The following is a 57,671-nucleotide window of genomic DNA, read 5'->3' on the forward strand; positions in this document are numbered from 1 at the left end:
GATGGCCTCACCCACTTGCTCATCAACGGGCACGATATTAACGTGTGTTAAAAATTCTGCTGACTGCTGAATATTGGTTTCCAGCGTTTGCGCGGCAGACGGTTCAATTTGAACCTTTGTATCACTAAACGCTTGCGCGCTAACACCGTAAATTTTACCGAGTTGCGTGAGGTACGCATTAAATTTAAAACGAGTTTCTTTTTTCATGGTCTGTTCACTACCTTAGCAATCCGTCAGCACTTCGCTATTATTTTCGCCACCCGTGGCCGGCGGACGATGTGAGAACGAGGCGTCTGTATTTTCAAATTGGGTTTTTAATTCCGTGAGTTGTTGCGTAAGTGCTTTTACCGCTTCGCTTTGGTCGGCGTTTTTTAATGCGGTAATTTCTGCAGAAAGGGTTTGTACTTCTTGGGCGCACAGCTCCACCGCCTGATGCACATCGGTAAATCGCGCATCATCACTGTGTTGTTTTTTAGAAAACATCTCTTTAATAATGCTAAAAAGCCCTGGCTTCTCGCTCTGCGGGTTTTCATCAATAAATTCAAAGTGATTTTCTTCTGCAGCAGTAAAAACGTTATCTTTGCTTTGTTTGCGCTCTGAAAGCGGGCTACTTTGTGCATTAGCACTAAATTGCAGCATTTCAGTGCCTAAACTCGCGGGGTTATCGGTAACCGCCAGCCCGACTAAATACGCTTCGCCGGTATCTGAAAAACTCGGGTCAATTTCAACAGAGGTATAGACTTTTTGACGTTTTTTATTGAGTTCAATTAAATCAGGCGTCGGATTGATCACACCATACAGTGCCAACTTACCCGCCAGCGCCCCTTCTTTAATTTCCTCGGTATACACCGACTCCACATCACCAAAGCGTGGTGCCCATGAATAGTTATAGTGATCGATATTGACTCGCGCACCATAAACCGTGGGATCAAAGTTTTTCGCGATTTGGGTTAACCATTCCCGATCAACTCGACGCCCGTCCGTTGTCGCCCCTTCAACACAAAGACGAACCGGTTTTGATTTCTTCGACATGCACTACTCCAGACTGCATCCGTTTATTCGTTGGTCTGTATGTTGTCGGTTAAAAGGGGCGTTAAACAATGGATAAGGTTTGTCTGAGATATGGCACAACGGGAATAAAGCGAATAGGTGATCAGCGGTCAATAGACTAGCCGTAACTTAAGCAAGAAATCGTGATTGTGCAATGACTATTACAGAAACATTTGATAACCGAAAAAAAGCAATGCACCTGTATTTTGCCGGTTACCGCATTGCTCGCATAGCGGAATCGCTAGGCGAAAAGGCGTCCACGATTCACAGTTGGAAACGCCGCGATAATTGGGATGAAATCAGCCCTACCGAACGCGCAGAGCTAACCGTTGAGGCACGTTATTGCAATCTAATTTTAAAAGAGAGCAAAGAAGGCAAAGATTTTAAAGAAATCGACTTGTTAGGACGTCAACTCGAACGCATGGCGCGGATCAGAAAATATCAAAACGGCGGTAATGAAACGGACCTTAATCCTAAGATTGCCAACCGCAACAAAGGCGAACGCCGTCAGCCAGAGAAAAACTTCTTTTCAGAAGAACAAATTGAAAAACTGGAAGATATCTTTCGCAATACGTTGTTTGAATATCAAAAGGTGTGGTATCGCGCCGGTCATCACCGTATCCGCAATATTTTAAAATCCCGTCAAATCGGCGCAACATTCTACTTTGCTCGAGAAGCCTTTATTGATGCCCTGACCACCGGACGTAATCAGGTTTTCCTCTCCGCCAGTAAAGCGCAAGCCTATATGTTCCGTGAATACATTATCAAAATGGCATTGGAGGTTGATGTTGAATTAAAAGGCGACCCATTGATGTTAAGCAACGGTGCAACGCTCTATTTCCTTGGCACTAATGCACGCACAGCACAAAGTTATCACGGTAATTTATATCTGGATGAAACCTTTTGGATCCCGAAATTTCAGGAGTTACGCAAAGTGACTTCGGGTATGGCGATACAAAAACATTGGCGACAAACCTACTTTTCAACACCATCAACCATGAGCCATGAAGCCTATCCGTTTTGGTCGGGTAAGTTGTATAACCGCGGACGCAAAAAAGAAGATCGCGTTGATATTGATATCTCACATGAAGCCTTAGTCAATGGACGTTTATGTGAAGATGGGCAATGGCGACAAATCGTCAATATTGAAGATGCACTACGAGGCGGTTGTGATTTATTCGATTTAGAGCAACTCAAAAAAGAGTATAGCCCGGACGAATATAACAACCTGTTAATGTGTCACTTTATGGATGATATCGAATCCCTATTCAACTTTAACATGATGCAAAACTGCATGGTGGACAGTTGGGAAGTGTGGGACGACATTCAACCGTTAGCGCTGCGCCCTTATGGTTATGATCCGGTTTGGGTAGGTTACGACCCCAGCAAAGGCGGTGAAAATGGTGATAGTGCCGGTTGTGTGGTTATCGCGCCGCCGAAAGTACCCGGAGGAAAATTCCGCATATTAGAACGCCATCAATGGCGTGGTATGGATTTTCGCGCACAAGCTGACGCCATTAAAAAAATCACCGAACGTTTCTATGTGGAATATATGGGTATTGATACCACCGGCTTAGGACATGGGGTTTATCAGAATGTTATCCAGTTTTTCCCTGCTGCGCGTGAGTTTATTTATAACCCGAATGTCAAAAATGCCTTAGTCATTAAAGCCTATGACGTGATTAGTCACGGGCGCTTAGAGTTCGATGCGCAGTGCGTTGATATCATTCAATCCTTTACATCCATTCGTCGTACCACCACCGGAAGCGGTAACCGCCCAACCTATGAGGCCTCGCGCAGTGAAGAAAGCGGACACGCTGACCTTGCATGGGCAACGATGCATGCCCTTTTCAACGAACCATTAACCGGCACCACCGAGAACAGTAATAACATTGTGGAGATTTATTGATGAGCCGTAAAAATAAAAAACGTTTTAAAACACAACAAACGGCAACCGCCAATAACAGCATGGAAGCCTTTACTTTTGGTGAGCCCGTTCCGGTGTTAGATAAACGAGAAATCTTTGATTATCTGGAGTGTGCGCAAATTGATAATTGGTATGAGCCACCGGTTAGCTTTGATGGGTTATCAAAACTGTTTCGTGCGGCGACGCATCATAGCAGTGCAATTTATGTCAAACGTAATATTTTAGTCAGCACATTTCAGCCTAACCGTTTTCTCTCTAAGTTAGACTTTAGCCGATTTGCTCTCGACTTCTTAACCTTTGGCAATGCCTACCTTGAACGTCGTAATAATATGGTGGGTAACTTATTAAAACTCACCCCCGTTCTCGCCAAATATACCCGCCGTGGTGTTGCTGATGATAGCTATTGGTTTGTGCGCTATGGCTATGACTCAAAGCCGTATGAATTTAAGCCCGGTAGTGTATTTCAGTTATACGAACCCGATTTAAATCAAGAGCTATACGGGTTACCAGAATATCTGGCCTCCACCATGTCAGTGCTACTGAATGAAGCATCTACCCTCTTTCGCCTTAAGTATTATCGCAACGGAAGTCATGCCGGATTTATTTTATACGTCAGTGACGCCTCACAAAACCAAAGTGATATTGATAAAATCCGTAACGCAATGCAAAACTCAAAAGGCCCCGGTAATTTCCGCAACCTGTTTATCCACGCGCCGAACGGCAAAAAAGACGGAGTGCAAGTTATTCCATTAAGTGAGATTGCGGCAAAAGATGAATTTCTCAATATCAAGAATGTCAGCCGTGACGATATGTTAGCGGCACACCGCGTACCGCCTCAAATGATGGGGATCATTCCACAGAATACCGGTGGCTTTGGTGACGTAGAAAAAGCGGCAAAGGTTTTCTTTCGTAATGAGTTGGCACCACTGCAAAGCAAGATATTACAGATTAATGATTGGCTAGGTGAAGAAGTGATTAAGTTTGATAAGTACACATTAGATGATGAATAACTTCACCACACAAAGAACAATACCGCCGACACTGGCGGTATTTTTTACCTGTAAGGTATAAGTATCGGTCTGACTAATAATAATAGTGACCCAATTTTATTATACCGTTTACACCCTGATAAGGCGAATCCGCCTAATTTTTACCCTCTCAAACCTGTATTAAATGCGCCTACAATCCATTTTAAGCGCACGTAATTTATTTGATATCTAGGTAACTTTTTCTTGTTTTAATCGCTCTACGCGCCGGAAATTTGCGAGGAATAATGTTTTTAACCCCCTCAAAACGCAATCGTGACCCCGCCACGCCCGCGCACTAAATAGACCGCTTTTTATGCACCTGCATGAGTGTCACGAAAGCCCGTGATATCTGGCGCCTTCGAATAACTTTGATCCTTTTTTGATCTTGCACTTTTTACACTTTGCTGCATGATTTTTTCAGTAACTCTCTTTTGATCAAGCTAATCGTAGATTTAGTATCTATTGCTGGTAATTAATCACTAAAAATTCACATTATTTATTTAATTAACAATATAAATGACACTCAATATAAGGCACTTAAAAAAATCTCCGCAGTTTATTCAACTAGCGGAGATTTTTATTAACGCTAAAGTTAGTTACAAGCCAATTTATACCTGTATGCAGATAATGAAACCACATTAGGTTCAACATTGTTAGTCATAGTTGGTGATATCTTGAAAGAAACATCATCAACTAGCTCTTGTAACATTTCTATTCTTACTTGTAACTTACTAGCTAATAACTCTGCATCAAAATCAACTTCATTGAGCAAAACCTGTAATGCATTATAAAAAAACTCAGGTTTTTCATGAGGTATTAAACAGTCCTCTTTCTCATCAATAGCTTCGCCTTTACGTTTTAGCCCAAAAAATGCTGTTTTATACTGCGCATCCGTAAGTAAAGATAATTGATGAGCCCGATAAATTATAGCTGCTTTACTAACCTTCCATTCAAGCTTAAATTGACTTAATCCTTTCCAGTCAATTCTGCCACCTATTGGCTTAGGAAAATATTTAGCCATTGAGGATCTAGGCAATAATAACGCAGAAGCAAATCTATTAGCTTGAGATTCCGTTATCCTATCTCCTGTTGAAACTCCGCCATGAATGATTAAATGAGCAACTTCATGTGCTATATCAAATCGTTGCCTACATGGTGACTTTTTCGCCGTATTCCTCACAATAAAAGGTCTATCAAGCGGAATTGATAATGCATCAACATCATCAGATACAGAATCAAAAGCAGTAACAAAGGCACCTAATTTTTCAGCCAATCGTGTCATATTATCTATGGGGCCAAAACCTAATCCCCATTCTATACGACACCATTCAGCGGCTTTCTCTATATCATCTTGAGTATGAACCTTTATTTCAGGAAACTTTACAGGTGGCAAATTTAAATATTTTTCAAAAACACTAATCAAACGCCTATACAATTCAGCTTTCGCTAATGTGGATAGCTTCGTTGATACTCTAGTTGCGCTTCTTTTACGAAAATGAACAATCTCCTCATTTATAGGAGACTGCTCTTCATTATTAAAAAATTCAGGCAATACTTGCAGAACAAAGGCTAATTCATCAGTAAGCTCTTTTGTTGGTAATGCATATCCTGATTCCAAGCGCTGTATATACTGCCGAGTTTTGCCAACTCGCTCAGCTACTTGTTCAAGAGATAGCTCGTGATACAGACGAGCCAGTCGCAAATTAGAGCCATTAAACACGATTCACCTACTATTTATTATTACGTTTTACATCTTCATCAGCCACTATTGGTCTGATTGGATCTAAATTGATAGCTACTGAAGTTGGTTTTTCATCATCAGTTGAATGAAGTACTGAGATCCTATTTTCACCATAAGTCCATTTAGATACAATCTCTTCTAATGCATTGCATCCAAGAAAATGAACTCTTGCATCTTCTCCTTCAAATTCTGGTTTTTCTATAACAAATCTGTGTATTGTTGGATCAGATAGCTCTGTTTTCCATAACTGGTCAACTTGATTTCTACGAAAATAACCTGGTTTTTTTGGATTTTCTGGATCATCAGCAAAAAACCGAACAGGAATACCATCAATATTGAAAGTAACGTCCATGCCTGGGTTTGTTAGGGATAACCACTCATATTGGCCACTCATACATAATTTAATCAAAAGCTGACGCTGACGACCAAAGGTACAAGTTCCTTTTGTATAATTATCATCTAAAGGCGTTGACAATTGTTCGTATGTTTGATCTAGAACACGCAACAGCTCTTCAGCAATAATAGTTAAACGTTCTTCTGTTAATTGGGGAAAACATTCCCACGGTGCTTTGTAATCCGCCATTATCGTCTCTCGTAAGTGCATAATTTGAAATTTGTCAACTTTGATATTGGTGCAAAATTGTCATTTTGTCAACTTTATAATAGCTACACTTTTTTAGTTGTAATTTTATTCTATCTTTCTTCACTCATACCAATAAATTTGCGGTATTTCTCTGAAATAAAAAAATATAGCCCAATAAAAATATAAAGAGGCCATAACGTTGAATAATCTATCGCTTCACCCAAACTATATTTATCGTGATAACTCTTTTTAGATTTAATAGTCCTGTATATAAAAAGAGTTACTGATACCAATAAATAGAACAAAATTAAATAGTTAATCATTTATCCCTCTCAATTTATTAACCTTAGCCATTACCCTATCTCGTGTATTTGAAATATTTTTCTGCTTCACTTCTTCAAAATTAACTTTTTCACTTTTCGTTGATGAAATTTGAATCTTCCCGCTCTCAAACCAAATCACTTCATCGCCATAACTCAGGCGCAGACCATTCATCACCATTGACCACATTGAGTCTGGTGGTAAATCCAATCCCATTTTTTCGGCAAAGGCTTTAAATTCAGGTATCAAGCGTTCCTGATTTTCACTTAATGACACCGTTGAAATTATTCGCTGACTCTTTTTATGCTCTAAAACCTCGCCAAATGATTTCTCCCAATCGCTATATTGTGAACGTAGGTCAAAAACATCAGGCTCAGAAATCCCCCATACGGGCGATTTTAAGCTCCTTTCGTGTGAATTTTTAATATCGGGTGAACTGCCCGATCCACAGTTATTGACAGGACTCCGAGGCGCGCTGATCGCGCTTTTTAAAGTCAAAACCCTCCCCGTTTCTGACTTACGCTTATGCTCAATTGCCTCAATATCCTGCTTAGATTTACGAACTAAACGATACTGACGCTCACGCGTTTTTACTAAATCGCTACTTTTTATCGGTGAATATAATCCGATTATTCGCATCACTTCTTCATCATAAGAATTCGGCTCATCGGCAACAGTACGAGCAACTAATAACGTTTGTAGGTTACGCTTAACGTTAGGCCCTCCTTGATGCTCAATATAAGCGGCGAAATCTCCCGCATCGGCAGACGCTCTTACTTTTTCCGCTATATCACCCAACTTATCAGCGATACTCACACCACGAATACGACGACACTCACGCCATACGCCTTTAGACGGTAAGCCAAACATGTGAAATTGAGGAATACGCCAAGTAGACGCCCACGCAGTAACGGCTGATGCAACCTCGGTTAATAACTCTCCCGATTCGTCATCAACTTCACCCTCTAACGCATAACCGTCGATATTTTTTGAAATATATTTAGCGAGATAACCCGTAGCACCGCCTTTATTTAAATGCTTTGCTTCAAAACGGTGTTTCTTTGCGCCCCGTTCTTCGCCGTCTTCTTCAAGGGCATACTTACGCATGATCTCAATCGCTGATGCACGTTGAGATTTATCCAGAAACATCATCATATGCCAATGTGGTGTAGCGTCATGATGTGGCTCAACAACTCTGATCCCGTAATAGTTAATGCCTTTATCTTTAAAAGCAGTGCGAATTTTCGCCCAAATTTTCACTAAATAACGTTGACCATCTTTCGGAGTGTATGCGCTGTTATTCCATTTCTCGTTAATGAGAACTTTTTTCTTTTTCTCATCTTTAGAAACATTAATTTGCTTGGTGGGATGGTATTTTGAAGGCGTGGTTAACGTAATAAATAAACCAATATCACCTCTTTCTTCGGCAACTTTTTGAATACCTGCGGCTTGCGCCATCAATTCCATACGGCGAATTTTAGGGTTAGCGATACTCGCTAATACTTTTTCCATTAAATCGAAGCGATCACCCGATTCAACGTCTTGAATATCCATCATTTCAAGATAATTCATATTCGCTAAACGTTGCGATCTGACTTCACGAACCGCATTTTTACTGGCGTAAGGTGTCTTATCTGAATTCACATCACCAAAGGCAATATGCAAAGACTCACGCCAACGTTGACGATGAGCTTTTAACTTTTTCAGCCACCAATTTTCATCTGTTAACCGGTTTAATCCGGACAACGCATTTTCTGGTGTTAATTTTCCTTTTTGAGCTTTTCCCCAAAACAACGGTGTTACATGTAAATAGGTAATTAACTCTCCTAATTGATGATAAATAGGGTTAATCACTTTTAGGTTAAGTAACACCTCACGATCACCGTTATTTTCAGCAATTGCCTGATCAGCCAATTCATCGAATAAGTTGTCACACGCGTTCGCAAATGACTTCGCCATATGACGCAATATTTTGTCATGCGCATCGGGCAAGCGATTAAAGAACATGGCTTGATCAAAATCTCTATCTAACAAAAATTGACGTTTATCTTTCGCTAAACCATAGCGCGCATTAACGGCTTGCAAACGCTGATAGACGCTTTTATGGAACTTAAAGACCAGCCAGTTATGAACTTCTTTCGGCGTTTTCTCTTTTTTAAGATGTTCGATGTACTTAAATAAGCGAGATTTAAGAAAGCGAGGCAGTTTTTCAATATCGAATAAAATCGCTTGCCCCTGAGCCAATTGCTCACGGGTAAGCGGTCTTTCATAAACAACTGGCTCATGCTGTTTCCCATTCCACCAATATGTCCATTGCATATCAGCAGGATAGGAAACAGGAGGCTGAGAAAAATCAATCAGACGGCTAGCCATTACCGCACACCGCCTAAATGCTTCGGATCAATAATTTCAATGGCTGTTTCGCACAGTTTAGCAACGTGAGTCATTACCTCTATCAATTCAGAGATAGACTTAATTTCTGCGCAAATAACACGACTCACATGCGCACCAACAACGCCAGCCGTCACATTTACTGCAGAGTCATACCACGCAATCACTTCACGGCGCACACGACCATCAATAACAGTGACTTCGATTAATCCAAATTGTTTTTTCCAATAAACGATAGCAAAACGAGTGCCAGTAATATGCACCCCATTTTTTGGATCTTGAATATCGACATAGCCCTGTTCCATCAGCACACCTCCGGCAAAACGGCGATAATTTCTTTTGCTGATTGGCGATTTCCATTTGCAGAAATAGAACGAGGTGCATCAATCTCGTGAATAATAAAACCGAGATCGGCATACAGCTCTTTGGCGTGAATGGAATTAGAGGCAGTAATCGGGTTACCTTGTGATTGATTTAATGCCTTTAATGCTTGAGCTAACTCAATTTGCTGAGCGTGAGTAAAATCCGTGTGATGATATTTAGTAAAACTACCTTCATCTCCCATATATGGAGGATCACAATAAACACCATCACCGAAATCAACGAGTGACAAAGTATCTTGCCATTCTAAACAGGCGATAATGGCATTAACGGCTTTCTCAGCGAATTGATAAATTTCTTTTTCTGGAAAATAAACATTTTTATATTTTCCAAATGGTACGTTAAATTCATCTTTTGCGTTATATCGGCATAACCCATTAAAGCAATGGCGATTTAAATATAAAAATCTAGCTGATTGTTTATTAGTTAATACTGCATCAAGCTCCTGCTTACCTAAATTAAATAACTTTCTAGCTTGGTAATAACTTTCTTCATTGTTTTGTTGTTTCCAATCATAAAGATCACTACAAGCCATAACATCAGGATTTTTAGAAACGGAACGATATAAATTAATTAAATCCTGATTGGCATCAGCAATTAAATATTCTTCATATTCCGTATTCATCATAACAGCACAAGAACCCGCAAACGGCTCAACTAAGCGCCTTGCTTTTGGCAAATGTGGAATTAATTTATCCATGATGCGGGCTTTTGAGCCAGCCCATTTCAGAATGGTTTTATTCGCCATTTCACACACTCCGATAATGCTTAGATTTCAGCTCATACACCGTTTGGCAATCTGCACAGCGAGTGCATCCCATTACCGCAATACGGCGCTTTTCGGGTATTTCACGACCGCAATCTTCACATTCAAACGCTGATACACCTATGTAACGCCCTGTTACTGCTTTTATTTGTTTATCAAGCAATAACTGTGATTGTTCGCAGGCTAAATCCATTTCTTTAGACATAATTCCATTCCTGCGCTTGATGTTCGATAGACTCGGCTTCACCTTCTAATAATTGAAATACTTGTGAAGGCTCCATTCGTTCACTTAGTGCTTTTGATGCTAATTTGCGTAAACGGGCAGAAAAAAGAACCGCCCGAGATTTTCTTTCATCTTCTCGAACGGCTTTAATTAAATCGGTTACATCACTTTCTTTAGACATAATCAGACCTCTGATAATCAAATATAAAAAGTCCTGACAAATAAATGTCATTTATTTTTTAGGTGTAATTAAATAGGCATTGCTAATTTATTCGGGATTAATGCGCTCAATACTTTTATTTGATGAAGTGCATTAATGATTTTTATTTTATCTTTCCTCTTTAATAATAAATAATCTATTCCGTTCTTTTCTTTTTCTATCTCAGCAAGGTAATAAATCATCTGATATATACGATTATTTTCATTTCTTAAATAATCAAGAAACTCACCAATCAAAATATCATCACTATTTTTATTTAACTTACTTAATAAATCAGCCCTAACTTCGGCTGTTTTATTCATACCACTGACGCGCTCATCAAATGAAAGACCATCATTGCGATAATGCTTTACCACTTTAGACTGATAAAAATCATCATTGCCTTGTAGTTGCTCTCTTGCTTGAATAAGCTCCGCGGTATTCATAACAACACCTAGATAGAAACTTTCACAAAAAACGAAACGATAACAATGGCACATAAAGCCAGTGTTGCTTTATCCGCTTTTGAATACTTTTTACTTTTATTAGTAAAAGATTCACTGCTTAATTTATATTTGTTTCTTTGCTTAATTAATTGGTTCATTGAATGTCACCTTTTAATAAGTCGATATATTTAGTTGCTTCCGCCATTGCATCAAACTTACCGAATGACTGATCATCTAACCAAACGTGATAACGAGTTATCGGTGTTACTGCTTTTCTTGGCAGTTTAATAATGGTGAAACCGCGATACATAAAACTATGCTCTGTAATTTGCTTTACTATCACCTTCATCATCCTTGTTATTGTGGTTCACCCATTCCTAACCATATCAGCCAGCCGTCACGTAATTCTTTAGGCATTCTTTTACGTGCCATACGCAAGCCTTTATTCCAATCGGTTACATCGATGTAATACTCACCGCGGGAATTATCTGGGTGCTTAACTTCTACATAAGGCAATTTCCCATCCTTACGCATATCAGACACAGCTTTGGGTGTTTTACCGATATAGCCGGCAAATTTTGTCTCAGTGACAAATTCTGAACCAATATTATGAATTTCGATTTCTTTCGACATCTGGTAACCTCTTATTAATGAGCGCCCTTTGGCGCTCTTTTACGCCTTGTAGCTATACGTGGGTGTTTCGTATTAAATAAAATTTAGAGGATCCGCAAAATTATGTCAAGTTCGAAAAATGAAAAGCTAAAACTAATAAGAGAATCAGAAAGATTAAAACTAAAGGAAATGTCTGATTTAACAGGGATTAATTACCATACATATCATGGATATGAATCAGGGAAAATGAATATGTCTTTAGAAGCAGCAACAAAACTATTTTCAATTCCAAGATTTAGAAAATATATGACTTGGTTTATGTTTGATGAAATCAATCCTGATGCTGGGCAAATCGCACCGGCACTCGCACACAGTGGGCAAGACAACACGCAATCATCCCACTCAGACAAGAAAATTGGATAACAATACATCAAGCATTTTGTGAATTTATTGATTCACAAAGCCTTTCTACCATTGGAGAGCTTTCTTATGACAATTAAGAAACTTGAAGATGGTCGATATGAAGTGGACATTAGACCGACTGGACGTAATGGAAAACGGATCAGACGGAAATTTAATAAAAAACATGAAGCCATTGCCTTTGAACGTTATGTAATGGCCAATCACAGCAAAAAAGAATGGGGGACAAAATTAAAAGACATTCGCCCATTAGATGAACTCGTTGAGCTATGGTGGAACATGTTCGGTAAACATAGCGAGAACGGAAAATCTAACTACAACAATGCAATGCGTGTCTGTAAGGGTATGCATAGTAGCAATGTATCTCAAGTTACATCAAAAAGTATCTCATTTTATCAAAATGAGCGTTTTGCTAAGGGGATAAAACCCTCCACTATTAATCGAGAACTGTATGCTATACGAGGTATATTTTCTCAATTAATTAAAATGGGATTATATGAGGCTGAAAATCCCTTTATTGAGGCCAAGAAATTAAAAATAAATGCGAGTGAGATGTCTTACTTAACCCTTGATGAAACCCGAAAACTACTCGCTAATCTGGAAGGTGATTATTATAACATTGCCGTATTTTGTTTAAGTACGGGGGCTAGATGGGGCGAAGCAATGAAACTGAAACGAGAGCATATCATTGAAAACAAAGTGCGTTTTACTTACACTAAAACAAGAAAAGCGCGCATTGTCCCTATATCGAAAGAACTCTGCGATCAAATATGCAAAGGAAAAAAAGACCTCCTATTTTCCTCCGTTTCATATCAAGTATTTAGAAAAATACTAAAAAGTGTAAAACCTTCTTTGCCCGACGGACAAGCTACACATGTGTTGCGTCATACTTTCGCTACGCATTTCATGATCAACGGCGGTAGCATCATCACATTACAAAGAATTCTAGGGCATGCCAGTTTAAAACAAACGATGACCTATGCTCATTTTGCACCCGATTTCTTACAAGATGCGATTGTAAACAATCCATTAAAAGGAGGTCTCAGTTTATAGATAAAATTGTCCACAGAGCGACCACACTTGGTCGCTTTTCATCATTTTTTAGCGCTTTTAAGCTCATAATTAACTTATTATTTTTAAGTTACTTACTGAAAATTAAGCAATAAAAAAGCCATCTTGCGATGGCTTTTTTCATATAGCGTATTTATCGTGATTCGATAATTATTTTCCCGGACGCATCGCTGGGAATAAAATAACATCACGAATAGTATGACTATTGGTAAATAGCATTACCATACGGTCAATACCAATACCTAAACCTGCTGTAGGTGGTAACCCATGCTCTAATGCAGTGATATAGTCATGATCAAAGAACATGGCTTCATCGTCACCCGCTTCTTTTTGACGAACTTGCTCTTCAAAACGCTCCGCTTGATCTTGCGCATCATTAAGCTCAGAGAAACCATTACCGATTTCACGACCACCAATAAAGAACTCAAAGCGATCGGTAATAAATGGATTATCATCATTACGGCGAGCCAGTGGTGAAACTTCTGCTGGATATTCAATGATAAAAGTTGGCTGGATCAAATGACTTTCAGCTACTTCTTCAAAAATTTCACATTGAACACGGCCTAACCCCCAACTCTTTTCAATCTTAATACCAATAGATTGAGCAATAGCAACGGCTTTATCCATATCATCTAGATCAGCCATATTGGTTTCTGGACGATATTTGCAAATAGCTTCTTTCATGGTCAGTTTTTCAAACGGTTTACCGAAATCAAACTCTTCATCACCATATTTGACGATAGTCGAACCTAATACATCTTGAGTTAATGTACGGAATAACTCTTCAGTCAATTCGATAAGATCACGATAATCAGCATAAGCCATATAGAGTTCCATCATTGTGAACTCAGGGTTATGACGTGGTGATACACCTTCATTACGGAAGTTACGGTTGATTTCAAAAACGCGATCAAACCCACCAACAACTAAACGTTTTAAATATAATTCAGGTGCAATACGTAGATACATATCAATATCTAGCGCGTTATGGTGAGTGATAAACGGACGTGCACTTGCTCCACCTGGGATAGTTTGCATCATCGGTGTTTCTACTTCCATAAAGCCTTTATTCACCATAAATTGGCGAATAGCAGACATGATTTTCGAGCGGATCTTAAAAGTATTACGTGAATTTTCATTAGAGATCAGGTCTAAATAACGCTGACGATAACGTGTCTCTTGGTCAGCTAGACCGTGGAATTTATCAGGTAACGGACGTAGTGCTTTAGTCAGTAAACGTAACTCAGTACAATGAATACTCAGTTCGCCTGTTTTGGTTTTAAATACACGGCCACGGCCACCTAAAATATCACCGAGATCCCATTTTTTAAACTGCTCGTTATAAACGCCTTCAGGCAGATCATCACGAGAGACATAAAGCTGGATACGGCCGCCCATGTCTTGCAATGTAGCGAAAGATGCTTTCCCCATAATACGGCGAGTCATCATACGACCTGCAATAGCAACTTCCACATTAGCAGCGTCTAACTCTTCTGCACTCATTGCATCATATTTTTGATGTAATTCGTCAGACATGGCATCTCTGCGGAAATCATTTGGGAATGCGTTACCATTATCACGTAAAGCTGATAATTTTTCGCGGCGAGTTTGCAGTTCGTTATTTAAATCAGGTGCCTGCTCCGCACCTTGTTGCTGTTGCGACATGTTTTTCCTCACAGGCCCGCTTTTAAGCTAGCTTCAATAAATTTATCGAGATCACCATCTAACACTGCTTGTGTATTACGCGTTTCCACACCAGTGCGTAAATCTTTAATTCGTGAATCATCTAGAACATAAGAGCGGATTTGGCTACCCCAGCCAATATCTGACTTATTATCTTCCATCACTTGCTTATCTGCATTTTTCTTTTGCATTTCCAGTTCATACAACTTCGCTTTCATCTGTTTCATTGCCTGATCTTTGTTCTTATGCTGAGAGCGATCATTTTGGCATTGTGTGACAAGCCCAGTAGGAACGTGGGTAATACGTACCGCAGATTCTGTTTTATTAACGTGCTGACCACCAGCGCCTGATGCGCGGTAAACGTCGATACGCAGATCGGCTGGGTTGATTTCAATATCAATATTGTCATCAACTTCAGGGTAAACAAAAGCAGAGCTAAATGAAGTATGGCGACGTCCGCCTGAGTCAAATGGGCTTTTACGCACTAAACGGTGAACCCCGGTTTCTGTACGTAGCCAACCATAGGCATATTCTCCTATGATTTTGATTGTTGCTGATTTTAAACCTGCAACATCACCGTCAGACTCTTCAATAATTTCTGTTTTAAAGCCTCTAGATTCAGCCCAACGTAAGTACATACGCATTAGCATACTTGCCCAATCTTGTGCTTCTGTACCGCCAGAGCCTGCTTGTAAATCAAGATAGCAATCAGCACTGTCATATTCACCAGAGAACATACGACGGAACTCTAATTGCTCAAGCTTTTTGTTTAATCCTTCTAACTCAGCAACTGCTTCGTTAAATGTTTCTTCATCATCGGCTTCAACAGCAAGGTCAAGTAAACCAGAAACATCTTCTAGTCCTTGTTCGAGTTGGTCGATTGTTTCTACAATAGCTTCAAGAGATGAGCGTTCTTTTCCTAACGCCTGCGCCTTTTCAGGCTCATTCCACACGTCAGGTTGCTCTAATTCTGCGTTGACTTCTTCTAAACGCTCTTTCTTGGCATCATAGTCAAAGATACCCCCTGAGGACTTGAGTCCGCTCAGCGACTTCTTCAATTTTGTGTTTTACTGGATTGATTTCAAACATACTTTTTCGTCTTAACGTTGTTTTTAAAAACAATTGGAATAAATTTTGAACCGCATATTGTAACGGATCTCAGCGCGGGTTTATAGCATTTATATACAATTGTCTATCGGATTATTGTGCTCATAACAGCGCGCTGCCCAATACAACCATAAAATGACTTATCTATCGCGATTAGCAAGGCCAAATATGCTCCACCAGCAGTTGTGCATTGCGCTGTCCTCTAAATTCATTGACGTCTAATCGGTAAGCAAGCTCAACCGTTTTAATACTGTTATCCGGCCATATATTAACATCAACATTAAATGCAATAGCATCAATCATTACATGGCTATTTATCGGTTGAAGCATCATTTTTAAATGTTTGCTTCCCACAATACGTTGCTGTAGTAAGGTGAATTTGCCATCGAAAAGTGGCTCAGGAAAGGCTTGTCCCCAAGGCCCTGCTTCTCTTAACATTTCCGCAATAGGTAAAGATAACTGACTGTCGCTTAACTCGCCGTCTGTTAAAATCACGCCTTGTAATTGTTCAGCAGAAACTAATTCCGCCATAAGTGCCGAAAAGTGACGCTGAAAAAGTGGAAATTTATCTTCTTCCAGAGATAGTCCGGCCGCCATCGCATGGCCACCAAACTTCACCATTAATCCCGGATTTAACGTATTCAAACGTTCTAATGCATCTCGCAAATGTACACCATGAATAGAGCGTCCTGAGCCTTTTAGTAAACCATCACCGCTTGGGGCAAAAGCAATCACTGGGCGATGCAGTTTCTCTTTAATTCGTGAGGCGAGAATGCCAACCACACCTTGATGCCACTGTGGATGATAAATAGCTAATCCATTCGGTAAGTCATCTTGGGTAGTAATAAATTGGCGAAAGATTGTCGACGCTTCTTCTTGCATTCCCGCTTCTATTTCACGACGAGTCTGATTTAATCCATCCAGTTCATTGGCAATTTCACGGGCGACACCAATATCATTAGTTAACAGTAAAGCAACGCCAACAGACATATCATCAAGACGCCCTGCCGCATTAAGTCTTGGCCCTAATGCAAAACCTAAGTCACTGCTGACTAATTGTGACAACGTTTTACGTGAAACTTCCGTCAAGGCTTTGATCCCTGCACAGCAACGTCCTGCACGAATACGGCGTAATCCCTCATAAACAAAAATACGATTATTTTCATCAAGAGGAACCACATCAGCAACCGTGCCTAATGCGACTAAATCAAGGTAATCGGCCATATTGGGGCGAGCTAATCCCTGTGCTGTAAACCAACCTTGTTTTTCTAATTCAGCTCTTAATGCGGTCATTAAATAGAAAGTGACACCGACACCCGCTAATGATTTCGACAAAAAGGCACAATCCGCTAAATTAGGATTGATAATTGCATCAGCTTGAGGAAGGGAGTGACCCGGCAAATGGTGATCAGTAACCAATACACGGATACCATATTCATGAGCAACATCAACACCTTCAAAAGAGGAGATCCCATTATCAACCGTAATAATCAGATCTACGCCTTTCTTCGCCACATCATGAACCACTTGAGGGCTAAGTCCATAACCATCATCAAAACGATTAGGAATATGGTAACTTACTTGCTGAAATCCCATTTGCCGTAACGCTTTAATAGCAAGAGCTGTACTGGTTGCACCGTCGGCATCAAAATCCCCTACAATAACGATCCGCGATTGCAGCTTTAATGCCTCAACTAATAAAGAGATAGCAACATCAATACCGTTTAAATCTTGATAATGCAATAAGCCCTTTAACGAGCGCTCGAGCTGAGTTTCAGAGGTAATACCTCGATTGGCATAAATTTGCCGTAATAAGGGATCGAGGCTTTCTGGCAATGCTGTTGCTTTCGCCACACGCCGACGTAATGTCGGTTCAATAGTAACCATAAAACGCTATCACTTCTCTTTTTTATTTAATAATTCAAGTAGATTAGTCGCCGATATATATCCGCCATAAATACTCGCATCAGGTAATACAATCGCAGGCGTACCTTGAATGCCCATCATAGTGCCAAGTTTAAAATGCTCATTGATATTAATTTTTTTACAGTCATCAATCGCAATAATTTTGTCACCTTTAAACGCACTATCGAGTGATTTTTTAGGAAAACCGCTACACCATACGGCATTCATCTGTTGACTGACCACATTATTTTTCACCCCGTTACGAGGAAAAGCCAAATAACGTACCGTGACACCTTGTTTATTTAGCTCTGGTACTTCTTGATGCAATTTTTGGCAATAAGGGCAACTAATATCGGTAAAAACAGTGATCACATATTTTTCATTAGCAGCCTTATAAACAATCATTTCATTTTTAAGTGAATCAATTTTTTTCATGATCACTTGATTAGCGATACTGACAGGCTCCTCACCATTAATATTATAAATCGGCCCTGCTGTAAGGTATTTCCCATCATCAGTAATATAAAAAATGCCTTTATCAGAAAGCACTGCATTTAAACCCACTATCGGTGTCGGTTGAATGCTCTCTGCTTTTATCTGCATTTTTGCCAGTTGCGCTTTAATAGCAGCGTTATCTGCAAACACTGGCATTGACACCATACTGAATAAAATGGGTAACCAGAGTAATTTCTTTTTCATTTGAATTCCTATTTAACACCAGCCATTCGGCGGTTATCCCCTTGGGTGATGTTGCTGATGAAGCACTTTTAAGCGCTCTGTAGCAACATGGGTATAAATCTGTGTTGTAGAGAGGTCACTGTGCCCCAATAACATCTGTACAACACGCAAGTCTGCTCCATGATTTAATAGATGTGTTGCAAAGGCATGCCGCAACACATGGGGTGATAATTTCTCTGAATCAATTCCGGCGATCACCGCGTAATGTTTTATACGATGCCAAAATGTTTGTCGCGTCATTTTTTGGCCTCTTAAGCTTGGAAACACAATATCATCGGTTTTCCCTTGCATAAGGGCTGGTCTACCATATTGCAGATATTGTTCTAACCAGTAAATAGCTTCTTCACCTAAAGGAACTAATCGTTCTTTATCGCCCTTACCTATCACACGTAACACCCCTTGCCGTAAGCTAATATCAGATAAAGACAATCCTACTAGCTCAGAAACCCGTAATCCACAGGCATAAAGAACCTCAAGCATCGCTTTGTCGCGTAATTCTATTGGCTCATCAATACAAGGAGCACTAAGTAAATTTTCTACTTGCTGTTCACTTAGGTCTTTGGGTAAACGTTTGGGTAATTTAGGTGTAGAAAGCAAAGCGCTGGGATCATCTTGGCGTAATTTCTCACGATAAAGATATTGGAAAAACCGACGTAAGGTACTTAACAGTCGTGCCGCACTGGTTGCTTTATAGCCCTCATCCAAACGAGTGGCAAGAAAAGCGTGTAAATCTAACGTCGTCACCGATAACCAATTGAGTTTTTGTGTGACCAGCCACTGGCTTAACGCCTGTAAATCTAAACGATAAGCGCTGAGTGTATTCGCAGATAACCCTTGCTCTAGCCAAATACTATCGAGAAATTGTTCTATGATAACGTCATTATCTTCTTGGTTATTATCTGTTGTCGTTTGTGTCGATAACTTGGTCTGGGTCACGGGTTTGCTCTCTCTTCTTTACGTTGTTACTTGTACATTATGCCTCATAGAAAAAGTTTTCTGGTACAATAGTGACCTTTATTAGCAAAAATATCCTAAAAATCTTTATGAAAATTGGTCTATTTTACGGTTCCAGCACCTGTTATACCGAAATGGCGGCAGAGAAAATTCGTGACATTCTCGGTGAAGAGTTTATTGATCTTCATAATGTTCAAGAGTGCGATATTACTCTGATGCAAGAGTATGACATTCTTATTTTAGGTATTCCAACCTGGGACTTTGGTGAGATCCAAGAAGATTGGCTCGCAATTTGGGAAACGCTACCAACATTAGATCTCAAAGATAAACTCGTTGCTATGTATGGAATGGGTGATCAAATTGATTATGGTGAATGGTTTTTAGATGCATTAGGTATGCTCTACCACCATTTACTGCCAAGTGGTGTTAAATTTATCGGTTTTTGGCCTATTGAAGGGTATGAATTTACCAGTCCTAAACCACTTACTGATGATGGTAAACATTTTGTCGGGCTCGCATTAGATGAGGTGAATCAATTTGAAGAAAGTGATGAACGTTTATCACAGTGGTGTATGCAAATTTTACGAGAAATAGAAGAAAACTTGTAAATCGCAATCAATCTATTGCTTCAGGTTATCTACCGCAAGGTAACACTTTTAACCTTAGTCAATCAGTAAGCATTCTAACGGTTTATATACATACCCAGAATTAAATATCTGGGTATTGCATCAGCAGTTGTGAAAAATTTCGCCACTCATTTTCCGGCATACTATCAAAAGCAACCCATAGCGTGATTTGCTTATTATTTAAGATAGAATCTAACGTTATTTTTGCACCAAATCGGCTGATCCACGGTTGTTTTGCAATCTGCCATTCATGATATTTCCATTGAATACGATTGCCATTAAGCAGCACTAAATCCCCTTTCCTTTTATTGATATTTTTTTGGCTAAAATACCAACCTAATATAAGTAAAAGTAACAAAGGAACCCAGATATAAATAAAGCCAGGTGGCCAAGGATATAACAGCAATGCTATTTCAAAAATAACGTAAACACTAGTTGAAAATAACTGTGTAAACCAAGAAACTGTTAAATGTGATTTCCATAAAGTCACGAGTGATATTAGCTCCTGCTTTAATATCTTATTATTACAACAAGATATCGTCGTCGTTTTTTAATAGCATAACTGATTTTTGTAAAAAAAGGAGAATATAAAAAATAAAATGACGATCCTCTATTTTTTCTTTGAAATGCCACGTAAAATTATTGTCACTAAGATTTAATATTACCTCATTAAAATTTTCTATTCTTCGTTTTTTACTTACTAAAACGCCCTTATTCATTTAATGAATAAGGGCGTGATACTTAGTACTTCAGGCTTTATTTAATGCACTTGGTTTTATATTCTATTTTTATTAGTACTAATACTTATTAACAATTTCAGCCATACGAATTCTATTACGCTCTTGAATTAACTTTACCATGTAATAAAGATCTTCATCATCAGGGCGGCCGTGGTTCATCAACCAATTAAATAAATCAGGATCAGCACATTCAAGTAAACGAACAAAGAGCCTTTTGTCGTCATCAGAGAGTGTGTCGTACTCGTTTTCGAAAAAAGGCATGATAGAAATATCTAGTTCACGCATTCCACGGCGACATGCCCAATTTATTCGTGCTTTATTTTCTATATCGATAGTCATATTCTGCTCTTTAATATGTTCACTTCAAGAAATACCACTATTTCTTCCTGCCTTGATGATAGTCTTATCGCACCCTTTTTAACATCAAAATGATCACAATTTGTCGCTTTCGTCCAATAGCAACGCTTTGAAGCATCAATAAATTGTTATGCACAAAATTCTTTCTGTGCGCTGAAAATAATAATGACTTGCATTGTCTTGTGACTCTTTTACCATAAACAGTGTATCGGATTAACTACATAGCGGGTGATGTCATGACTCAAAATTCTACTCAGACAAAACGCCCTCATGCCGCAATCAATTTACCACTCACCTTGATCTCTTTAGATGATTGGTCATTGATAACTGCAACAGGGGCTGATAGTGAAAAATACTTACAAGGCCAACTAACAGCGGATATTGCCGCATTACCGACTACAGAGCACACTTTAGCCGCTCATTGTGAAGCTAAAGGGAAAATGTGGAGTACATTGCGCATTTTCCATCAACAAGCAGGATTTGCTTATATATTGCGGAAAAATGTTGCTGAAAAACAACTTACTGAGCTTAAAAAATACGCCGTATTTTCAAAAGTGACTTTTACTGAAAATACAGATGCGGTGTTATTAGGACTTGCGGGGCAAGGCGCGGCACAAGCCTTAGCGGAATTCTTCCCTGAGATCCCCCGTAAAGCCAATGAAGTGGTTAATCACCAAAATAGCTACTTACTGCAACTCCCGTTACCTACAGAGCGCTTTTTAATTGTTACAGATGAAGAGACTGCCAAAAAACTAGCCACGACATTGCCCGCAGAAACCAGTGATAGTGACCAGTGGTTAGCCCTTGATATCGAGGCGGGTTATCCCATTATTGATACCCCTAATATCGAACAATTCTTACCACAAGCGACTAACTTACAAGCATTACCATTAAGTATTTGCTTTAAAAAAGGTTGCTATACAGGTCAAGAAATGGTGTCTCGTGCCAAATTCAGAGGCGCAAATAAACGTGCTATGTATCTGTTATCAGGTGGCGCAGCACAATTGCCCGACATTGGCGGTAGCGTTGAGTGGCAATTAGGTGAAGATAAATGGCGCAAAACAGGCACGGTATTAAGTGCGGTTCGTATGGCCGATAACACGATTATCGCCGAAGTGGTGATGAATAATGATATGGATGCTGACAGCGTATTTCGTGTCCAAGGTGATACCACCAGCCGCTTAACGATTAAACCTTTGCCTTACTCTTTAGAAGATGAGTGATAGCACTTCCATATGAACGGATTTTTATGACACAACAAACTAATGGGGCTTTTGGCCCCTTTTCAGATACCATCAATTTTATTATTGAACTCGATAAACTCAAACGCGTTTACCGCAAAAATAATGTATTAGACAATAGCCGTGCTGAAAATACCGCTGAGCATAGTTGGCACTTTGCTGTTGCAGCAATGAGTTTTCAACCTTATGCCGGTGATATTGATATAGGTAGAGCGATCCAGCTAGCTTTAGTGCATGATATTGTCGAAATCGATGCTGGTGATGTGATGGTTTATGATGTTGCCGCTCGTGAAGCGATTAAAGAGCAAGAGCAAAAAGCAGCCAGACGTATTTTTTCGTTGTTACCTGCACCACAAAGTGAATATTTTCTTAATCTCTGGCTTGAATATGATGCAGCACAAACCCCTGAGTCACAATTTGCCAATATTTTAGATCGCGCAATGCCAATGTTAATGAATCTACATAACGAAGGGCAAAGCTGGGTTGAAAATAATATCCGTTTAGAACAAGTGATTGCACGAAATCTATTTATCGAAAAACAGTGGCCAGAATTTTGGCAATACCTCTATCCTCAATTACTAGAGGCACAGAAAAAAGGCTGGTTAAAATAATTTTTTGCTGTTCATTTGATGATGACCAAAAAAATACCGAAGGTAGATTTTGAATTTACCCTCGGTATTTTATTTAGTAATAGCGCTAAATTAACCTTTATTCATAATCACTTATTGGCGCACAAGAACAATGCAAATGACGATCACCATAAACATCATCAAGGCGTTTTACTGCCGGCCAATATTTATTGCGTTTCGTTGCTTCACTTGGGAATACCGCACATTCACGGCTATAGCTATGTGACCATTCTTGCACTAATTCATACTGTGTATGTGGTGCATTCACTAGCGGATTATCATCAATCGGCCATACCCCGTCATCGACTTGTGCAATTTCAGCACGAATCGAGAGTAACGCATCAATAAAGCGGTCAATTTCAACTTTGCTTTCAGATTCTGTTGGCTCAATCATTAATGTCCCCGCAACAGGGAATGACATGGTTGGCGCATGGAAGCCGTAATCAATTAGACGCTTCGCCACATCCATTTCACTGATACCATAGTTAGCTTTGAGTGGACGAATATCAATAATACATTCATGGGCAACATAACCTTCCGCCCCAGAATAGAGGATGTCATAGTCATCTTTTAAGCGTTGAGCAATATAGTTAGCATTTAAAATCGCTACTTGGCTCGCTTGTTTAAGCCCTTCTGAGCCCATCATACGGATGTACATCCAGCTAATAGGTAATATTGAGGCACTACCAAACTGTGCTGCTGACACGGCACCTTGGGTCGTAACACCGTCCATTTCCACGACACTATGTCCAGGTACAAATGGCGCTAAATGTGCTTTTACGCCAATAGGTCCCATACCTGGGCCACCACCGCCATGGGGGATACAGAAAGTTTTATGTAAGTTTAAGTGTGATACATCAGAGCCGATAAAGCCTGGCGTCGTGATCCCCACTTGCGCATTCATATTGGCGCCATCAAGATAAACCTGTCCGCCATATTGATGAATGATCTCACAAACTTCACGTATACCCTCTTCATAAACACCGTGGGTTGAAGGATAAGTCACCATCACACAAGAAAGCTCAGCTTGGTGCTTCTCTGCTTTCGCTTTTAAGTCTGCAATGTCGATATTACCATTTTCATCACATCCCACGACAACCACCGTCATACCCGCCATATGGGCTGAAGCAGGATTTGTACCATGGGCTGAGCTTGGAATTAAACAGATATGGCGATTTCCTTCTCCTCGGCTTTGATGGTAACGACGAATAGCTAACAAGCCAGCATACTCCCCTTGCGCCCCTGAGTTAGGTTGCATACACATCGCATCATAACCCGTTATGGCAGCCAACCAATTAGATAGCTGCTCAATCATTATCTGGTAGCCTTGCGCTTGATAAGGTGGGCAGAATGGGTGCATTTCGGTAAATTCAGGCCATGTGATCGGCAGCATTTCAGCCGCAGCATTAAGCTTCATAGTACATGAGCCTAACGGGATCATTGCTTGGTTAAGCGCTAAATCTTTATTTTCTAAACGATGCATATAGCGCATCATTTCAGTTTCACTGTGATAAAGATGGAAGTTTTCATGGGTTAACACCGCATCTTTACGCAACATTGCCGTTGGAATTGAGGTCGATGAAGAGGCTACCAATGCATCTAATGTATCAATGTCATCAGAGAAAGCTTTACCACTGATAATCTCAATCAATCTGACAACATCTTCGCGAGTCGTCACTTCACTTAAAGTGACACCTACTGCGCCAACAATATCGGTTCGTAAATTAATTTCAGCATCTTTAGCACGTTGTAATACACCCGCTTTATCCGCTGTTTCAACGGTTAAAGTATCAAACCATGTCTGATGGCGTAATGTCATGCCATTTTGAATTAAACCCGCGGCTAAAATATCCGTTAAGCGATGAATACGCTGAGCAATATTTTTTAGACCTTCAGGCCCATGATATACCGCATACATGGCAGCAATATTGGCCAGTAATACCTGTGAAGTACAAATATTCGAGTTAGCTTTTTCACGGCGAATATGCTGTTCACGAGTTTGCATTGCCATACGTAACGCTCTGTTACCTGCAGCATCACGCGAGACACCGATAATACGTCCTGGCATGGCTCGTTTATATTCATCTCGACAGGCAAAGAAAGCAGCATGTGGACCACCATATCCCATTGGCACCCCAAAGCGTTGGGCTGAGCCTAATACAATATCCGCTCCTTGCTGCCCTGGAGCCGTTAATAACACCAGTGCCATTAGATCAGCCGCTACACTGGTAATAATTTTTCGCGTTTTTAGTTCACTAATGAGCTGACTATAATCATGAATTTCACCGGTTGTGCCGACTTGCTGTAATAGCACTCCAAAGACACCTTCTAGCTCTAACACTTTTTCAGCTTTATCGACAATCACTTCAAAACCAAAGGTGTTAGCTCGGGTTTTTACTACGTCTAGTGTTTGGGGATGAATATCATCAGCGACAAAAAAACGCTCCGCATTTTTTAGTTTACTAACACGTTTTGCCATTGCCATAGCTTCAGCGGCAGCAGTAGCTTCATCTAATAGCGAAGCAGAGGCTAAATCCATGCCGGTATAATCAATGGTTACTTGTTGAAAGTTAAGTAATGATTCAAGACGCCCTTGAGAAACTTCTGGCTGATAAGGAGTATAAGCGGTATACCAACCTGGATTTTCTAGCAAATTACGTAAAATAACAGGAGGCAATACAGAAGGCGCATATCCCATACCGATATAAGAGGTAAAACGTTTATTTTTACGGGCTATCGCTTTTAGTTCTGCTAATGCCTCTTGTTCAGTAGCCCCCCCTCCGACATTAGGCGGCGTTGCTAATTGGATATTATCGGGAACAATCTTTTGTGTTAATTCATTTAATGAGGAGATGCCAACAACATCAAGCATCTCTTTAATCTGTTCTGGCGATGAGCCAATATGGCGACGAATAAATTCATCACGATATTCTAATTGAGTTAAAGTTTGTGTCATTGCGGGTAATTCCTGAATTCACAATAAATGGATAAGCTGTTTTTACTGATTTGAAAATAGGCTGATAAATAAAAACGCCCCGACTTTTTAATGACGAGGCGTTTATTTTTACTCTTCGTTTTCAACTAACTCTTGGTAGCCAGCCGCATCAAGGAGATCGTTTAATTCGCTTTCATCTTTTGCTTTTATGCGAAATAACCATCCATCCCCATAAGGATCACTATTAACCAGCTCTGGTGAACCATCCAACTCCTCATTTACTGCAATAATTTCGCCAGATAATGGGGCATAAATATCTGATGCAGCTTTTACTGATTCAGCCACAGCACAATCATCCCCAAGATCAACTTCACTGCCTACATCAGGAAGATCAACAAACACCATATCACCTAACAACTCTTGAGCATGTTCAGTGATGCCGATAGTGTATTCGCCATTGCCTTCAGAACGGATCCACTCATGAGATTGCGCATATTTTAATTCACTAGGTATTTGACTCATTGACCGTACTCTCCATTTAAAATAATAATGCTTTATACCAATGCTTTACCTGAACGAACAAAACCAGGTTTTACCACCTCTACCGGTATTTCACGATTACGCAATAAAACAATTGCGCTATCTTTAATACCTGCGGGTACTCTGGCTAATGCAATACTAAAGCCCAATGTCGGTGAAAATGTGCCACTAGTAATAACGCCTTCTCTTAATTCACCTAAATCATCGGTAAAGTGCACGGCACTACCTGCACGTAACACCCCTTTTTCTCGCATCACCAGACCAACCAGTTTATCTGTGCCTGTTGCGCGTAATTTTTCTAATGCTTCTCTACCAATAAATTGACGATCTTCGGGTAACCAGGCAATCGTCCATCCCATATTAGCCTCAAGAGGATTAATAGTTTCATCCATCTCTTGACCATAAAGATCCATACCCGCTTCTAAACGTAAAGTATCTCGAGCACCTAACCCCGCGGGCTTAACCCCCACTGCTAATAATTTTTTCCAATAATCAACGGCTTGCTCTTTTGGCATGGCGATTTCATAACCTGCTTCACCGGTATAACCTGTCGTCGCGACGAAGAGATCATCAAGTTGTACGCCATAGAAAGGCTTCATCGCTGCCACTATTTGGCGATGCGATTCACTTAATAAACGCTGTACTTTTTCTTGTGCGTGAGGGCCTTGTACTGCAATTAATGCTAAATCATCACGTACTTGAATATCGACGACATAATCTTTGGCATGCTCAGTGATCCACGCTAAATCTTTTTCGCGGGTTGCGGAGTTAACCACCAGACGATAGAAAGTCTCATCAAAGTAGTAAACAATCAGATCGTCAATCACACCACCGGACGCATTTAGCATACCAGTATAAAGTGCTTTGCCTTTTTCGGTGAGTTTAGCGACATCATTCGCTAATAGATAACGTAGAAAGTCTTTAACTTGCGGGCCATGTAAATCAACAATCGTCATGTGAGATACATCAAACATACCTGCATCTTGACGCACATTATGGTGTTCATCAATTTGAGAGCCATAATGCAGTGGCATCATCCAACCATGAAAATCAACCATACGAGCACCACAGGCGACGTGCTCATCATATAACGGAGTCTGTTTTGCCATTCTTCCCTCTTTCTATTTTTAGTTTAGATGATCCAGAGAACGCAATTTGTTAAATATAAAATTAAACTTGATTAAAAATCAGCGTGTTAATTACAAGCTTAAGTTTATTTTTAAACATTATTTTAACAAATATGAGCAATTAACGTACAACGCAAACGATACCTTTACTTTGAACTTATCACTAAGAGAAAAAATAAACCATAAGTTAAAATAGGGTATTACCTCTACCAATCATAATGTAGAGAAATAAGTATGCAGAATGAATGATTGTAATTATGCGTATCAGCCCTCATTTTTAGTGAATAATGACTAAAAAAAGGGAGCAATACAAAGAATAGACTGAAAAAATAGCTATTTTTAGTGTTATTTTTCCAGTCTGTTATAAAGAAAAGTAATGTGAAATGGCGGTTGAATTAGATTTTTTCAGCTGAAACAGAATTTTTATGCTTTAGCCATTCTGGTAAATCAGAAAGTCCCATCGCCTGTTCAAGTAACTTTGGTTTTACTCCTGGTAAACTATCTGCTAACGAAAGACCGATATCACGCACCCACTTTTTAATAGGGTTATTACCTTCAAATAATTCGCGGAACCCTTGCATAGTCGCTAACATGACCGCAGCGGCATGTTTACGGCGGCGCTCAAAACGTCTTAAATAGAGATACTCACCAAAATCTTTACCTTCTGCTTTTAAACGACGGATTTCACCAATTAATTCAGCAACATCCATAAAGCCAAGGTTAACCCCTTGTCCAGCTAAAGGGTGGATGGTATGTGCTGCATCACCTAATAACGCTAACCGTGGAGCGGCAAATTGACGTGCATAGCGACCCGTTAATGGAATTGTCATACGTTCACTGACTAATTCACACTGGCCTAAGCACATATCAAAAGTAACACCTAGCGTACGTTCAAATCGCGTTTTATCTGCACTCTTATAATCTTCAGCCAATGAGCTAGGTAGCGACCACACAATAGAACAAGTATGAGGATCTGCAAGAGGTAAAAAGGCTAAAATCCCCTCACCATGAAACACTTGGCGCGCCACATTATCATGGGGTTGTTCTGTGCGTATGGTTGCGACTAAAGCGTGATGTTCATAATCCCAAAAAGTCAGTGGAATATCAGCATTTTTACGCAACCAAGAATTCGCACCATCGGCGCCAACAACCAGCCTAGCGGTTAACATTTCACCGTCATTTAAGCTGATAAAGGCTTCATTTTCTCCCCACACAATGCGTTCAATTTGAGCAGGGGAATAACAGGTAATATCACTATGACTGGTGACCTTTTGCCACAGCACTTCACGAATAAGATGATTTTCAATAATAGTGCCAAGATGAGATAACCCTTCTTGTTGCGCTGAAAACGCAATACGTCCAAAACTATCTTGATCCCATACTTCCATACCTTGATAAGGAGCTGTACGTAATGCCGTTAAGTTTTCCCATACCCCCAATTTCTTGAGTAATAACTCACTGGCAGTATTAATCGCAGATACCCGTAATGCAAAATCATCTTGCGGATGGAAATGCGTGGTGACTGGGTGATTTTCTATTATCGCTATACGTAATCCACAGCCATGTAATCCGCAGGCTAATGCAAGCCCGACCATTCCACCACCAGCAATAACAACATCAAATGATTTCATAATAAAAGTATCCTAAAAAGCAATTATGCTCAGTTTGTCCAACCTAATGTTTGGTGTGCTAATTTGTTACGAAGTGCAGGCACTAATTCCATCGTCATTAAGCCTAGATTACGGGAGATAATTAACGGCATACAACGATTCGCAAACACTTTCACTAAGCCATCAGTGATCGTAATAGTACTTTCTCTATCCTGTTCGCGAAGCTGTTGATATTGTGATAATACGCGATAACTGCCGATATCAAGACCTGATTGTATGGCCGAGGTTAATGTATTGGCTAATGTCATTACATCGCGTAAACCAAGATTAAAACCTTGCCCTGCAATAGGGTGCAAGGTTTGAGATGCATTACCTATCAATGCTAAACGATGGCTGATCATTTGCTGTGCTTTTTGCAGAACTAATGGATAGCAATGACGCTGCCCTACTTGTTCAATCTTACCCAAACGCCAGCCAAAATCCCGTTGTAACTGTGCAATGGTTGTTTGCTCATCCCATTGTGAAACTTGTTCTAATTTCTCAATAGGATGGCACCACACCAATGAACTACGCCCTTCACTCATGGGTAACATTGCTAATGGACCAAATTGTGTAAATCGCTCAAATGCACAACCTTTGGGATCAATCTCTGTTTTTACATTGGCGATCACCGCAACTTGATGATAAGGCGTTTTCTGCCATTGAATATGACATTGATGACCAATGGGTGAATGTGTACCATCTGCGGCAACCAGTAAATCACCGCTAAGTTGCGTACCATCATCAAGTGTCACTTCAACGTTATCGAGATGGCGCTGAACATGCTCCACTTTAGCGGGACAATATAGCGTAATATTGGGTTGTTTTTTCAACTGTGCAAACAGTTGACGCCCCGCATCATGTAATTCAATAACATAACCGAGTGCGTCAATATCGTAGTCCTGCGCATTTATGTTCACAAAACCGCAATGGCCTCTATCAGAAACATGAACGTGATTAATAGGTGTCACAAAGGGTTTTAAGACCGACCATAATCCGATTTGTGCTAATCGCTTTGCTGTGCCATGCGCTAAAGCGATCGCTCTAGCATCGAATCCGGGATGCCCATTATCTGGCTCTCGCGCTTCAATAAGCGAAATGGAAATATTCCCCTTATTTAATGCGGAAAGTGCTAGTGCTAACGTTGCACCCGCCATTCCGCCACCCACAATAATCACATTCATGCTGATTTTAGCCTTAAATTTTTCCTGCCATCAGAGCTTCAATTTCATCAGGATCTTTAACAACCATAGCCGTTAAATTTTCATTACCTGTTTCAGTAATAACAATGTCATCTTCAATGCGAATACCAATACCACGATACTCTTGTGGTACATCCGCATCTGGCGCAATGTAAAGTCCTGGTTCAATAGTCAACACCATACCCGGCTCTAAGATACGATCACGATCGGTGCCATAGTGTCCAACATCATGAACATCAAGACCTAACCAGTGACTTAAGCTATGCATAAAGAAGCGCTGATAGGCTTTTGTCTCAATGAGGTGTTCGATATCACCGTGCATAATGCCGAGCTTAACTAAGCCTTCCACCATGATATACACGACATGTTTAGTGACTTCTTTGATGCTTGTACCCGGTTTATACAATTCGAGGGATACATTGAGTGATTTTAAAACAATCTCGTAAATTTCACGTTGTTGACGGCTAAATTTACCATTAACAGGGAAAGTTCGCGTAATATCACCCGCATAACCTTCATATTCACAGCCTGCATCAATAAGGACTAAATCCCCATCACGCATTTTAGTTTCATTTTCAGTATAATGTAAGATACAACCGTTCTCACCACTACCGACAATACTGTTATAGGAAGGGAAACGCGCACCATGAGAGATAAACTCATGTTCAATTTCCCCTTGTAATTGATACTCATACATACCTGGCTGACATTTTTGCATTGCGCGAGTATGGGCTAACGCAGAAATTTTTCCGGCTTTGCGCAGTAATTCAATTTCAGCATCAGATTTAAATAACCGCAGTTCGTGCACTATTGGGCGCCAATCAATAAGCGTTTGTGGCGCTTTTAAATTACGGCGAGAGCCTTTTCTTAAGGTATCCAGAGCATTAAAGACGATTTCATCGGCAAACGCATATTCACCTTGGGCATGATAAACAATATCCAATCCATTGAGTAATTGATAAAGTTGCTCACCTACATCTTCGTAAGGTAGCGCTTTATCAACACCTAATTTTTCAGGGGCAGCTTCTTGCCCAAGACGACGACCAAACCAGATTTCCGCGGTTAAATCTCTAACCCGATTAAACAGTACGCTATGATTATGTGTTTCATCACTTTTAATCAACACAAGGATAGCTTCTGGCTCACTAAATCCGGTGAGATACAAGAAGTCACTATGTTGGCGATAGGGATATTCACTATCAGCATTGCGTTGTGCTTCTGGCGCAGCAAAAAAGATAGCTGCACTTGCTGGTTTCATCTGAGCTAATAATGCCTGACGACGGGATAAAAATTCTTGCTTATTCATACCCACTCCTATCCTTTATTGATCTTTTGGTTATCTAATTAATAAGGCAATTATTAATGTAATGTCCGTTGTTCATCTTGTTTATCATTTTCTGTTGTTGTCTCTTTTGAGGCGACAAAAGTGATATAGCACAGCTGAACAGAGACTTTGACATATTCTGTAACTTCTTCGAGTGCATCTTCAAGCTCTTGTTGATTTTCATCTTCTTCATAGCCTAATGCACCAATATTACGCAAATCAGTGATAACTTCCGTCAACTCTTTATGCTCAGATAACTTAGGTTGTGCAACACCTAATCCTAATAGAAAATGATTAACCCACCCTGCAAGGGCATCAGCTCGAGGAAAAACAGATTCTGTATCGTCAGGTAACAGCATAGAAAAATTAAATACGCTGTCATCAAGTTGCTCATGAGTGACGTGATAAAGTGATTCAAGGGGTTCTGATAACGATTTAGGGAACGCTAAGCCCTCATTAGTCAGTTCATGTAACAAAGTTTTCCAACTATTGTCATGTACTGCTCCACAAATAAACCCAGTAATTAGGCCATGCATCTCTGCGGCAGTTAAAGGCACGGCATGTTGTTGTAATAATGAATCAATTGCTGAGTAATCTGGTAATGTGTTTTGTATTGACATAAGAATAAACGTCGCATTTAGGGGAATAGTTCAAGATATGCTACCATCAATAGAACGCACTGTACCAGTTAAGCTATGTTAAACATTGGAATTTTTGCAGTAATAGCGTTTAATACTGCCTTATAACCGTATACACTACTAAACACGTAGCACAGATTTTATGTCAGGAAGGAATCATGTCCGCACAACCCGTTGATCTTCAAATTTTTGGGCGCTCATTACGTGTCAATTGCCCACCAGAACAAAAAGATGCTTTACTGGCTTCTGCTGCTGAACTTGAACAACGATTACAAGATCTCAAAGAACGCAGTGGTGTTTCCAATACTGAGCACTTAATTTTTATCGTGGCATTAAATATGAGTCATGAGTTGGCAGAAGAAAAGTTAAAAACGAGAGACTATGCCTACAATATGGAAGAGAAAATAAAAATGCTACAACAATCTATTGAACAAGCTTTACACGATCAAGGCAAGCACCATGATCGCACTTTTTCAACATCAAAGTAGATTTGTTCAGAAAGCATGCGCACACCACGAAATTAACAGATAATAGGTTGCTTTCTACAATTAAAATAATACAATAGTTCATAGATAAGGTGCTTAACAGCACCCACCTAATTTCTCTGAGATGTTCGTCAGTGGGTAAGTCCCCTGAGCCGATATTTCAAAAAAAATAGAATGTGGTGATCTATTACTTGTGAGCATACCTGATTCGTTCAGGCAGCCTAATGGTGATAGCACTATGTTCACCTTGGACCACGGGTTCAAGGGTTACAGCCTACAACGGCATCTTGGAGACCCCAATTCAAGTTCTAAACACTGAGTACTGATTAAGTATTTAATGTTTAGAGCTTTTTTTATTTCTTTTTCCTCTAGCTTTCTTGGCTTTTCTCTTTTTTACCTCTAAAGTGTAATAAATTCATAGAAGTGATATATTTTTATTCATACTAATTCCTTGCTGATGGATTAATCATGACACAACCCCCTGTTTTCCAGCAAAGAGATCAGATACGTAAAGCTATCCGCCAAAAACGCCGTCAACTTACTGTGGCACAACAGCAAGATGCTGCACATAAACTCTCTGAACGGGTACTCCATCATCCCAAAGTCAAGCAAGCTAAAACAATTGCCTTATTTCTCTCTTTTGACGGCGAGATTGATACCGCTCCTCTAATCACTCATTTATGGGATTTAAATAAACAGGTTTGTCTGCCTGTATTACACCCTTTTCATCGCCATCATTTACTTTTTTTACGTTACGCTCCCACCACGCAGTTAGTGAAAAATCGTTTTAATATTTTTGAGCCTCCACTCAATGTGAATAATATTATTCCAATATCTGATATTGATATTATCTTTACGCCACTGGTTGCCTTCGATGAAAGCGGTCAGCGACTCGGTATGGGCGGAGGTTTTTATGATAGAACATTAGAAAACTGGCAACGGCAGTCATTTTATCCTATGGGGCTTGCTCATACATGCCAACAAGTTCATTCGTTACCGAGCGCAGATTGGGATATACCGTTACCTGAAATTATTACACCTGATAAAGTATGGCGTTTTGATGAACGACTGATACAGAGAAATTAAGACGAGCTTTTAACGCTATCTTTGTTTTTTTATATTATTATCTTATTTTATAAGATTAAATCTCTATTTTTAACCACATTGCATTTAATATGAAAAATAGAGAAAGCACGAAATTTATAAAAAGCATCAATATCATTCTTAATCTTTCGGGAAAACAATTAGATAATACAAAACCAAACATTAATAAATACGATGATACTATCGCATCATTAGAAAAAAAACATGCTTTTAAACTAAAGAAAAAAAATATTCATTATATTTTTAAAAAACAATTACACTACCCAATAATTTTTTTAGATCGTTATAAAAATATATTTATTCTTTTAAAATATAACAATAATGAATTTCTAATTTATAATCTACAAACTGACAATATGGAGACATGGAATAAAGAGAGATTAATAAATAACAGTATAAATCACTATTACTATCTGGACTTTGCAGAAAAGCATTTTTTTGATATCACTTGGTTTGTCCCAACCTTTATGAAATATCGTATATTATTTCAAAGTGTATTATTTTACTCGTTAATTCTTCAACTGCTAGCACTTGCCTCGCCGATTATTACGCAAATAATTATGGATAAGGTAATTATCCATCAAGCCCTATCCACGCTTGATGTGTTAATAATAGGTCTTATTTTTGTCGCCGTTTCAGAATCTGTATTAAAGGGGATAAGAGAGTATATTTATCATCATACAGCAAATAAAATTGATATGTTGCTAAGTTTGAAATTAACTAACCATTTATTCAAACTTCCTATCAGTTATTTTAAATCTCGCCAAACAGGTATTATTGTTACACGAGTAAAAGAGCTTGATATCATTCGAGAGTTTATAACAAAAACCTTATTAATGTTATTGGTTGATTTCTCATTTATCTTTATTTTCCTATTTGTTATGGCTTATTTGTCATTAAAGTTAACATTAATCTTTCTTGCCACCATCCCACTCTATTTTATCTTAGCTAAATTAATTGCCCCTAAAATAGAAAAAACCGTACAACAGCTTTATCAATATTCAGCAACAAATAGTGCTTTTTTAACAGAAACGCTAGGAGGTATAGAAACAATAAAAAGCCTTTCATTAGAACCACGTTTTACACAACAGTGGCATACGCAAATTCATCAACTGACTAATGAAAATTTAAAATTACAAAATATTGATAACTTATCGCAATACATTGTTTCATTTTTACAAAAAATAACGACAGCGATACTTTTATGTCTAGGTGCTTTTGAAGTCATTTCACTTGCAATGACAATAGGTCAACTCATTGCTTTTAATATGCTATTAAACCACTGTCTACAACCTTTAAGTTCTGCAATAGAAGTTTGGGGAAAGTATATCCGAGCCAAAACGGCTATTTATAATTTACAAGACATTCTTAATCTCCCAATAGAGCAAGAAAAAGCCAATAAGAAAATGACCTTACAAGGTGAAGTGAGTTTTGAGAATGTCAGTTTTAGTTATCAACATGATGCCCCCCCTGTTGTAAGGCAAATTTCATTTAGAATAAATGAATATGAAACTATTGGTATCGTTGGGACGTCTGGATCAGGGAAAAGTACATTAGCACGCATCATCGCAGGGCTTTATATCCCACAATTAGGTCAGGTTAAGCTTGATGACATTCCGGTTTGTGAAATTCCCCCCGCAGTATTACGTCAACAAATAGGGTTTGTCTTACAAGAGAATTTTTTATTTCATTTAACCGTGCTCGACAATATCCGTTTAACGCAACCATCAGCCTCATTAGATGATGTTATTCATGTAGCTAAATTAGCAGGTGCTCATGAGTTTATTTTAAAACTTCCTTTAGGGTACGACACACTCATTGCTGAAAATGGCAGATCTTTATCTGGGGGACAATGCCAACGTATTGCAATTGCCAGAGCCTTACTCTCATCTCCTAAAATTTTAATTTTTGATGAAGCTACCAGCGCATTGGATGGTGAGTCTCAAGCCATCATCGAAAAAAATCTTCCCCTTATTACCCAAGATAAGACCGTCATTATGATTGCTCATCGCCTTTCCACAATAAAAAACTGTGACCGCATTATTGTATTAGAAAAAGGCCAGATAATCGAAGAAGGCAAACATAATGAATTGATTAGAAAAGATGGCGCTTATAAGAAACTTTGGCAACATCAACAAGGATAACAATGATGAAATCAAAAATAAAACAAATGATTGCTCACTACTTTAAAACTAAAAAAGAGCCTAAAAACTATGATTTTTACCCTAATCATATCGCCGTACTTGAGAAACCGCCGACACCTTATAGTCGTATTATTGCAATAATAATTTCATTAAGTGTGATTATATTTTTACTCTGGGCATATATAGGTAAATTAGATGTGCTTTCTTCAGCTATAGGAAAATTAGTGGTTTCAGGTTATTCGCAACAAATTCAAATTTATGAACATAGTCGCTTAAGCGCCATTCATGTAAAAAATGGCCAACAAGTTACCAAAGGAGAAGCGTTATTAACACTTGATATTTTAGGTGTTGATGAGGAGATTAATAATCTAAAAAATAAGATAGAAAATCTATTATTACTAAAAATTCGTTATCAAGCATTAGGTCAAAACACCCGACCTGATACAATTGATGATTTTAATTTACTAAATAAAGAAAAAAAAGAAGCGGTTCTATTAAGTTATCAAAAAGAAAAGGATGAATTTGATGCTAGTATTAATCATATTAATTCTGAAATAGAAACCAACAATAAAAACAAGCTTCTTACTCACCAAGAAATCAATTCATTAAATGAATTAAAAAACAATATTGAAAAACGCTTTAATATAAAGAAAAAACTCTATGATAAAAAAATTATTAGTACCATGGAGTTTTTAGAAAATAAAAAGGAGTTATTAGAAATTAATCAAATCATTAAAAGAAAATCATCAGAACTGGTTATTTTATCCAGTCAAGAGCAACAATATATAAAAAATCGCGATAGATTAGAAAAACAAAAACACCTAGAGTGGCATGACAAATTTAAACAATATGAAAGCGGAGTTTTTATTTATCAACAAAATCTTTATCATGTTCAGAAACGTCAACAATTAAAAATTGTTCGTTCTCCTGTTACAGGTACAGTACAACAACTCGCCGTTCATACCCTAGGAGCCGTATTGCAACCTTCACAAGCGGTGATGGTGATAGTGCCCGATACTCAGCATAATGTTGCTGAGGTGAATATTCTCAATAAAGATATTGGTTTTATCTATCCGGGTCAAAAAGCGGTGATTAAAATTGATGCTTTTCCTTATACCCGTTATGGCACCATTGAAGGCACCATTGTCAATATAGCAAAAGATTCCATACAACATGAACAATTAGGCTTAGTTTATCCCGTCCTGATTGAACTTGATAAGCAAGTGATGGGTGAAGATGAAGCACAATATAAACTGGCTACAGGTATGTCTTTAGTTGCCGATATAAAAATTGAAAAACGTCGAGTGATTGATTATTTACTCAGTCCAATAGAAGTTTATCAACATGAAGCATTAAGAGAAAAATAATAGCGAGATATCTATGAACTATATAACTAAAAATACGCCATCTCTTCATCCTTCAATTATTGATGGGCTTATTTATTTTTCAAAAAAGAATAAAGGAACATTAAAAAAAGAGCAGCTTATTCATTTTTTAGGTAATGACGACAATCTCTCTGAATTAAATATCATAGAAGCCGCTCAACAACTCAATTTAAAATGCGAATTTTCATTTTTTAATAGTGAAAGTGAGTATAAAGATAAAATAATTATTGATACACTTATCGAAATTAATGGTTATTGGTATATTCTAAAAAATAGAACAAGTGATAAATTAATTATTATTGACCCAAGCACTAACACAGAGAGTCATTATCATATTGATAAAAAAATCACTTATACCACACTGCTAATTATTAATAAGATATTTACCCCTAAACAGAGCAAGTTTAGCTTAATGTGGTGTATTCCATCACTATTAAAACAAAAAAAATCATTATATTTAATTTTTATTTTATCTTGTTTTATTCAATTATTTGCTTTAGTTAATCCAATTATTTTTGAAAAAATTATTGATAAAGTATTAACGGGGAGAAGCCTCTCTAATTTGCAAGTTTTAGGGGTACTCCTTGTGCTGATTGCCATTATAGAGCCTATCTATCTTTTATTACGAGATAAACTTTATGCTTTTGTTTCTTGTACCCTAGGTGCCGAATTCTCAGGGAAAATTTATCAACACCTTATTCGGCTACCCAGTCAGTTTTTTAATCAACGTCAATCTGGGCAAATTATTGCTCGTATTCAAGAGCTTGCTCATATTCGCCAGTTTATTACTGGCTCTGCGTTGATGATGGTACTGGATTTTATTTTTATTATCGTATTTCTTTCAGTAATGTTTGCTTATTCCGTATTATTAACTTGGATAACCATAGCAGCATTAGTCGTTTACTTTTTATTTTGGCTGATACTTGGCCCCATGATCCGTTATTGGGTTGAACAAGAGTATCAAGCAAATGCTGATAATACGAGCTTATTAACAGAAGCTATTAATGGTATAGAAACCATAAAAATAACAGCAACAGAACATCAATTTATTGAAAAGTGGCAATATAAACTCACTAATTATATCCTTAAGCGTTTTTCAGCGGCCAAAAAAGCGTTACTTGCTCAGCAATTAATTGGGGCTATTCATAAAATTACTATGGCAATTATCTTGTGGCATGGTGTTAATCTGATTATGAAAGCGCAATTAAGTGTGGGCGAATTAGTGGCTTTTAATATGTTTGCCACCCATATTACACAACCTATTTTACGTTTAGCCCAACTTTGGCAAGATGTTCAACAAACAGGCATCTCTATACGTCGTATTGGCGAGATTGTTAATACTCCCACAGAGCATCAGCATCAAGGACTTGCTACTGTACCTAATATTGCAGGAAGTATAGTATTTTCTCATGTACGCTTTCGTTATACAGCCAATACTCCAGATGTGATTGAGCAACTCTCTTTTTCGATCCCCGCGGGCAAATTTATTGGTATTACAGGCCCCTCTGGTTCAGGAAAAAGTACTATCACACGTTTAATTCAACGTTTTTATACTCCTCAACAAGGCCAGATTTATATTGATGGTATGGATCTCGCCATTGCCAATCCCCTTACTTTACGCCAATCAATTAGTGTTGTTTTACAAGATAATTTTTTATTTAGTGGCACTATTATGGAAAATATTCGGTTATCAAAACCCGATTGTAGTGAAGAAGATATTATTGAAGCGAGTAAATTAGCCGGCGCTTTTCATTTTATTACTCAACTCCCTGAGGGATTTAATACACAAGTGGGTGAAAGAGGTAGTAATTTGTCAGGAGGGCAGCGTCAGCGTATTGCGCTAGCAAGAGCACTTTTACCTGATCCACGAATTCTTATTTTAGATGAGGCAACATCGGCGTTAGATTATACCTCAGAAGCAGAAATTTTAGCCAATCTTCCGGCTATTTGTAAAAATAGAACGGTAATTTGTATTGCTCATCGACTTAATGCTATTTCTATTTCAGATTATATTTATGTTATTGATAAAGGTCGTATATTAGAAGAAGGTACACATAGCGATTTATTAAATAAGAAAACACTTTATCAGCAATTGTGGCAACAACAGACACAGCAATAAACCGTGATAAGTAATGAACCATAAAAATAAAGGCTCTAATTATTGAGCCTTTATACTTAATATTAAAATAACGATATTAGTACAACATACGAGCACGAATGGTACCCGGTAGTCCTTTTAGTTTTTGCAATACTAACTCAGCTTGTGCTTTCGTTTGTGTAGTAACGTCAATTACTACATAACCCACATTGCCAGCAGTACGCAGATATTGCGCAGCAACGTTAATATTTTCTTCTGTAAATACGTTATTGATACTATTCATAATACCCGGACGGTTTTCATGAATATGCAGTAAACGGTTTACATCATCACCATGACTAGGCAATGATACTTCAGGGAAATTAACCGCAGATAATGTAGAACCATTATCAGAATATTTAGCTAACTTACCAGCAACTTCATAACCAATATTTTCTTGGGCTTCTTGGGTTGAACCACCAATATGTGGCGTTAAGATCACATTATCAAATTTAATTAATTCTGATACAAAAGGATCGTTCGGATCGTTATTTGCCCCCGGCTCCGTTGGGAAAACGTCCACCGCCGCACCTGATAAATGTTTACTCTCTAGCGCTTGTGCTAATGCCGGAATATCAACCACAGTTCCACGAGAGGCATTAATAAGAATAGCGCCTGGCTTCATTCGTAATAGCTCTTCGTGACCAATCATATTTTTTGTTGATGGCGTTTCTGGCACGTGTAAGCTAACAATGTCACACATATTCAGCAGTTCAGATAAGTGACGAACTTGGGTTGCATTTCCCAAAGGAAGTTTGTTTTCAATATCGTAAAAATAGACATCTAAACCAACACTTTCCGCCAAAATCCCTAACTGGGTGCCTATATGACCATAGCCAATAATCCCCAGTTTTTTACCTCGCGCTTCAAAACAGCCTTTAGCTTGTTTATCCCAAATACCACGATGGGCTTTAGCATTAGCTTCTGGAATACGACGCAGTAATAACAGTAATTCCCCTAACACCATTTCAGCCACGGAACGAGTGTTTGAAAAAGGTGCATTAAAAACAGGGATCCCACGACGGGCAGCCGCATCTAAGTCAACTTGGTTAGTACCAATGCAGAAGCAGCCTACAGCAACTAATTTTTCAGCGGCTGCAAAAATTTCTTCTGTTAAGTGAGTGCGGGAACGGATCCCCACAAAGCGTGCATCACGGATAGCTTGTTTTAATTCTTCTCCCGATAATGCACCTTTATGATATTCAATGTTGGTATAACCTGCTGCTCTTAAATTCTCTACCGCACTTTGGTGTACACCTTCCAATAGTAGGAACTTTATCTTTTCTTTTTCCAAAGATACCTTGACCATTTACCCTGCCCTATTTGTGTTACATGAATAAAAACGAAATCCTGTTTCACCAACATAACAAAAATAGATTTTGAGGCAATACAACCGATTGCACTGTTGACAGAATAAGCGATAGATAAAGTGATTTTCTACCGAGCAAAATGATTTTGACAATAAAAATGGCAGCATTTTAAAGAGAGATATCTCTATCGTGTGATATATATCACTGAATTTATGGTTTTCAAAATAATTTGCAAAAAGTCATCATTCTGATTATCTAAGGGGAAAGATAAAAGAGAGTGGGAAAACAATATAGTTCACCCACTCTCTTTAGACGATACTGTTATTATCTCTGACTAGAGATGCAGTTTAATCGTATCATTTAATGGTTTTCACACCTTCAGAAGTCCCCATTAATACAATGTCTGCTCCGCGATTAGCGAAAAGCCCGACAGTGACCACCCCTGCAATACTATTAATTTTATTTTCTAGCTCAATAGGATTCAGAATAGTGAGATTATAAACGTCTAAGATCACGTTACCATTATCCGTCACGACGTTTTCACGATATTCAGGTAACCCACCTAATTTAACCAGCTCGCGAGCAACATAAGAGCGAGCCATTGGGATAACTTCAACAGGCAGAGGGAATTTACCCAAAACATCCACTTGTTTCGATTCATCGACAATACACACAAAGGTTTTTGCCACCGCTGCAATGATTTTTTCACGGGTTAATGCCGCACCACCACCTTTGATCATCTGCATTTGATGGTTAATTTCATCAGCACCGTCTACGTAGATATCGAGCGAATCAACTTCATTACAGTCAAAAACGGGAATGCCATAGCTTTTTAGTTTTGCCGTTGAAGCCTCTGAGCTAGAAACTGCCCCTTCAATTTGACCTTTCATTGTTGCAAGAGCATCAATAAAATGAGAAGCCGTAGAGCCTGTTCCAACGCCCACGATAGTACCCGGTTTTACATATTCAAGGGCGGCCCAACCTACTGCTTTTTTTAATTCATCTTGAGTCATTTACAAAACCTTATTTTTCACATTTATCGAATAAGAATAGCATAGTGCCCATAAAATCCGCACAAGGTGTATCAAAATTTGAGACACAACATTTTAACTCATAAAAACTAAAAATATGGCATAGTACACAGTAGAACATAAAATCAAAGAGAATCTGTCAATGAAACGTCCTGATTATCGGGCCCTGCAAGCCCTTGATGCCGTTATTCGAGAGCGTGGTTTTGAACGAGCCGCACAAAAACTATGTATTACGCAATCTGCCGTTTCACAAAGAATAAAACAACTTGAGAATCTATTTGGACAACCTTTATTAGTACGTACGGTTCCGCCCCAACCCACAGAGCAGGGGCAAAAGCTACTCGCATTACTGCATCAGGTCGAAATGTTAGAAGAGCAGTGGTTAGGTGATGAAAATAGTGGCTCGACGCCTCTTTTACTCTCTTTAGCTGTCAACGCGGATAGTTTAGCTACTTGGTTATTGCCTGCTTTGCACCCGGTATTAACACAACTTCCTATCCGGCTTAATATTCAAGTAGAAGATGAAACTCGTACCCAAGAGCGATTAAGACGTGGTGAAGTGGTTGGTGCTATCAGTATTCAGCCCCAAGCATTGCCTAGCTGTCTAGTCGACCAATTAGGCGCATTAGACTATCTTTTTGTGGCATCCCCTGATTTTGCCCAACGCTATTTTGCAAATGGGGTCACTAAATCATCTCTGTTAAAAGCCCCCGCTGTCGCATTTGACCATCTTGATGATATGCATCAGGCCTTCTTACAGCAAAACTTCGGTTTATCTCCCGGTAGTGTGCCCTGCCATATTGTTAATTCTTCCGAAGCCTTTGTTCAGTTAGCTAAACAAGGCTCAACATGTTGTATGATCCCTCATCTACAAATTGCCGATGAGCTAAAAAGTGGTGAATTGATTGATTTAACGCCAGGATTATGCCAACGCCGCATGTTGTATTGGCACCGTTTTGCCCCAGAAAGCAGAACGATGAGAAAGGTAACGGATGCGTTACTTGATTATGGTCGTAAAGTGCTTAAGCAAGATGAAGAGTAAAAAGTAACGTTGATGATATTGTTTCTTGATCAATATTATCGCTATTCTTAGAAAGGGATTTAACCAGTGTGTTCCATCAACCGGTTTAACTCACAGTGAGGAGTTGATGTTTTCCTCTACCGGAAGAAGCAAATTTAAGTTTTATTGGCATTTAACGGGCATAATATTGTATAATAAATGAACATAGGAAAAGGAGATTCAGATGAGCACTTTTATTCGTCGAAGTCGCAACGTTGCTCTAGCCATTGATGCTGGACGTAAAAGTGGTAGTGCTAACATAGAAGGTAATACCCCTGCTGATATTCAAGCCAGCCTGCTGAAAAGCTTAGGTGAGTTTACTGCATCTATTCCAACTACAAAACAACAACCTTACGTGAAAGGATCTCACGGTGCCAATCATAAAAAAACCTATTTCGGGCGTTGATCTCCGTGCAAGTTTTTATTTGACTTCCCAAAGTTTAGGATATCCTTCAAATAAACAGGCAATATTAATGGCTGATATTGCCACATTAATAGCTAAATGGAGGAATGGCTTAGAGGTCGAAATTTATACGGAAAATTATGAATTTAGATATGGTAGGATCAAGTCTTCACGTTTTAACGCCTCTGGTGAGGAAAGCGTATATTATGCAACTTACTTTCATACTCGTGCCAAGCCAAAGGACAATGATCCACTTCTAATAATTACTTTTGATCCCGTTGTTGGACAAGACGATTTTATGTTCATTGAGACCATTATTGATCATAGAACCTATTTTGGTTCACCGGGTGCAGATAAAACTAAATCTCATATTGAAAGACGGTCATCTGATTTAAAACGCCGTATTGAAAATGGAAAAAAAATTAGTTCCGAACCTTCATCTTCAGTTCAAAACGTTAATAAAAATAACAATGATTCGCCTGACCAAGAAAATAAGTAAAGATGCTTTTTATATATGTAATATTTTCTGACATAAAATCATTTTAAAATATAAGCTTAATAACCGTTTTTCGCACCCAAAAGAACTACCAGATCTGATCCTGCGCTATAACATAGATGTATCAGCTCACTGCTGAGCCAATACATCTTATCCTTTGATGGTAAAGATTATTTAGCTGTTTTTAATTCAAATACCACGTCAACGTAATCTTTAAACTCAATGCTTTGTTGTTGATAGGTCTCTTTTACTGCTTCCGGTGACGGGGCACTTAATGCCATAGCATCCATTTTCATTCGCGCTATCGGATAAGGTGTTGCTTCTGGTGCGCGATAACTTACACTATAAACAGCCCCTAAATCAGCACCAAACCCTTTTGCCACTGAACTTGCCTGTTGTATGGCATTTTTAATTGCCACTTCTCGTGCTTTGGCTTTGTACTGTTCTGGATCATTAACGCCAAACTCAACATTATTAATTTCATTTAGCCCTGCTGCTAATGCCCCATCCAGTAAGGTATTAAGCTGATCAAGTTTTTTGATTTTTACATCTACGGTTCGTGTTGCTGTATAGCCATTAATCACCGAACGTTCTGCTTTTTTATCATACTCATAATTAGGCTGTGTACGAATGTTGGCAGCATCAATATCTTCTTTCGTCACACCGTTTTCTTTTAAAAAGGCAAAATATTTTGCAACACGCTCATCCACTTGTTTTTTAGCTTGAGCTGCATCTTTTGCTTTTTCACTAACCTGAATATTAAGTGTCGCCATATCAGGAGTCGCTTTAATTGTTGCATTACCTGATGTAGTTATATGTGGTCCTTCAGGTACCGCCCCAGCTAAAGCGATTGAGGGTGCTCCAAGGGCTAACATGGATGCTAATACCATTGCTTTTACTTTCACAAAAACCTCCTGACAAAAATCATGTATGGGTATTGTCACTAAATTACGGTTATAACAACATTAGCATATCTGTTGTAAAGTTCTTTCAGATTAAAAGAGGTTTTTCCATCCCTGAGCGGCCAATTGCAGAGCAATAAACCACATCACACACCCCACAAACAAGTTGATGATACGTTGAGCGGTCACTTGGCTTAAAATAGGTGAAAACCAAGCCGCTAGTAGTGATAAAGCAAAAAACCAACTAATCGATGCGAATACCGCGCCAAAAGTAAACCAAGGACGTAATTCTGCTGATAATTGCCCTCCGATACTGCCAAGCACTACAAAGGTATCAAGATAAACATGGGGATTTAGCCAAGTGACGGCAACTAAAGTTACAATCACCCGCCAACGACTTTTCACTTGATTTTTATGTTGTGATAATTCAATCTCTTTTGTAAAAGCGGTTTTAAACGCATTCCAGCCATACCACAATAAAAAAGCCACACCGCCCCAAGTGATCAGTAATAAAAGATATTCTGATTGGCTCAGTAATGCACTTCCACCAAAGACTCCCCCGCTAATTAATATCACATCACTTAAAGCGCATAAAAATGCACTCATTAAATGGTATTGTTTTTTACTACCTTGTTGCAAAACAAAGGCATTTTGCGCACCAATGGGCAATATCATTGCTGCACTTAATAAAAACCCCTGAAAAAATGTTGTTAACATGCAAAATATCCTAATAATTATTCATTAAATTAAGAAAAATAATAAAATGATTTTGTTATTAGAGGAAATGAATCATTCTTATTGATAATAAGAAAAACTAATAGCGGTAAAAATAAAAGAGCCACGCTTAATCGGTGGCTCTTGAGATGTGTTTTATAACAATAGTGCTTATTCTGCTTTCATCACGGTATTTTGTGCTTGATGCATATAGACATCCATTTGTGGGAATGGAATACCAATATTATTTGCATCTAGCGCGCGTTTAAAGTTTTCCATAAGATCCCAATAAACTGGCCATGCATCATCATTGGTGGTCCAAACACGTACCACAAAGTTTAATGAAGAAGGCGCCATTTCATGTAAACGTATTGTCACGCCTTGGTTATGTTGAATACGTTTATCTTGCGCAACAACATCACCGAGCACTTGTTTGACTTTATCAATATCAGCATCATAAGCAACGCCGACAATAATTTGTGTACGACGATTTGGCTCACGGCTAAGGTTAATAACCTCACTACTGATAATTTTGCTATTTGGAATAACAATGATCCGGTCATCCGCTGAACGTAATGTGGTCGAGAATATTTGTACATCTCGCACCGTACCTTCGACAGCACCAATCATCACGTATTCACCAGCACGAATAGGACGGAAGATAACAATTAAAACACCCGCTGCAAAGTTAGAGAGTGAGCCTTGTAATGCTAAACCAACCGCTAAACCTGCCGCACCAAGTACTGCGATAACAGAAGCTGTTTGAACCCCTAATCGACCTAATACTGCAATCAAAGTGAATGCAATAACGGTATAACGCACCAAGACAGACAAGAATGTCACAACAGTTGCGTCGATATGGCGTAACGTTAAAATTCGTGCAACCCCTTTACTGACCATTTTAGCGACAAAAAGACCAATAAATAGGATCAAGAATGCAGCAACGATATTCACAGCATATTGAATAAAGAGTTCTTGATTAGCAACAAACCAACCTGTTGCTTCATCTAAACTCGCAGGTAATTCATTCATTAGACCACCTTTTAAACTTATAATCCTAATAAAAAGAATAGCAACCAATAGTATATTGTGGCAGATTTATTTAATAAATATATGGGATTTGTTAACTTCTTCTATTTTCCAGAATAAATAACCGATATTTTTGTAGCATAGTAGCAAAATCATCTAATCCACAAAATGCGATGCTTTCATTATCGTAGTAGCTCATCCCTTCTTCTAAATCATCGGTTTCAAAATGGAGAGTATTCGCCCTTACCATAATTTCCTCATCATCAATAGATAAGCTGTATTCTTTACCAATCAATTGCCACTGTTTCTCACTGCCTTTAACTTCGTCCATCTCAGTCAAAATTTGATCGATTAAGCTGATATCACCTTGGATCTCATCATTTAACCAATAACCAATCGCCTCATGATCCATTGAAAAACGGGCCAATATACCGCCAGTAAGATCACGCTGAAATTCATAGTCCATGGTGTATGCCCCTTAAATTAGCTGTCGCCTTTTTCTATATAAAATATCTATTGTTATTATGGCAAAAATAACAAAAAAACAGGAGGCATTGCCTCCTGTTTCAGACTGCTGAACAACGTTATATGTTGGAACGCAGTTGTAATCAATTTTTAGTGAAAAATCAAACTCAGTTATACCGTGGTTTGGAAAATCACTTGTGTTGCTTTATCTGTATATTGCTCTAGTTGGTCAAAATTGAGATAACGGTAAGTATCTTCCGCCGTTTCATCGACTTTATTGATGAAATCAAGATACTCTTGTGGCTCTGGTAGACGTCCTAACAGTGAAGCCACTGCCGCAAGCTCTGCGGATGCAAGGTAGACATTCGCCCCCGTACCTAAACGATTCGGGAAGTTACGTGTTGATGTTGAAACAACCGTTGCCCCATCCGCCACTCGCGCTTGGTTACCCATACATAATGAACATCCCGGCACTTCGATACGAGCGCCACTCTTACCAAAGACGCTGTAATAACCTTCTTCAGTCAGTTGTGCTGCATCCATTTTTGTTGGTGGTGCAACCCATAAGCGTGTCGGTAATTGACCTTTATGTTGATCGAGTAATTTACCCGCCGCACGGAAATGCCCAATATTGGTCATGCAAGAGCCAATAAAGACTTCATCAATTTTGCTGTTTGCCACTTCTGATAATAGACGAGCATCATCAGGATCGTTTGGTGCGCAAAGAATAGGCTCTTTGATTTCGTTTAAGTCGATCTCAATTACAGCCGCATATTCAGCATCCGCATCTGCTTCAAGTAATTGCGGATCAGCTAACCAATTTTCCATTGCCGTAATACGACGCTCAAGTGTACGACGATCACCATAACCTTCTGCTATCATCCATTTTAATAAGACAATGTTAGATTGTAGATATTCGATAATCGGTGCTTTATCTAATTTAATCGTACAACCCGCAGCAGAACGCTCAGCCGATGCATCAGCTAGCTCAAAAGCTTGCTCAACTTTAAGTTCAGGTAAACCTTCAATTTCTAAGATACGACCAGAGAAAATATTCTTTTTACCTTTTTTCTCAACAGTCAATAACCCTTCTTTAATCGCATAAAGTGGGATGGCATGAACCAGATCACGTAACGTTACCCCCGGTTGCATTTTACCTTTAAAGCGTACTAACACCGATTCTGGCATGTCTAATGGCATTACCCCTGTAGCCGCTGCAAAAGCGACTAAGCCTGAACCTGCAGGGAATGAAATACCAATAGGGAAACGTGTATGTGAGTCACCACCAGTACCAACAGTATCTGGCAATAACATGCGGTTTAACCATGAGTGAATAATGCCATCACCCGGACGCAGTGAAACCCCTCCACGATTCATAATAAAATCAGGTAACGTGTGATGGGTGGTTACATCAACAGGTTTTGGATAAGCGGCGGTATGACAGAATGATTGCATAACCAAATCAGCGGAGAAACCTAAGCATGCTAAATCTTTCAGTTCATCACGTGTCATTGGCCCTGTAGTATCTTGAGAGCCAACGGAGGTCATTTTGGGTTCGCAATATTCACCAGGGCGAATACCATCACGACCACAAGCGCGTCCCACCATTTTTTGTGCAAGTGAGAAACCACGATCGCTTTGTTCCACTGCTTTGGCATGACGGAATAAAGTGCTAGGTGGTAAACCTAAGGCGCTACGAGCTTTTGAGGTCAATCCACGACCGATGATCAAAGGAATACGACCACCCGCACGCACTTCATCAATCAGTACTTCTGTTTTTAGTGCAAAGGTTTCCAATAACTCATTGGTTTCATGGTTACGGATTTCACCTTTGTATGGGTAAATATCAATAACATCGCCCATATTTAATTTAGAAACATCAACCTCAATAGGTAATGCACCGGCATCTTCCATCGTGTTGAAAAAGATAGGGGCAATTTTGCCACCCAATACAACCCCACCACCGCGTTTATTTGGTACATAAGGGATATCATCCCCCATAAACCAAAGTACCGAGTTGGTTGCAGATTTACGTGAAGAGCCTGTTCCGACAACATCCCCCACATAAGCCAGTGGGAAACCTTTTTTATTCAGTGCTTCGATTTGTTTAATCGGGCCAACACTACCCGGTTGGTCGGGTTCAATGCCTTCGCGGGCATTTTTTAGCATAGCTAGAGCGTGTAATGGGATATCAGGACGAGACCAAGCATCTGGTGCTGGTGATAAATCATCTGTATTGGTTTCCCCCGTCACTTTAAACACGGTTACCGTGATTTTTTCAGCAAGTTCTGGACGTTCAGTAAACCATTCTCCATCAGCCCAAGATTGCATAATTTGTTTCGCGTAAACGTTGCCAGCTTTCGCTTTTTCTTCAACGTCATAAAAGCTATCAAACATCAATAAGGTATGAGAAAGTGCTTTTGCCGCAATAGGAGCCAGTTTGTCGTTATCTAGCGCTTCAATTAATGCATGGATATTATAGCCACCTTGCATAGTACCTAATAATTCTACGGCTTTTTCTGGCGTGATAAGCGGTGATGTTGTTTCACCTTTTGCGAGAGCCGTTAAAAAACCGGCTTTAACATAAGCGGCTTCATCAACGCCGGGTGGAACACGGTTAACAATTAAATCAAGAAGGAATTCTTCTTCGCCTTTTGGGGGGGACTTTAATAGCTCAACAAGTGCGGCTGTTTGTGTGGCATCGAGAGGTTTTGGAACGACACCTTCAGCTGCACGCTCTGCTACGTGCTTACGGTATTCTTCTAGCACGACTTTCTCCTCGCTTCTTTGTCATTTTGTATAACCCGGCTGTCTGCACCCTATCTAGTTGGATGCCAGGTCAGAGGATCTTTTGCTCGCATAAAACATCTATGGTTGTGAAATTATGCCCAGCTAAGGGCTATCAGCATAGCAAATTTTCAACACTATGTTAATTCGTTCACATAAAAGCAACATACAACAAACGTAAATCTCACCTTATTCATATTATGACACTCAATCTAATAGGCATTTTTCACCAGCCTCGTTTTTACCAATAAACTCAGTTAATAAATAGATATCAGTGCTACTCGGTAAACGTAACTTATCTTGTAAATTAAAGTCATTTGATTTAAGTAATAAATAACTAGAACAATAAACCTTACACATACATCCTTTAGAATTATTTTAAATAGAATGCTTATAAAAATAAACCCAACATCACCAACAAATAAAAACTTAATCAATAAACTACTATAAACCCCATATAATAATTATTTTTTGATAGAGTTTTAAAATCTAACATATTAATATGAAATAGCATTACCATGCTAATTATTTAAACAATAATTTCATTAAGTTCATTTACAAATAGCACTTAGCAATTACGTTCAACCTTTACATTTAAAAAAAGAAAATTATCGATTTATTCATTAAAATGATTAATTATATGGAGAAAGTCTTTATGGCAATTAACGAAAAATTTGTCCAAGAAATATCAAGCATTAATTATAATAATAGTATATTTTCACTCTATTTTGTCGGTCAAGATCCTCATAAAATAGCACAAGGTATCATGCCAGAAAAAGATGAAGAATTAGCCCTAAAGTAAGTGATCCACATTCCTGCTTCTGGTTTTATTTATATGGCTTCAATAATTAAAAGCATGCTGGAAAATCCATGCATAAACAAAGAGTTTGAAAAGCTAATTGCAGCAGATCTACTTCCTATTCTTCAAAATGAAACTAATATGACTGAAAATTTTACTGCCCTTCATTTAATAAAAAAAACAAATAATAGAAGAATAATTTTATAGAAGAACTTATTCATCATAAATTAACTCTTACCCTGTTTATTAATAACTGAAATAAATACAACTAATTAAAGAGAGGAAACGATTATTTACAATAATCTTCTCTCTTCAGGTTTTTTGTCTTAAAAAAGACAATTCAGTCAAGTCAGACGCTAGAAGGGTATATAGAGATGCTAGAACTACTGTATTTAAAAATTACTGTACTTTTTATTAAAAATAAGTTTGAGGGAAAATGATGTCAAAAATTTTAAAAGATTTAGAGTTTACTTTTACAGGAAAACGTTATGGTACAGATGGAAATGACGATATTGATGCCATAGGTTTTGGAGGGATCATTTATGCAGGAAAGGGACACGATACAATCACAGTCGGAACATTTGCAGTTACCGCTTACACCGGAGACGGGCACGATTTTGTCAGAGGGGGAAGTGCTTATCTTAAGATTATTGATGAGAACGGTGATTTAGATGTCAGAGGATTAAATGCATGGGGAGAAATTGAAAAGTCCGGTCATGGCGATCTGAAATATGTTGGTGCTTCTGCCGCGATTAAGATTAATCATACTGGATATGAATATGGAAATATCAATTATTCAGGAGCTGCTATTGCAAATATCATCACCCGTAAAGGCGCAATTAGTAATATCAACTACCAAGGTGCTGGCGGTTACAATCAAATTTGGCATGAAACCAATACTGGCAATATGACGTTTAAAGGGGGGGGAGGCTATAATAAATTGGTTCGTACTTGGTTTAATAGCTATCAAAATTCAAAAGGAAATATTAATTTTGAAGGATTAGGCGGAGGCAACGGAATCTTCTCTCGCGTTGAAACAGGTGATATTAAATTTACCGGAGGTGGCTTAGAAAACGTCTTAATACGCGAAGGTAAATCAGGCGATATCTTTATGTATGGAGCAGGAGCCAATAATAGGCTTACACGTATCAGCCGAAATACTGATACCTATAAAGAAACAAGTGGCAATATCTATTTTTCGGGGGGGGGAGGTTATAATCATATCTATTCCAATATAGCACAAGGCAATATCACATTTTATGGAGCTGGGGCTTACAATGAGATCATTCGTACAACTCAAGTTCATCCTCATAATGATTTATTAGTTGAATATACGAAAGCTGAAAATATTTTTCTAACAAGTGCTTATATGTTAAATCTAGACTTAGATAAAAGTATTAATTTTCTAACAAGTGATAATAAGCAAAATTTCGAATCCGGTAAACCTGTTGAAGTAAAAGCGATTAAATCATTGCGAGAACCAAATACTTATTTGTTTAAAACACCGGGCCCAGGGGATACCAATTTATTCATATCAGACTATGGTCGTCGAGATTATACCTTTAATAAAGTCAAAATTTACAATGATCCTGAAACGGGAAAACTTCAATACGATTCCGAACTTTGGCGTATAACGCCTGATAGTGGGGACATTAGGAACATACGTTTTGATAAAAAAAATTTTGAGGATACCTATAATCTTAGTGTGGTCAATAATTGTTGGAATACATTAGAAAAACAAGAAATTATCGAATCACCACGTTTCACAAAAATAAATGCTGATAGCCACTATCAATTATCTAATTTAAAAGTATTTCAACACATTAATACAGAACAAATCCAAAGAAAGTCTCTAGAAACAATCAAGTTGGGCGTAGCACAAGAACTTTTTAAAGACGATAATTCTGCTGAATGCTCTGGTGATATCAATTTCACAGGTGGTGGCGCTGGTAATGTCATTAAATCTGATGTTACACAAGGTGATATCAATTTTACAGGTGGCGGCATAGCAAATGTAATAAAACATAACTCTAATTATGGTAATACCAACTTTACTGGTGGAGGCGCAGCCAACATCATTGTAAAAAAAGGTCAAAGAGGAGACCTAACATTTGATGGAGGAGGATTAGCAAATGTCTTACTACATCAAAGTAAAGAAGGAAGAATGAACATTAATGCTACTGGTGCCACGAATGTATTAATCCGAATTGGTGACGGTGAATATAAAGCACATCTTACGGCATTAGGGAATGTTTCTATTCACAAAGGACAAGGTGATAGTCATATCACAATGTTAGGAGGATTAAATACCCATACCCAGATTGATAGTCATCAGCGTGATAAGGCTTTATGGCGAGCATTAGGCGGACTTAATGTCATGACACAAGTCGGTGCTGGTACTATTACATCTTTACTCGGCGGCGGTGGAAATGTCCTGACTAAAATGGGTGAAGGCGACCTAAGTAGCATCATGTTAGGTGGTGCTAATATCATTACACATATCAGCAATAACAAAATAAAATCAAATACTTACACTATCACCCTAGGTGGATTAAATATTTTAACAAAAAAAGGTCAAGGTGATATTTTAGCCATAATGGGGGGAGGTGGCAATGTCCTAACACATATCGGAAACGGTAACATACATGGCGTTATGCTTGGAGGTGCCAATATCTTAACTAAAGTAGGTAATGGTGATCTTTCAGGCATTATGCTAGGTATTGGTAATGTACTAACACATGTTGGCGATGGGCAAACCCTAGGTATAATGGGCGCTGTGGGGAATATTTTCACTAAAGTCGGTAATGGAACCAGTATGGGTGCCATGGTCGGTGGTGGCAATATATTCACCCATATAGGTAATGGTGAAGCTTGGGCACTAATGGGAGGTTTAGGCAACGTCTATACCAAAATAGGCAATGGGAATACTTTGGCACTAATGATCGCCAAAGGGAATGTGTTCACTCATGTGGGTGATGGAATGTCGGTTGCTCTAATGTTAGCGATAGGCAATATAGCCACAAAAGTGGGCGATGGCATGACATTAGCTGCAATGATTGGCAGTGCTAATATTTTTACTCACATTGGGCATGAAGAAACCTTTGCTGCAATGGTGGGTAAAGGTAATGTCCTTACCAAAGTTGGCAATGGATTAACATTGGGATTAATGCTAGGTGTGGCTAATATTTATACCCATGTCGGTGATGGCATTAGTATTGGGCTGTTTTCTGGTAAAGCAAATATCATGACCAAAGTGGGTAATGGAACCACATTATCAGCGATGTTTGGCAAAGCCAATATTATGACCCATATCGGTGATGGGATAACTGGCATACTTGCATTAGGCCAAGCCAATATCATAACAAAAGTGGGTGATGGCATTGCGGGAATCATTGCTGGTGCGAAAGGAAATATCGTTACTCATGTAGGTGATGGAATAACCGCTGCGATCCTCGGCGGAAAAGCGAATATTTTAACAAAAGTGGGTGATGGGCTCACCGTAGGTCTGCTGATTTCAAAGGTGGGAAATATTATGACCCATATTGGTAATAGCACCACGATTGGTTTTGCCAAAGGCAACGCCAATATCATCACAAAAGTAGGCTATGGTTTAGGCATTAATGCGGCATGGGGTAAAGCTAATATTTTCACTCATATCGGCGATGGTGAACGATATAACTTCGCCAAAGGAAATGCCAACATCATTACCAAAGTAGGTAATGGACAAGAAACCTCTGTTGTTAAAGGTAATATCAATATTATTACACACGTAGGTAGTGGAAATAATTATACTGGTGCATGGGGCAATGGGAATGTTGTAACACAAATTGGTGATGGTCGTCAGGTCGCCTTAGCAAAAGGTCATGCAAATATTGTCACTATGCTCGGAAAAGGTGACAACTATGGCATAGTTTGGGGTAAAGCCAATATTTCGACAAAAGTAGGTAATGGCACGCAAGTCACCATAGCAAAAGGCCAAGCAAATATTACAACAACCGTAGGTGATGGCCTAGGTGTTACCGTTACATACGGCAACGCAAATATCAATACTAAAGTGGGGAATGGTGTATCTGTAAACGTTGCTTGGGGGAAATATAACGTAAGTACCAAAGTGGGTGACGGCTTAAATGTTTCGGTCATGAAAGGTACCGCTAATGCAAATATCCATGTTGGTAACGGTTTAGGTATTAACGCCTCTTACGCAAAAAACAATGTCATCGTTAAAATTGGCAATGGTGATATCTACAGCTTATCGGTTGCTTCTAGTAATACTCAAAGTAATAAACTCGCTACTTTCTTCGGCAATATAAAACAGAGTGTACTTGGTGTGGTCGGGAGTCAGGCTATTAACTATTTAGTACAAGGTGATGATGTAACCACTTCCGGCTCCCGCAAAGGCAAAGGCGCTATTCATTTAATTGAAAAATCTTCAATCGACGGTTTCAAAATGAACAAAATCGACGAAGTGAAGAGTAACATTGATATAAATTTAAAAGGTCATATCACAGAGGTAGAAACCCCTAGTTTAAGTGATGTTAATACAGATGAATCCAACTTAACCAATAACAGTCCGAATTTGATCATAAATGGTGACTTTAAACATGGATTTAAACCTGTAACAGAAGGTTGGAATATTGCATATACTCAGGATAAAATTACAGCAATTAGCCAATATGGACATAGAGCCTCTATTGATACACCAACTAATACTAATAATAAAGATTATTGGGATGGTGGACTTATAGCAGAATACAAGGAAGAATATGAACCAAATATCGCTATATATCAAGATATTAGTGGTTTAATGCAAAATGAGGTGATTGAATTAAGTTTTGAGTATGAACGACAAGATAATACGCCAACAGAGAATAAATTAAGTGTTATCTGGAATGGTGAGGTTGTCTTCACTTCATCAAGTGATGATAAGTCAATAGCATGGCAACAACAACAAATTAAATTAACCGCAAATGCAGAAAATAATCGTCTTATTTTTACCATTCCAGGCTCTGATGGCTTGCAAGGAAATAATTACAGACTAAGAAATATTGTCGCTAAATCAGCTGTAGCAAATATAAACAAGCATATCTCAGATTCTGATGCGACAAAAAATGCCCTCGCTGACAAAAAGAAGGCAGATGCCAATCGTCAAAAACTAACTGATGAAAAACAACGCCTATTAGACCACATCTCTACCACACAGACTGAACTTGAATCGACCGATCACCTTGCACTGGAGAAAAACGGCCATAGAGAACGCGATGCCATTCTTGAAGAAGCTAATTCAGTAACACACAATTTGACCACAGTTGGTCAAACACTGGAAGTACTCAGCGAATATTCACAAGATGCCCCCCCCTCAGATCAACCATGGAGTGAGCCATTCGCGGAAGGAATTTTAAAGGATGTACAGAAGAGCTTAATTAATACTAAAAAAATTGTTTCAGTGCCTGTTAATAATATTAAAACTCAGTATGTTGCAAACCTTACAAAGGTGAAAAAATCGATAAAAAAATCGGAATATGGCGTTATTCAAAGTGAAGAACATTGTCAAGAAGTGCAACTCGATACTTCCAAAGCAAAAAATGATGCAGATAAAAGATACTCAGACGCGATAGATAAAAAAAATAGTGCTCAAATGGCAGAGAAAAAAGCATCAACCATGGTGGAAGATGCGAGATCACGAGGAGATACGGAGCAAAAAACAGCGACTAGCATATCGGATAAAGCACAAAAAGAAGCTAAATCTGTTCAACTGAAAGAAAGTGATAAACCTAATCGTCACAGGGCGCATGGTAGCGGTTTATCCGGAGAAGCGGCCTATGTAGAGGGGGCTGATGATAATCCATCCAGTTATATCAAACCAATATCAACTAAAAAAAATGATGGTCGTTTCAATAATAAACTGACAACATTTAATCAGGAATTACTTGATGATGCTCAGCAAGCCATTAATCGTTTAAGCATTAATGCTGGGATCCGACAAAAATCGGCAAACGTTCTTCCCTCTTTTACATCAGACCTTAATGGAGATGACGTAGCAACCTATCAACAACCTTCTCTTCGTTCAGGCAATCTTCAATATCACAAAATAGGAGCTATCGCGGTCAATCTTTCTGGATTAGGCGAAAGCCCCATTTTTGAAACGCTAAAACAAAAATTCAATGTAAAAATTAAGAATAGAAATACTTACTTTACTTTTATTTTGGAAAAAAATAGTGGTCGTATCCAAAAAAATATTTATTTGGATAACATCAATGATCCCACTCAGCAAAAAATAATAGAACACTTTATTTTAGCTAATTATTCAAATTTTGAAGCAATGCCTAATGAACTTCATTTAGAAAATGACAAAATTAAATCAAGTCATAACAACAAAGATAGGATACTTGCAGAATACGTAGAACATAAATGGCAAATGCTAACTGATTCAAAAGTCATGTCAGTTGATGAACTACATAAAGTTGCAAGTGTTAAAGGCAAAATACAAGGCGAAAGTTATAAATCAATCATTACAACTCTCTCGGAATACCATGAAAAAGAATCGAATACAAACTGCTTACCAATAGAGAAATTGAGAGTGCTAGCTCAGTTGCGAAACCAAATTGATGGTTACCTATTAGGACACCCCGACTCTGAACGCAATGATGGATTGAAACAGTTACAAACTCAAGTCAATACACGTTATAAACACGCATCGGCTTTAATACAAGATAGTCACACCATCAACGCTGATAGCAGCTTTAGTCGCTTATACGATTCACTTTCAAATGCCAATTTAAAAAGAAGTAAACACATTTATATTGATATTAACGGACACTTTGTCACTGAAGGAAAAAACAATCTGCAAGGGAAAAATAGACTAACCA

Annotated in this window: 52 protein-coding genes and 1 other RNA gene (2 of these 53 running past the window's edge); 19 read left to right on the plus strand and 34 right to left on the minus strand. The window is 38.7% G+C overall.

What is annotated here, in order from left to right; genetic code table 11:
• A protein-coding gene (locus PMI_RS09815) for a phage major capsid protein, P2 family (RefSeq protein WP_012368198.1) crosses the window boundary here: on the minus strand, positions 1–207 show its beginning. It extends 939 nt beyond the left edge of the window; only the first 207 of its 1,146 coding nucleotides appear in the window; its start codon is at positions 205–207; its stop codon lies off the left edge, out of view.
• Between the two features lie 15 nt (positions 208–222).
• Positions 223–1,032 (minus strand): GPO family capsid scaffolding protein, encoded by an 810-nt coding sequence (locus PMI_RS09820; RefSeq protein ID WP_012368199.1) that lies wholly within the window; start codon positions 1,030–1,032, stop codon positions 223–225.
• A 172-nt stretch (positions 1,033–1,204) separates the two neighbouring features.
• On the opposite strand from PMI_RS09820, the gene PMI_RS09825 reads away from it, so the two are divergent.
• Together PMI_RS09825 and PMI_RS09830 are read left to right on the plus strand one after the other, a co-directional pair.
• Entirely contained in the window at positions 1,205–2,959 is a 1,755-nt protein-coding gene (locus PMI_RS09825) for a terminase ATPase subunit family protein (RefSeq protein ID WP_012368200.1), read from the plus strand.
• Complete coding sequence (locus PMI_RS09830; protein ID WP_012368201.1) at positions 2,959–3,987, plus strand: phage portal protein; 1,029 nt, start codon at positions 2,959–2,961, stop codon at positions 3,985–3,987. The genes PMI_RS09825 and PMI_RS09830 overlap by 1 nt, the downstream gene beginning before the upstream one ends.
• A gap of 610 nt (positions 3,988–4,597) precedes the next feature.
• Here the strand turns inward: PMI_RS09830 and PMI_RS09835 are convergent.
• The 11 genes from PMI_RS09835 to PMI_RS09885 form a co-directional block, all read right to left on the minus strand.
• Positions 4,598–5,725: a helix-turn-helix domain-containing protein gene (locus PMI_RS09835; protein WP_012368202.1), complete on the minus strand. Its 1,128-nt coding sequence runs from the start codon at positions 5,723–5,725 to the stop codon at positions 4,598–4,600.
• Between the two features lie 10 nt (positions 5,726–5,735).
• Entirely contained in the window at positions 5,736–6,329 is a 594-nt protein-coding gene (locus PMI_RS09840; RefSeq protein ID WP_012368203.1) for a hypothetical protein, read from the minus strand.
• A gap of 315 nt (positions 6,330–6,644) precedes the next feature.
• Positions 6,645–9,023, minus strand: coding sequence for a replication endonuclease (locus PMI_RS09850; RefSeq protein ID WP_012368205.1), 2,379 nt, complete (start codon positions 9,021–9,023; stop codon positions 6,645–6,647).
• The gene (locus tag PMI_RS09855) at positions 9,023–9,346 is read right to left on the minus strand and encodes a DUF5405 family protein (protein ID WP_012368206.1); all 324 of its coding nucleotides are present in this window, start codon (positions 9,344–9,346) and stop codon (positions 9,023–9,025) included. The genes PMI_RS09850 and PMI_RS09855 overlap by 1 nt, the downstream gene beginning before the upstream one ends.
• The gene (locus PMI_RS09860; protein WP_012368207.1) at positions 9,346–10,170 is read right to left on the minus strand and encodes a DNA adenine methylase; all 825 of its coding nucleotides are present in this window, start codon (positions 10,168–10,170) and stop codon (positions 9,346–9,348) included. The genes PMI_RS09855 and PMI_RS09860 overlap by 1 nt, the downstream gene beginning before the upstream one ends.
• 1 nt (position 10,171) lies before the next feature.
• Positions 10,172–10,393, minus strand: coding sequence for a TraR/DksA family transcriptional regulator (locus PMI_RS09865; protein ID WP_012368208.1), 222 nt, complete (start codon positions 10,391–10,393; stop codon positions 10,172–10,174).
• Complete coding sequence (locus PMI_RS09870) at positions 10,386–10,592, minus strand: DUF2732 family protein (RefSeq protein WP_163823115.1); 207 nt, start codon at positions 10,590–10,592, stop codon at positions 10,386–10,388. The genes PMI_RS09865 and PMI_RS09870 overlap by 8 nt, the downstream gene beginning before the upstream one ends.
• 68 nt (positions 10,593–10,660) lie before the next feature.
• Positions 10,661–11,056: a DUF5347 family protein gene (locus PMI_RS09875; RefSeq protein ID WP_012368210.1), complete on the minus strand. Its 396-nt coding sequence runs from the start codon at positions 11,054–11,056 to the stop codon at positions 10,661–10,663.
• A gap of 8 nt (positions 11,057–11,064) precedes the next feature.
• Positions 11,065–11,214: a hypothetical protein gene (locus PMI_RS19285; RefSeq protein ID WP_012368211.1), complete on the minus strand. Its 150-nt coding sequence runs from the start codon at positions 11,212–11,214 to the stop codon at positions 11,065–11,067.
• On the minus strand, positions 11,211–11,408 hold the full coding sequence (locus tag PMI_RS09880; RefSeq protein ID WP_012368212.1) for a hypothetical protein: 198 nt from the start codon (positions 11,406–11,408) through the stop codon (positions 11,211–11,213). Before PMI_RS09880 ends, PMI_RS19285 begins: the two co-directional genes overlap by 4 nt.
• 5 nt (positions 11,409–11,413) lie before the next feature.
• Positions 11,414–11,689: a Cox family DNA-binding protein gene (locus PMI_RS09885; protein ID WP_012368213.1), complete on the minus strand. Its 276-nt coding sequence runs from the start codon at positions 11,687–11,689 to the stop codon at positions 11,414–11,416.
• A 102-nt stretch (positions 11,690–11,791) separates the two neighbouring features.
• Here PMI_RS09885 and PMI_RS09890 point away from each other — a divergent pair, with 102 nt between their 5' ends.
• Complete coding sequence (locus tag PMI_RS09890; RefSeq protein ID WP_012368214.1) at positions 11,792–12,091, plus strand: helix-turn-helix transcriptional regulator; 300 nt, start codon at positions 11,792–11,794, stop codon at positions 12,089–12,091.
• A gap of 66 nt (positions 12,092–12,157) precedes the next feature.
• Positions 12,158–13,141 (plus strand): phage integrase, encoded by a 984-nt coding sequence (locus PMI_RS09895; RefSeq protein ID WP_012368215.1) that lies wholly within the window; start codon positions 12,158–12,160, stop codon positions 13,139–13,141.
• Positions 13,142–13,309: 168 nt separating this feature from the next.
• On the opposite strand, the gene lysS is transcribed toward PMI_RS09895, so the two are convergent.
• The 5 genes from lysS to xerD form a co-directional block, all read right to left on the minus strand.
• Complete coding sequence (lysS, locus tag PMI_RS09900; protein WP_004244024.1) at positions 13,310–14,824, minus strand: lysine--tRNA ligase; 1,515 nt, start codon at positions 14,822–14,824, stop codon at positions 13,310–13,312.
• Between the two features lie 8 nt (positions 14,825–14,832).
• Positions 14,833–15,931, minus strand: a protein-coding gene (gene prfB, locus PMI_RS09905; RefSeq protein ID WP_012368216.1) for a peptide chain release factor 2 whose coding sequence is annotated in 2 segments (ribosomal slippage) — positions 14,833–15,855 and positions 15,857–15,931 — 1,098 coding nt in all. Because the reading frame shifts where the segments join, the coding sequence is not laid out codon by codon here.
• A gap of 171 nt (positions 15,932–16,102) precedes the next feature.
• Entirely contained in the window at positions 16,103–17,836 is a 1,734-nt protein-coding gene (gene recJ, locus PMI_RS09910; protein WP_004244029.1) for a single-stranded-DNA-specific exonuclease RecJ, read from the minus strand.
• 9 nt (positions 17,837–17,845) lie between these two features.
• Complete coding sequence (dsbC, locus tag PMI_RS09915) at positions 17,846–18,553, minus strand: bifunctional protein-disulfide isomerase/oxidoreductase DsbC (protein ID WP_004244030.1); 708 nt, start codon at positions 18,551–18,553, stop codon at positions 17,846–17,848.
• Positions 18,554–18,586: 33 nt separating this feature from the next.
• Positions 18,587–19,528, minus strand: coding sequence for a site-specific tyrosine recombinase XerD (gene xerD / locus PMI_RS09920; protein WP_004244032.1), 942 nt, complete (start codon positions 19,526–19,528; stop codon positions 18,587–18,589).
• Between the two features lie 107 nt (positions 19,529–19,635).
• Between xerD and fldB the strand changes: the two genes are divergently transcribed.
• Positions 19,636–20,154: a flavodoxin FldB gene (gene fldB / locus PMI_RS09925; RefSeq protein WP_004244033.1), complete on the plus strand. Its 519-nt coding sequence runs from the start codon at positions 19,636–19,638 to the stop codon at positions 20,152–20,154.
• Positions 20,155–20,254: 100 nt separating this feature from the next.
• Here fldB and PMI_RS09930 read toward each other — a convergent pair whose 3' ends face one another.
• Positions 20,255–20,662: a protein YgfX gene (locus PMI_RS09930; RefSeq protein WP_004244035.1), complete on the minus strand. Its 408-nt coding sequence runs from the start codon at positions 20,660–20,662 to the stop codon at positions 20,255–20,257.
• 307 nt (positions 20,663–20,969) lie between these two features.
• Positions 20,970–21,245, minus strand: coding sequence for an FAD assembly factor SdhE (sdhE, locus tag PMI_RS09940; protein ID WP_026090407.1), 276 nt, complete (start codon positions 21,243–21,245; stop codon positions 20,970–20,972).
• Positions 21,246–21,505: 260 nt separating this feature from the next.
• Here sdhE and ygfZ point away from each other — a divergent pair, with 260 nt between their 5' ends.
• Complete coding sequence (gene ygfZ / locus PMI_RS09945) at positions 21,506–22,492, plus strand: tRNA-modifying protein YgfZ (protein ID WP_004248524.1); 987 nt, start codon at positions 21,506–21,508, stop codon at positions 22,490–22,492.
• Positions 22,493–22,518: 26 nt separating this feature from the next.
• Positions 22,519–23,121 carry an HD domain-containing protein gene (locus PMI_RS09950; RefSeq protein WP_004248526.1) on the plus strand — a complete coding sequence of 201 codons (603 nt, stop codon included), beginning with the start codon at positions 22,519–22,521 and terminating at the stop codon, positions 23,119–23,121.
• A gap of 97 nt (positions 23,122–23,218) precedes the next feature.
• On the opposite strand, the gene gcvP is transcribed toward PMI_RS09950, so the two are convergent.
• From gcvP to PMI_RS09985, 7 genes are all read right to left on the minus strand, one after another.
• Entirely contained in the window at positions 23,219–26,095 is a 2,877-nt protein-coding gene (gcvP, locus tag PMI_RS09955) for an aminomethyl-transferring glycine dehydrogenase (protein ID WP_004248527.1), read from the minus strand.
• 108 nt (positions 26,096–26,203) lie between these two features.
• On the minus strand, positions 26,204–26,596 hold the full coding sequence (gcvH, locus tag PMI_RS09960; RefSeq protein WP_004248528.1) for a glycine cleavage system protein GcvH: 393 nt from the start codon (positions 26,594–26,596) through the stop codon (positions 26,204–26,206).
• Positions 26,597–26,628: 32 nt separating this feature from the next.
• The gene (gcvT, locus tag PMI_RS09965; RefSeq protein ID WP_012368218.1) at positions 26,629–27,723 is read right to left on the minus strand and encodes a glycine cleavage system aminomethyltransferase GcvT; all 1,095 of its coding nucleotides are present in this window, start codon (positions 27,721–27,723) and stop codon (positions 26,629–26,631) included.
• Positions 27,724–28,136: 413 nt separating this feature from the next.
• Positions 28,137–29,372 carry an FAD-dependent 2-octaprenylphenol hydroxylase gene (gene ubiI, locus PMI_RS09970; RefSeq protein ID WP_004248529.1) on the minus strand — a complete coding sequence of 412 codons (1,236 nt, stop codon included), beginning with the start codon at positions 29,370–29,372 and terminating at the stop codon, positions 28,137–28,139.
• Between the two features lie 29 nt (positions 29,373–29,401).
• Entirely contained in the window at positions 29,402–30,574 is a 1,173-nt protein-coding gene (gene ubiH, locus PMI_RS09975; RefSeq protein WP_004250387.1) for a 2-octaprenyl-6-methoxyphenyl hydroxylase, read from the minus strand.
• A gap of 13 nt (positions 30,575–30,587) precedes the next feature.
• Positions 30,588–31,898, minus strand: a complete 1,311-nt coding sequence (gene pepP / locus PMI_RS09980) for a Xaa-Pro aminopeptidase (protein WP_004244046.1) — start codon at positions 31,896–31,898, stop codon at positions 30,588–30,590.
• A 53-nt stretch (positions 31,899–31,951) separates the two neighbouring features.
• Positions 31,952–32,536, minus strand: a complete 585-nt coding sequence (locus PMI_RS09985) for a YecA/YgfB family protein (RefSeq protein ID WP_004248530.1) — start codon at positions 32,534–32,536, stop codon at positions 31,952–31,954.
• Positions 32,537–32,712: 176 nt separating this feature from the next.
• On the opposite strand from PMI_RS09985, the gene zapA reads away from it, so the two are divergent.
• The 6 genes from zapA (at position 32,713) to PMI_RS10010 (ending at position 39,791) form a co-directional block, all read left to right on the plus strand.
• On the plus strand, positions 32,713–33,042 hold the full coding sequence (zapA, locus tag PMI_RS09990) for a cell division protein ZapA (protein WP_004244048.1): 330 nt from the start codon (positions 32,713–32,715) through the stop codon (positions 33,040–33,042).
• Between the two features lie 110 nt (positions 33,043–33,152).
• Positions 33,153–33,337: non-coding RNA, 6S RNA (gene ssrS, locus PMI_RS19040), on the plus strand.
• 170 nt (positions 33,338–33,507) lie between these two features.
• Positions 33,508–34,125 (plus strand): 5-formyltetrahydrofolate cyclo-ligase, encoded by a 618-nt coding sequence (locus PMI_RS09995; RefSeq protein WP_012368219.1) that lies wholly within the window; start codon positions 33,508–33,510, stop codon positions 34,123–34,125.
• Between the two features lie 89 nt (positions 34,126–34,214).
• Positions 34,215–36,287 (plus strand): peptidase domain-containing ABC transporter, encoded by a 2,073-nt coding sequence (locus PMI_RS10000; RefSeq protein WP_012368220.1) that lies wholly within the window; start codon positions 34,215–34,217, stop codon positions 36,285–36,287.
• 2 nt (positions 36,288–36,289) lie between these two features.
• A complete protein-coding gene (locus PMI_RS10005; RefSeq protein WP_012368221.1) occupies positions 36,290–37,654 on the plus strand; it encodes an HlyD family type I secretion periplasmic adaptor subunit in 1,365 nt (454 codons plus the stop codon).
• 13 nt (positions 37,655–37,667) lie between these two features.
• A complete protein-coding gene (locus tag PMI_RS10010; RefSeq protein ID WP_012368222.1) occupies positions 37,668–39,791 on the plus strand; it encodes a type I secretion system permease/ATPase in 2,124 nt (707 codons plus the stop codon).
• Between the two features lie 76 nt (positions 39,792–39,867).
• Here the strand turns inward: PMI_RS10010 and serA are convergent, their stop codons facing one another.
• The gene (serA, locus tag PMI_RS10015; protein WP_004248535.1) at positions 39,868–41,118 is read right to left on the minus strand and encodes a phosphoglycerate dehydrogenase; all 1,251 of its coding nucleotides are present in this window, start codon (positions 41,116–41,118) and stop codon (positions 39,868–39,870) included.
• Between the two features lie 357 nt (positions 41,119–41,475).
• Entirely contained in the window at positions 41,476–42,132 is a 657-nt protein-coding gene (rpiA, locus tag PMI_RS10020; RefSeq protein WP_004244058.1) for a ribose-5-phosphate isomerase RpiA, read from the minus strand.
• A 160-nt stretch (positions 42,133–42,292) separates the two neighbouring features.
• Between rpiA and PMI_RS10025 the strand changes: the two genes are divergently transcribed.
• From PMI_RS10025 to PMI_RS10035, 3 genes are all read left to right on the plus strand, one after another.
• Entirely contained in the window at positions 42,293–43,192 is a 900-nt protein-coding gene (locus PMI_RS10025; protein ID WP_004244059.1) for a LysR family transcriptional regulator ArgP, read from the plus strand.
• Positions 43,193–43,394: 202 nt separating this feature from the next.
• Complete coding sequence (locus PMI_RS10030) at positions 43,395–43,616, plus strand: hypothetical protein (protein ID WP_004244060.1); 222 nt, start codon at positions 43,395–43,397, stop codon at positions 43,614–43,616.
• Entirely contained in the window at positions 43,582–44,112 is a 531-nt protein-coding gene (locus PMI_RS10035) for a hypothetical protein (RefSeq protein ID WP_232504888.1), read from the plus strand. The genes PMI_RS10030 and PMI_RS10035 overlap by 35 nt, the downstream gene beginning before the upstream one ends.
• A 167-nt stretch (positions 44,113–44,279) precedes the next feature.
• Here PMI_RS10035 and PMI_RS10040 read toward each other — a convergent pair whose 3' ends face one another.
• From PMI_RS10040 to acnB, 5 genes are all read right to left on the minus strand, one after another.
• Positions 44,280–45,014 carry an oxidative stress defense protein gene (locus PMI_RS10040; RefSeq protein WP_004248538.1) on the minus strand — a complete coding sequence of 245 codons (735 nt, stop codon included), beginning with the start codon at positions 45,012–45,014 and terminating at the stop codon, positions 44,280–44,282.
• Positions 45,015–45,104: 90 nt separating this feature from the next.
• The gene (argO, locus tag PMI_RS10045) at positions 45,105–45,728 is read right to left on the minus strand and encodes an arginine exporter ArgO (protein WP_004244063.1); all 624 of its coding nucleotides are present in this window, start codon (positions 45,726–45,728) and stop codon (positions 45,105–45,107) included.
• A gap of 168 nt (positions 45,729–45,896) precedes the next feature.
• On the minus strand, positions 45,897–46,757 hold the full coding sequence (mscS, locus tag PMI_RS10050; RefSeq protein ID WP_012368224.1) for a small-conductance mechanosensitive channel MscS: 861 nt from the start codon (positions 46,755–46,757) through the stop codon (positions 45,897–45,899).
• Positions 46,758–46,848: 91 nt separating this feature from the next.
• Positions 46,849–47,220: a YacL family protein gene (locus tag PMI_RS10055; RefSeq protein ID WP_004244066.1), complete on the minus strand. Its 372-nt coding sequence runs from the start codon at positions 47,218–47,220 to the stop codon at positions 46,849–46,851.
• Positions 47,221–47,390: 170 nt separating this feature from the next.
• A complete protein-coding gene (acnB, locus tag PMI_RS10060) occupies positions 47,391–49,988 on the minus strand; it encodes a bifunctional aconitate hydratase 2/2-methylisocitrate dehydratase (RefSeq protein WP_004244067.1) in 2,598 nt (865 codons plus the stop codon).
• 673 nt (positions 49,989–50,661) lie between these two features.
• Between acnB and PMI_RS19455 the strand changes: the two genes are divergently transcribed.
• The 3 genes from PMI_RS19455 to rtxA all read left to right on the plus strand — a co-directional run.
• Positions 50,662–50,808 carry a hypothetical protein gene (locus PMI_RS19455; protein WP_004248541.1) on the plus strand — a complete coding sequence of 49 codons (147 nt, stop codon included), beginning with the start codon at positions 50,662–50,664 and terminating at the stop codon, positions 50,806–50,808.
• 33 nt (positions 50,809–50,841) lie between these two features.
• The gene (locus PMI_RS10065; RefSeq protein ID WP_017827182.1) at positions 50,842–51,012 is read left to right on the plus strand and encodes a hypothetical protein; all 171 of its coding nucleotides are present in this window, start codon (positions 50,842–50,844) and stop codon (positions 51,010–51,012) included.
• Between the two features lie 232 nt (positions 51,013–51,244).
• A protein-coding gene (gene rtxA / locus PMI_RS10070) for an MARTX multifunctional-autoprocessing repeats-in-toxin holotoxin RtxA (RefSeq protein ID WP_041707097.1) crosses the window boundary here: on the plus strand, positions 51,245–57,671 show its beginning. The gene runs 7,433 nt beyond the window's last position; 6,427 of the gene's 13,860 nt are visible here — the first part of the coding sequence; the start codon lies at positions 51,245–51,247; the stop codon falls past the right edge of the window.

This window comes from Proteus mirabilis HI4320, from assembly GCF_000069965.1.
GTDB classification, from domain to species: domain Bacteria; phylum Pseudomonadota; class Gammaproteobacteria; order Enterobacterales; family Enterobacteriaceae; genus Proteus; species Proteus mirabilis.

Excerpts from the sequence above, each read along its gene's own strand:
- gcvT (WP_012368218.1), bottom strand. The coding sequence starts at position 27,723 with ATGGCAAAACAGACTCCGTTATATGATGAGCACGTCGCCTGTGGTGCT.
- serA (WP_004248535.1), bottom strand. The coding sequence starts at position 41,118 with ATGGTCAAGGTATCTTTGGAAAAAGAAAAGATAAAGTTCCTACTATTG.
- ubiH (WP_004250387.1), bottom strand. The coding sequence starts at position 30,574 with ATGAATGTGATTATTGTGGGTGGCGGAATGGCGGGTGCAACGTTAGCA.
- PMI_RS09890 (WP_012368214.1), top strand. The coding sequence starts at position 11,792 with ATGTCAAGTTCGAAAAATGAAAAGCTAAAACTAATAAGAGAATCAGAA.
- PMI_RS10010 (WP_012368222.1), top strand. The coding sequence starts at position 37,668 with ATGAACTATATAACTAAAAATACGCCATCTCTTCATCCTTCAATTATT.
- PMI_RS09830 (WP_012368201.1), top strand. The coding sequence starts at position 2,959 with ATGAGCCGTAAAAATAAAAAACGTTTTAAAACACAACAAACGGCAACC.
- PMI_RS09895 (WP_012368215.1), top strand. The coding sequence starts at position 12,158 with ATGACAATTAAGAAACTTGAAGATGGTCGATATGAAGTGGACATTAGA.
- PMI_RS09865 (WP_012368208.1), bottom strand. The coding sequence starts at position 10,393 with ATGTCTAAAGAAATGGATTTAGCCTGCGAACAATCACAGTTATTGCTT.
- mscS (WP_012368224.1), bottom strand. The coding sequence starts at position 46,757 with ATGAATGAATTACCTGCGAGTTTAGATGAAGCAACAGGTTGGTTTGTT.
- ubiI (WP_004248529.1), bottom strand. The coding sequence starts at position 29,372 with ATGAAATCATTTGATGTTGTTATTGCTGGTGGTGGAATGGTCGGGCTT.
- PMI_RS10065 (WP_017827182.1), top strand. The coding sequence starts at position 50,842 with ATGGCTTCAATAATTAAAAGCATGCTGGAAAATCCATGCATAAACAAA.
- PMI_RS09880 (WP_012368212.1), bottom strand. The coding sequence starts at position 11,408 with ATGATGAAGGTGATAGTAAAGCAAATTACAGAGCATAGTTTTATGTAT.
- PMI_RS09985 (WP_004248530.1), bottom strand. The coding sequence starts at position 32,536 with ATGTCAATACAAAACACATTACCAGATTACTCAGCAATTGATTCATTA.
- fldB (WP_004244033.1), top strand. The coding sequence starts at position 19,636 with ATGAAAATTGGTCTATTTTACGGTTCCAGCACCTGTTATACCGAAATG.
- PMI_RS09840 (WP_012368203.1), bottom strand. The coding sequence starts at position 6,329 with ATGGCGGATTACAAAGCACCGTGGGAATGTTTTCCCCAATTAACAGAA.
- zapA (WP_004244048.1), top strand. The coding sequence starts at position 32,713 with ATGTCCGCACAACCCGTTGATCTTCAAATTTTTGGGCGCTCATTACGT.
- PMI_RS09995 (WP_012368219.1), top strand. The coding sequence starts at position 33,508 with ATGACACAACCCCCTGTTTTCCAGCAAAGAGATCAGATACGTAAAGCT.
- PMI_RS10025 (WP_004244059.1), top strand. The coding sequence starts at position 42,293 with ATGAAACGTCCTGATTATCGGGCCCTGCAAGCCCTTGATGCCGTTATT.
- PMI_RS09855 (WP_012368206.1), bottom strand. The coding sequence starts at position 9,346 with ATGGAACAGGGCTATGTCGATATTCAAGATCCAAAAAATGGGGTGCAT.
- PMI_RS09825 (WP_012368200.1), top strand. The coding sequence starts at position 1,205 with ATGACTATTACAGAAACATTTGATAACCGAAAAAAAGCAATGCACCTG.
- PMI_RS09850 (WP_012368205.1), bottom strand. The coding sequence starts at position 9,023 with ATGGCTAGCCGTCTGATTGATTTTTCTCAGCCTCCTGTTTCCTATCCT.
- ygfZ (WP_004248524.1), top strand. The coding sequence starts at position 21,506 with ATGACTCAAAATTCTACTCAGACAAAACGCCCTCATGCCGCAATCAAT.
- dsbC (WP_004244030.1), bottom strand. The coding sequence starts at position 18,553 with ATGAAAAAGAAATTACTCTGGTTACCCATTTTATTCAGTATGGTGTCA.
- PMI_RS10005 (WP_012368221.1), top strand. The coding sequence starts at position 36,290 with ATGATGAAATCAAAAATAAAACAAATGATTGCTCACTACTTTAAAACT.
- PMI_RS19455 (WP_004248541.1), top strand. The coding sequence starts at position 50,662 with ATGGCAATTAACGAAAAATTTGTCCAAGAAATATCAAGCATTAATTAT.
- PMI_RS09875 (WP_012368210.1), bottom strand. The coding sequence starts at position 11,056 with ATGAATACCGCGGAGCTTATTCAAGCAAGAGAGCAACTACAAGGCAAT.
- pepP (WP_004244046.1), bottom strand. The coding sequence starts at position 31,898 with ATGAATAAGCAAGAATTTTTATCCCGTCGTCAGGCATTATTAGCTCAG.
- PMI_RS10030 (WP_004244060.1), top strand. The coding sequence starts at position 43,395 with ATGAGCACTTTTATTCGTCGAAGTCGCAACGTTGCTCTAGCCATTGAT.
- PMI_RS19285 (WP_012368211.1), bottom strand. The coding sequence starts at position 11,214 with ATGAACCAATTAATTAAGCAAAGAAACAAATATAAATTAAGCAGTGAA.
- lysS (WP_004244024.1), bottom strand. The coding sequence starts at position 14,824 with ATGTCGCAACAGCAACAAGGTGCGGAGCAGGCACCTGATTTAAATAAC.
- PMI_RS09870 (WP_163823115.1), bottom strand. The coding sequence starts at position 10,592 with ATGTCTAAAGAAAGTGATGTAACCGATTTAATTAAAGCCGTTCGAGAA.
- gcvH (WP_004248528.1), bottom strand. The coding sequence starts at position 26,596 with ATGAGTCAAATACCTAGTGAATTAAAATATGCGCAATCTCATGAGTGG.
- PMI_RS09820 (WP_012368199.1), bottom strand. The coding sequence starts at position 1,032 with ATGTCGAAGAAATCAAAACCGGTTCGTCTTTGTGTTGAAGGGGCGACA.
- PMI_RS09885 (WP_012368213.1), bottom strand. The coding sequence starts at position 11,689 with ATGTCGAAAGAAATCGAAATTCATAATATTGGTTCAGAATTTGTCACT.
- PMI_RS10055 (WP_004244066.1), bottom strand. The coding sequence starts at position 47,220 with ATGGACTATGAATTTCAGCGTGATCTTACTGGCGGTATATTGGCCCGT.
- argO (WP_004244063.1), bottom strand. The coding sequence starts at position 45,728 with ATGTTAACAACATTTTTTCAGGGGTTTTTATTAAGTGCAGCAATGATA.
- gcvP (WP_004248527.1), bottom strand. The coding sequence starts at position 26,095 with ATGACACAAACTTTAACTCAATTAGAATATCGTGATGAATTTATTCGT.
- PMI_RS09950 (WP_004248526.1), top strand. The coding sequence starts at position 22,519 with ATGACACAACAAACTAATGGGGCTTTTGGCCCCTTTTCAGATACCATC.
- PMI_RS09860 (WP_012368207.1), bottom strand. The coding sequence starts at position 10,170 with ATGGCGAATAAAACCATTCTGAAATGGGCTGGCTCAAAAGCCCGCATC.
- recJ (WP_004244029.1), bottom strand. The coding sequence starts at position 17,836 with ATGGTTACTATTGAACCGACATTACGTCGGCGTGTGGCGAAAGCAACA.
- PMI_RS10000 (WP_012368220.1), top strand. The coding sequence starts at position 34,215 with ATGAAAAATAGAGAAAGCACGAAATTTATAAAAAGCATCAATATCATT.
- rpiA (WP_004244058.1), bottom strand. The coding sequence starts at position 42,132 with ATGACTCAAGATGAATTAAAAAAAGCAGTAGGTTGGGCCGCCCTTGAA.